We start from the raw sequence: 54,268 nt of genomic DNA on the forward strand, positions 1-54,268 counted from the left end.
TCGTTGCCGTTGACCGGCAGGATGGTGATGCCCGGCGCGGCTGCTCGAATTCGGGCCAGGGCTTCAGTATCGGTCACTTCGACGGCGAGGCCGGCCGCCCCCGTTTCTTGCAGTTCAGTCGCACGCTGATGCAGCCAAACCAACGATTGGGGATCCTCCCCGACAAGGAAAAATGGCTGCAAGCCCGGCATGTCCAGGGTGCGAGTTGTGATTTGGCCTGGGCTCAAGTGGGAGCTGCGCACGGGCAGTATCCAGGTTTCATCGGCAAATGCAGATAGGTCTGCATGTATGGCCCGAGCAGGCTGGGTCTTGTTGTTTATTGGCGGCCTGGAAGCTTCAAACTGGGGGCGGGTGAAACCGCCAGGCTGAACTTCTGCAAACGACAGTCCCGGCTGGGCGAGCGCAGCCAAGAGCACGGCGAAGTAATACGCGCTGGGAATTCGCTTCATGGTGGTGTGCCCTGTTTATAGGAAACCTGCAGTCGTTCGAGTTGTCGAGAAAAGCCGGCGCGGTAACGTGCGGCCGGCGTTCCTCCTGCCGGGCGGTGATATCGGCCAGCAGCTGACACCCAATCACCGGTGACGGCGTGATGCTCTTGCAGCAGCGCGGCAGTTACGGCCAGATTGCGGTAGGGTTCGAGGGCTTCGCAGGGACTGGAAAAATGCTGTCCGTGATAACCCAGGTTGATTTGCCCAAGCCCGGCATCGACCCGCTTGGCGTCATACCGAGCAAGCGCCTGAAGCAAGGCGTGACAGGCGGTCTGACGATTGGCGAAACGGTAAGGGCTACCGGCAATATTCAGCGTCCAGGGCCAGGGCAGCAGTCGACCACGGAGGCGGGCGCCACTCTCCTGCAGGGCTATCGCGAACAACACCGTGGAAGGGACGTTGGTGTCATGCGCTGCCAGTTGATAAGCCGGAGGCGGAAGTTCGTCTGCCCGGACGGCGTGCACCGTCAGCAGGAGCGCAATAGCAATCAATCGAGACGTTGCCATTGTCCGTTCACCTGCTGAAATGTGACGGGTAACGGTCCCGGGGCTCCCAGGCTGAACCAGCGCCCGCGATCATGGTTCAGGGTGATTTGCCGGTGTTGGACCTTGCTCGCATCAATGCCTGCTTGCCGCGCCCAGCCACGGACATGTTCATCCTCACCTTGGCTACCCACCAGGTAGATATCGAACGCTGTATCACTGCTTTGCAGACGCTGCGCTTCAGCGGTGCACGCAGGGCAATGGTCTTCGACAAACAGAGCACGGCGCGGCTCTACCGGTGAGCTAGCAGCGGGCGGGGATGCCATACCCTGAATCGGCAACAGCCCAGGAAACAGCTTGGCCCAAGCCGCGGTGTAAGCGTTTTGGTAAGCCAACTCGCGCTCGGCGCGTTTGGCTTCCAACGCCACCTGCAATTCGGCATAGCGCTGGCGCTCTTGGTCGGTCTCTGCCTCGACGCCGAGCGCAGTCAGTGGATCGAGGTTCGGGCTCCAGAAACCACGCGGGCCGGCTTGGATCTGTTCGAAGCGTGTCCACTCCTGCTCCGTGAGCCCCCAGCTTGCCGCCTGTTCAGAGTGCGAGCGCCCCAGCGAAGTGGACTGTGTGTCCTGGGCCCGCGAGGGTGTCGTGACAGGGTTGCCCATCGCTGCGCCCGTGCTAAGCAATGAAACGAGACATACGACGGGAGACAGTAGCGCTCGGCTCATGATCGCCTCTCAAGGGAGTTGCACGGTCTGGTCTGGCTGAGTGGGCACCGTGAAGATGGCCGCGTTCGGCTCTAGCACCTTCAGCTGCCAGGCGCCGAGCTGCTCGCCGTTGTGCAGCAACCGGATATCCTTGAGCGAGCGACTATCAGGAGGTGATACGGCCAGAAAGTGCTCGCCACCGCGAGATTCGACACCCAACACTGAGAATGGCGGCGAGAGCGGGGCAGGTTTTGGGCGAGAGGCTTTTTTCGGCTTGTCCGAGGAGGGCGTCGGTGCTGGGAGTGATAGCTGGGTCTTGGGGGCCAAGAGTTGCTGCTCAACGTGCTCAAGTCGTGCGCGTAGCGCGATCATGTCGGCTTCGGTGGCACGGTCTGCCAGGCCGTCGCGTAGCTCCTGTATCTCTTGCGCCCATTGATCCAACATCGGATTGAGGGAATTGGCCTGTTGTTCACCGGTATCGACCATCTGCTTCAGGTCTTTCAGTGCGTACTGCAGCTTTTCCTGTGCATCCATGAGAGTGGTTGAATCACGTTGCAGGGTGTCCAGGGCCTGTAGGCGTTGGGTGTTCGCATTTTCCAGCTCGGTCACGCGTTGATACTGGTTATACAAACCACCACTCAGCCCGGAGACCGCCAGGCAAAGTGAGCCGACAATGAGGGTTTGAAACGTCGGGGCTTTCATGGGCGTGCCTCCGACTGATGGGACGAGATTGGTGTGATCTGCACGGTGCCAGCGTCATTTTTCTCCCGTTCGAAGCAGACCGAACGGCTGACCTCATCGGTCGTGAGTTGCCAGGCGGGGCCAGCCAGTACCTGCAGTGCGCTACGTAATGGGATCGGGCCGAGCCGGTAATGAGCTGCGGGCAGAGGCCGGGTGAAAAGTATCTTTACTGGTTCGGCAGAAGTGCAGAGCGAATAACCCGAGCGCTGCAGCACGTAGTGCATCGCCTCCTGTACCGAGGGATTCAGGTTGGACGGAATGCTCACGTCAATGATTTGAGCGAGAAGATCACGTTGCTCTGCCGTGGGCTCGGTACTGACCCGCGTATAGCGGCCATAGCGGAGCTCTGACGGATGGCTTTCGTCGGCCGGGTTCCTCGATAACTGGGGCCGATTGGAGCCACCGTCAATCTCTGGATTAGTCGGCAATGGGGTTGGGATTTGCGCAGTGCAGGCACTCAGCAAGCCCACCAGGCAGACAGGCGTGAAAAAACGCTCCATGGAAAAAACCTCATGTCAGATTCAGTGCAGAACCTGACATGAGGTGAAGGAGCCAATCAGTGAGAAAGTTGACTCAAGGCGAGTCGTATTAACGCTGAAGGCATTGCTACTCATCAAAAATGGCTAGCCCATCCAAGACGGCAGCGTCGGGGTCGAAGATCAACAACCTCACATCCGCCAATGCCGCCAGATACAGTACGTTGACCAAGGCCTCTGGCGTACCGGCGTCGAGCTGCTCTTGCCTCAGCGAAGAGTAAGGATTGCCGTCGATCTTCACCAAGTTATCGTCGGTCCAGGGCGTGCCGATCAGCTTACACCCGACGCCATTGCAGTCTGGTAGGGCAAAGGGTTCAAACAGCAGTCCGGTTGCCCTGGAGTTGACATTGCCACCCCGGCTTGCCAAGTGGCGCAGTGCTTCGTCAGTCAGGTGTGCGGTACTGATCTCCCAGGCTCGACTGTAGTGTCCTGTGTCGAAGCTCAAACGGTGGACCATGGCTTGGGCTTCTTCCAGGGAGTAAAGGTCACCGACATGATGTCGTTCGTTGAGCATCTCGCTAGTCACGGCATAAATCACTTGCCGCACCAGCCCGGTGGACTGGCAGTGTTCATCCAATTCATCCGGAATGGCCTGACCCTCGCTGATCAGAGCGAAGTCGTCGTTGAACAGGCAGGCGAACAGTTCCAGCGCATCGTTGGGTAGATGAGCTTGTGAGTCGTGTATGGAGCGAAAGCAGGGAGGGCAGTCGTTCGCGTAGGTGATTTGCAGCAGCCGTTCAATAAATAGATTGTCATAGCCGCGAACGAATGGGTTTGAGGCCCCCAGCATGGCTGGGGCTTGGGTAGTGGAGTCCATGAGTATTTCTCCAGGATGAAAATGAACAAGGCGCCCGAAGGCGCCTGTAAGGGTTAAAGCCAGCCGTATTCGGCAAGAGAAAGTGGGCGACCTTCACCCACGATGAAGTGATCCAGTACACGAACTTCGATCAAGTCCAACGCCGCTTTCAACCGTGCGGTCAAGGCGCGATCCGCCAGGCTGGGTTCCGTGCAACCGGAGGGGTGGTTGTGAACAACAATGGCGGCTGCTGCGTTATGTGCGAGGGAGCGCTTGACGACCTGGCGGGGATAAACACTGGCGCCATCGATGCTGCCGTGAAAGAGGATCTCGAACGCCAGAACGCGATAGCGGGCATCGAGAAAAATCACACCAAAAACTTCATGCTCTTGTTGCGCAAGATGAAGTTTCAGATATGAGGCCACTGCGTCAGGTGACGTCAGGTTGGGGCCGCGGGTGAACAGCCGACGATCCAGAATGTGCAGCGCTTCGTCGATTAGCTGGTTTTCCTGGGCGATACGATCAGCCTCGACATCCGATGTTTCAATCAGGGTGAGTTGGGTGCTCATGGGGACCTCCGAAGGGAACAATCCGGGGGTACACACCCGAGGGGGAGTGTTGTCCCCGAGGTGGATATAGAGTCACGGGCATTGCCCGGTGACGCGTTGTTTACAGCCGAGTGAATCGGTGGCGTTGTCCGTGCAGGTGTGAATCACAACCGTCGCAGGGCAATGGAGAGGCAGTTCTTATACCCTGGCCAGTTTCGGGGTCGAAGTCGGCACTGATGGGCATTAGCCGAACCAGCCTGCGATGGAGACCGGCGATGCGTTTCTCGATTTCATCGTCGTGTAGTAGAGCGATAACGTGCTGTAGTCCTCGTAAGCCGCAGCAAACATGCAATCGTCGCAAAGTCAGAAGGATTCCATATGGGCTCTCCTGTGCTGGTTGAAGAAAAGGCGCTCGATTGAGCGCCTTGATGTAAACATCGTGGATTGTTCAGGCGGACTGAACAGTACGTGTGGCAACACGGCGGGCCGTGCGGGGAGTGGGTGCAGATTCAGGTTTGATCCTGGTCTCTGTTGGGTTGTCGGTATCCTCAGCTTCGGCATCAGCCGACGTTGGGGATGGCACACTGTTTGGCGCTGGCTCAGCAGGTGCTGTTGCCTCCTGCCTGGCGGGCGCTTTGTACTCGAATACGCCGTTGACCTTGATCCAGTCGATGAACAGCAGACGACCTTTCAGGCTGGCGCCCGGTTGACCTTGTTTATCGCCTTTCTCATAGAGAAATGGATTGATCCACAGGTCGCCGATACGGAACGACAGCAAGACCTTTTTCTCGGCTTCGACGGCGTTCTTATAGAGACGTACTAAGCGTTCAGCTTCGCCTCCCGCGACCTTGCAGTCGAAGCGGGTGTACTCGACTGCATCAGTGGCGCCATGCAGAGCCGCAATATCGCAGGCCATGAACGGCTGGCCGCGACGGACTTGTACTTCACGAACACGGTTGAGGTAGCCGATACCGACGGTGTGCAGATTGAAATAAGTAGTCGCTTCTTGGGATTGGTTGGCGTGGGCCATGGTGGTTCTCCTGTTTCAAGGGAAAACGGCGACGCACAACCCCTGACGGGGAAGTGAGCCCCGTCAGGGTGGGTAAAATGAAGGCGCACGATGAACGACTCGTCACCGGCAAGCCGATGACCATCAGATCGATGCGCCTGGAGAATAGGGGGACAGCAGAGAAAAAATCCGCGGCAGATCTGCGGACCTAGGGTAGTAGGCATTCATCACCGCTGAAGCGGTAATCGTGCGAGCCTCCGAATGCTGATCGCGCTTGGGTAAACCACCACGAGCGTGGCGTAGCCTTGAAGGTTCAAGCTACCTGGGCTGGGCTGTCAACGACAGCGAACCACGCCCTTTGTATAAGCCTGTCAAAGGGGAGCGTCAAGACGCCGTAAGCCGATTTTTTTAGGCCGGAATTCAGTGGCAATGACTGGACGGAAAAAAGTGAAGAGTGGGCCTGGCGGGGCGCCAGGCGAGGAACAGGAAAACCACCTTTGGCGAACTTACGCAGTCGACAAGCTCCTCGCAAACTCGTTTAACGGCATCTCGATTCGCCACCCGGCCCTTGTCGTGGCTTGGGTCGGAACATGCTGGCACGCATCCGCGCACAAAGGGTGCCCAGTGTTTCCCCGGCGGGCTCCGGGACTGAATGCGATCGCCGTAGCGGATGACCGCTGCTACCTGGCAGAGGCAACAGTGGTCATCCGCCACATTGATCCGGTCGAGCACAAAGCGGGAGTGGAATTCCGCAGAAGAGAAGGCTCCGAACTCAAGGAGTCCGACCGAGCTACCCGGAGCGAATCGGTCTTGGGTCGCCGTTGGCGATGATCCTGAGGCACTACAGCAGAGGGGGTGGGACGACGTCAAGCCAGTGTGCTGAGAGGTTATTTGCTACTGAGATGAGCGGCCAGCTGTTCGATGGTCGTTAGGATAAAGGCACGGTCACTTTCATGAAGGCCGTTCAGCAGGCCCGCGATCATCTGTCCCTGGTCGTTGGGGCGATTGCTCGACTCCGTCAGCAGTTCATCCATCCGGCAGTCGAAGATGTCCGCCAGTTGCATCAGCTTGACCACGGAAAGCTCCACCACCCCCCGCTCAAGGCGCGAAATGGCTTCGCTGCCGATCCCCAGGCGTTCAGCCACCTCTTCCTGGGTCAGATTACGCTGGGTGCGGTGCTTCGCGATCATGCGCCCGATTTGGGCTTGGGTTGGATGTTTATGTGCCAAGTGATGAGCTCTCCAATTCAACCCGAATGGTTGAGCAAAGACCCATTGACATGAACATCCTTAACGGTTGAGTATCGACTTATAGGGTTGTTATATTGACTGAATTACCTGTTTGTCGCGACGTGACATCTGTTCCTCCAGGAATTAGAGCCCGTAGTGACCAGTGAGACTGAGCGGTCTGATAGGACCAAATGGAGGAAAGTTGAGCATGGATGAGCAGCACGAGAACGACATGGATCTGATCTGGGATCGAACGCTGGAGCTGTTCATCAAGATCCATGACTGCCCTGATAGCCCCGAACATCTCGACAGCCTCGTTCATTGGCTAAACGAAGATCCTGCTAACCTGAAAGCGTTCAATGAACTGGGGCAGATATGGATCGCGACAGGCATCGCCTTGGCCCGTGAAATCGGACAACCGCTAGACGACTTGGAGAAGGATCAGGCGCCGTTGATGATGCACTGACAGCACCCCCGAGGTTCATGTGAGCGCCAATGGTGCCTCATGGACGACGTATACCTTTGCTGATCGGCACAGTGCCTTTGCAGTCCGGGTAGTGGGAACATGACCAGAACGGTCCTGATTTTCCCTTCCTCCTAAGCATTGAGGCGTTGCAAATGGGGCAGACAGGCCCGGCTTCGACCGGTACTGACAAGGTGAGTGCTCCGCTGTTTGAGATCAACTGCGTAATCCAGTGCGCCTGCTTGGCAACGAATGCATCCAAGGTCAGACGTCCCGCTTCGATTTCATCCAGAGCTTGCTCCCAGATCGCTGTTATACCCGGATCCGCGACTGCTGCGGGTACCGCTTCGATTAGGGTATGGGCCGCTGCGGAGGCCGTTAATGCACGTTTTTTCTTCAACAAGTAACCGCGATCAATCAACCCCTTGATAATGCCGGCTCGCGTGGCTTCGGTGCCGATACCGGTTGTGTCCCGAAGTTTCTGTTTCAGGCGTGGTTCGTTGACCAGCTTGGCCACATTTTTCATCGCCTTGATAAGATCACCCTCGGTGAGCGGTTTGGGCGCAGCTGTGCGCATGGATTTGAGTTCGACGTTGTCCACTGCGCACCGCGTTCCCTGCTGTAGGACGGGCAACACCTGGGATTTTTGACTGGGTTCATCGTCTTCGGCGTTGTCGGAGAGTAAGCCTTTCCAGCCTTGGACGAGGATCTGTTTGCCAACAGCAGACAAACGCTCGGCGCCGCACTCCAGTTCGACCTCGGTTCGATCAAACTCGTGATGCGGCAGGAATTGCGCGAGGTAGTGGCTACGAATCAGTTCGTAGACTTGGCGCTCTTGTTCTGACATCCGCTCAAGGTTCGCCGGCTCGGTGGTGGGGATGATGGCGTGGTGCGCGGTGATCTTGGCATCGTTCCATGCTCGTGAGCGCAATGATCGATCGATGCTTCCGAGCGCTGGGCGTAACGCGGGATCCATTCTGAGCAGGGCATCGAATACCGCGGCTACCTCGTTGAACATGCTCTCTGGCAAATAACGGCAATCGCTGCGCGGATAGCTGGTGGCTTTGTGGGTTTCATACAAGGTTTGGGCGATGTTCAGCGTTTCCTGAGCGCCGAGTCCCAACTTGCGTGAACAGACTTCTTGCAGTGTGCTCAGGTCGAAAGGCAGGGGTGGCGCTTCGCGCAAATACTCAGTCTGCAGCGAGACTACTGTGGCGGTCTTGCTGCTAGAAATCGCTTGGACGGTCTGACTGGCAAGCGCCTGCTGCAGGCAGCGACCGGCTTCGTCACGTCCTGAGCTTGGCGGTATCCAGGACGCGATGAAGGGTTGCCCCATTGAAGACAGATGCACATCCACCACCCAGTACGGCACAGAGACGAAGCTGGCAATCGCGCGGTCTCGTTCAACCACCAAGCGCAAAGTGGGTGTTTGGACGCGTCCAACCGACAGCACGCCGTCATAGCCCGCCCGTCGTCCTAGGAGGGTAAACAAACGACTGAGGTTCATACCAATCAGCCAATCGGCGCGGCTGCGGGCGAGGGCTGAGTGATAGAGCGGGAAGGTCTCCTGACTAGACTTCAGCGAGGACAGTGCTTTGCGAATCGACGCCTCGTTGAGTGCGGATAACCAGAGGCGCTCAACAGAACCACGGTAGTTGCAGAGCTCTAGTAACTCGCGGGCAATCATTTCACCTTCGCGATCGGCGTCGGTGGCGATGACGACGGTGGTAGCTTCGCTGAGCAGGTGTTTGATGATTTTGAACTGCGCGACAGTCTTGGGTTTGACCTCAACTCTCCACTGCGCGGGAATGATCGGTAGATGATCCAACGACCAGGTTTTGTACTGATCGCCATAGGCTTCAGGTGGGGCCGTTTCCAGCAGGTGACCGATACACCAGGTGACGGTTGTCTCGGGACCAATCAAGCAACCATCGCCACGTCGGCTGGCTCCGAGAACCTTGGCGATGTCACGACCTTGGGAGGGTTTCTCGCAGAGAAAGAGACGCATAGAACTGCTCCGGGTTGAGTTCGCAGCAGCGTTGTTGGAAACAGCAATGGCGAGCTATGAGAAACCTGAATGACAGGTCTCTCATATTAGTCGGTGAGGGCAGTCTTGAATGGGGGCGAGGCTGCTAGGTTGCAGTCATGTGGACGACAGTGCTTCACGAGCAGCGAGTAATGACAGGCCAGGAACTTCGCGCAAATGCGCAATTTTTATGCCTCAAGCCCGTCATGCCGATGGTGGCTGCCCTCTGCGCTTTTTGGACTTCGACGCAGGCGAGCTGGCCTGGTCTGTAGCCTGCCCGACGGGAGCCGCAGACGAGGCTGATTCACTTGAGCGCTCCCGCATGGCCACGTTCTGCACGCGATGAGGCAGGATGCCGACACGACGCGCCTCGATCTTGAAGGTGACCCGGGCATTGTCTTCACTGTCCTCCCACTCATCGCGCACGGTGCGGCCCTCTACCAACACGCGCATGCCTTTCTGGTACAGCGTGCTCCAGTGTTCAGCCTCGCGGTGCCAGAGCTCGACCGGCGCCCAATAGCCGCCTCGATCCTCATAGCTGCCATCGCGTGGCACGGGGTTGTCGAAGTACACATTCAGGCGCAGCAAACGCCGTGGCTCGTCATTGCCTGACGGGAACTCCTGGAACTCTGGCGCACTGCCGATGTTGCCTTCGCCGACGAAAAAAGTACTCATCGTGATATCTCCGCTGCTGGTGTGAAATGGCGCAGCAGCCGTTCGGCGCTGGCCATTTTGATCGCGCAGGTTGAAGCCTGACGGTAGAGCGAATGCACCACACTCATCTGCAAGTTCAGTGCAATGCGCTCGCATTCGAAACGGTGCAATGCCTCGCGTACGGTTTGCGGCAAGGCCTTGTTGGAGGCCTGGCGTTCCCAGACCGCAACGCCCATACGGGCGAAGTCACGGGTGCGCCATCGCAAAAAGGTGCTGCGCGCACTGGTGTTCTGCAGCACCAATCGAATATCCAGCAGCGAGTAAGGCGGTTGTCCGGCCTGCTGCGCCACAGCCTCCATCAGACGACGTAACTGCACTTCGGTTTCCCTCGCCACCTGCGCCAGGTATTCCAGCTCCCCCTTACCCTTAAAAGGTTTTAAAAGGCCTTTTAGGGAGGCAGCGTGTTCGAGCTGTCGATAGGAATCCGGTGTGAGTGTTTCGAGGGGGATTGGCTGAGTCGAGATAATGGGCTTCATGCTTCGTCCTCCGGCTCGTCTACTGTCGCAGATGGCTCTACCGCGTTCTCCGCCAACGCGTCAGCGTCATCCACCGCCACAGCACCACGACGAACGATGGGTGGCGCGAACTGGGAGCGGCGATGCCCCTCAAGGATGTCCATAGGGGGTAATCCAAACTTCTCCATGGCCGCTAGAGCACGAGCGTTGTTCGCCGCCATGTCTTCACGGGTGACGCCAGCATGCCGATAGCGCTGGGCCTGGCCGAACAGGCTACGCAGCAGGTGGGCACCGTCGTCGATCCAAGCTTCCATGTCTCGGCGACCGATCAAGGCGGTGTGATGGGCCAACAGGGTATGTCGCACCAAGGTGTCGTAGTCAGTCAGCAGGTAAACGGCGAGGAAGCCCAGTTGGCTGCCGATGTACAACGGCAAGGTGACGGGATGGATGTTGAGGTTATCGCTCATGTCGATCTGCGTCGGCAGCTCTTGTCTGATCCGGTCCAACTGCTGGGTCAGTTCCAGCATCCCAGCCTTGGCCAGCATCAATTTTTCTTCGAGCTGAACGATCGCCCAGTCGGCATAAGGATCGTCCTGCGCTGCGGCTTGTTTGATCAGGTTAGTGACGCTGATGTAGCCCGCCATGCCCATGATCGAGTGGACGCCTTCGCGTGCGGTTCGACCTTGCCAGATTCGGGCGGCGTGGTGGGTATGCAGTGTCAGGGAGATGCTGCTGCGTAATGAGCCCAGGTTGAACTGATAGTGATCGGCCACGGTGTCGTCCTCGCATAGGCTTGGACGGGAACGTTGCGACAGATGATGGTCAAGGACAGCCGAAAAGCTGAATGCGGACTGTTCGGTTTGGTTCGAGACGGTTGATTTTTTAGATGCTCGAAACTGATGCCAGTGGCATCAAATCTACAGACGTCCAGGGCGTTTGCCACGTAGCTGGCGCAGTTCATTCAGGCACGCTTGGGCGAGGGCAGAGGCCGGTTCGCCCTGTTTTCTAGGTGAGCGTGGGGGGGAGGGGGGCGGTTCAGCAATGGGTAATGATTCAGCCTGACCGGCCCAAGGGCGAAAATCGCCTTTCAGCGCTCGCTGAATAAGCCCCATCAGATATGCCGCCGGTTTGCGGACGCTGCCTGCCGCACATCGCGCGCCTGCTTCGTTGAGCACTGCCTGCCGATCCGCTGGTTTAAGCTTGTTCAGCGTCATGGTGACGGCCTGCCGCTCGCTCGGACTCAGGTGCAGTGGATCAGGCCAGTGCAGGTTATCCACTGCTGGGGTCGCGCGCGGTACGGTACGTATACTTTCCTTTAATACAGTACAGGCGGGGGGCGGATTCCGAACGGTGCCGGAAACATGGGCGTTCAGACCCGGTTCGGAATCCGAACGGAGTCCCGCACGATTCCGAACGCGGTGATCGCCACCCAGTTCGGAATCGCGTAACGCTTCATCGGGCGCCTTATCCAATCCTTGTTGTGCCCAATGGTCGCTCCAACTGTCGAGCCGGGTGGGGAGTCGGCCCAAATCGATATCGGTGTCCTGACGAATTTCTTCCAAAACATGCTGAGCGACAATTCGCACCGCCTTGGTTGCATGATCGAGGGCGTGTCCGGCGAGCTCCAGGTAATCCTGGTCCAACTCCATGGCTTCGGCGGGGGTTAACGGCTCATCGTGCAGGACGTACAGAGAACCTTGTAGGCGCCCGCTGAGATGATCGCGGCCACGACTCACCAAACTGAGCCAGCGCGTCAGCCTGAGCATCGTCAAGACGCGAGCGATGGTTTCACGGGAGGCTGACGCACCGTAGGGTACGCTCGACAGGTAAGGTTGCAGATCTTCATAGCGCGGTGTGACCACACCCTGGCCTTGCAGCATGAGCCGAAATACTTGCCATGCATTACGCTCCAATGGCGTCAGCCGACAATCCAGCAGCAAGCGACGCGGCACGACTTCGTGTGATTGGCCACTGAACAAAAAGCCAGCCTGAAGAGCCTGGTTGGAGGGCGGTTCCGTGGTAGGGCGCGCGGGCCAGCGTTCACTCAGCTGCTGGGTGCATTGCTGCAGGACACGTTGCCAGCGACCGGACGGGGCAGTGTTCATGCTCTCTTGCTGTAATGGTCGATTTGCTGCCAAACGATGGTCAAGCTGATCTGTTGCTCCTCTGCCAACATCATCATGGCGTCGAGCTGATCCTCAGTACCGTCCTCAGCGCGTAGCTGGCACCAACGCTGCCAAAGCGCATGTTCCTGCGCTTCGCTCAAGTTCTGAGGGCGGCCCTTTCGGGTTTCTATCTTGAGCAGACGCCGGCGCAGCGCAGTTTCCGAATGCGCCAAGCCGAAGCACTGATACATGATTGTACTGCTGGCACCGAGCTTGAGCGCTCGGTTGATCAGGCGCTCGTTCTGTTCGTCACGTTCAGCCTGATCGATCAACCGATGCAATACCGGCGAATCAATCTTGACCTCAACCCAGGGGACGGTGGCATGGGCCAGGCGTGCCAGTGTGGTCGGCGGTAATGATTGCAACAGGTAGATGTCCTCTTCACCCAGTCCGAGTGCTTTGCAGCGTTGCAGATTACCCAGGCGCAACTCGTGAAGGACCTGGGTCAGCATGGCCTGGTTGAGCACATTGAAGGACAGGTTCATGGCAGCTCCCTTGGTGAATCGTCTTCATGGGTAAGCGTTAAGTCGATCAGGCGCCGGGCTAAGCGAATGAGGCGATACAGTTTGATTAACAGATAGTCGGGCAGTCGCTCCAGTCCTACATCCACGACGGGACGGTTTGTCAGCGGGAGTTGATAGACCCCCAATAGCAGTTGCCCGAACAGGGCTGAGGGCAATTGCTTGCGATCCTCCCAGTTCACTTCGTCTTGGGCACGCAGCAGGGCCAATAGCAATAGGTGAACGCCGGCCGCACGAGGCGCAGCAAGATTAAGTTGCTCGATGTTCAGGGCAAAGCCCAGACCATTTTTCTGGTCGATGATGCTCTCGGGATGTCCGGCATATGCCGCCATTTCCCGAGCCAGGCCGGCAATGGCTGAACGCAGTTGTTCGGGGGTATCCAGTGCTGGTGCGATGATCCAAATGTCGTCGATCGGGCAGGTTGCGACGATCTGTGTTGGTTCGGCGGCAGTGGCGCGACCAATCTGTTCGCGGATCTGCTGGACACGTGACGGAGGGCTGACTGCTGATGCGACATTCGTTTCGGGCAGCGTGAGCTGCTCCTCTCGCTCTGTTTCGGCCGGGGTCTTGGTTTCAGCTGATTTGGAATGCGGCTCGGAGGGGGGAGGCTCGGCCGCGGGCTCATTGACGCTCGGCAGAGGGTTGCTCTCCGGGGGCGTGACGACAACGTCGGGCGCCCGGATAATCCGGTGGGTATCGCCCAGCTCAAGGGCCAACATGCGGTAGGACTGGCCGAGTAAGCGGCTCATGCGTTCGAGCAGTTCATCCTGGATTTGCTCAAGGTTGAAGGACTCTGGGTCGGCATCAAATTGCCCTAAGGTGTCGAGCCAAAACTCGGTGAACGCAATGGCGTCGTTCGGATAACGATTCCAGGTTCGTTCAGCCTGGCTACGTAGACCAATCAGGCGTTCAATTTTTGGTTTCCCCAACCCGGCATATAGGGTTTGTGGAATGGCGGGTAGAAAATGTTCGAGGGTGTCCAGCATCCGACTGATGTGCGACTGCGAAACGGGGTAGCCCCCAGCGGTAAGACGTCGTGCCAGCTCTCGTTGCGAGAGTGTTGCTCCATCAGGGGCGAGCATGGTCTTGAGTTTGGCTACAGCCAGAGCACGTTCGATGAAGGTGAGTTGGCCGTGCAGATCGCTCTCAGCGAGATGGCCGAGCAGGGCGCTGATTTCATCGGTCCAGGGTCGGAACAGGCAATGAATGCGAAAGAAGCGCTCATCGTGCGTTTCCTGCCATAGCTCGCCGAGAATCGCCAATCGCGTATTACCGCCGTTGCGGATGATGAAATAGGTTTCCCCCGGGCGACGGGTAATCGGCGGCGGTTGATCCAGCCCGCGTTCACGGATCGAGGCTTTTATATCCTCATAAAGTGGATTGCGGATGAAGCGTGGGTTGTGTTCGTAGGGCCGCAGTTGCTCCAGCGTGACCAGCATGGGGGTGTCGATGACCGGATCGGACAGTCCCTCCAATTCTGGACCCCGAGAAAAATGGTCCTGGTGCAATTTGTCGGTGATCTCCTCTTGACTGAGCTTCTTCATTGTAAAAGCCTCAGTTAACGCCGGTTACGCGAATGGTCACCGAGTTCGAATTTAACGATCTCGGCAGCGCCCGAACCTTCGAAATGTCGGGCCAGTTCTGCGAGAAACCAACCCATAGCCGAGTGTCCACCCTGCAAGCGAAAGACCACGGTGCAGTACTCCTCGCTAGGTGGACGGCGGGGGTGAATGGATGGTTGAACGATGATCGGAAGCTGGTCCAACATCAAAAAACTCCTTGCCAAACGCTGTTGGCATCAAGGTCGATAAAATACCGTGGCGAGAAATGCCAGCCGGTGTTTCGCCTCACTGCACCTCCACGCACCTGCTCACCATACAAATCGCGTCGCCCCATTCCGGAAACAACTCGGTAGCGATTGCTTGCATGGTTTTCAGCGCAGATGGCGAGCGTCCACCACCTGAGCAGCGCGTATCGATTCGGTGAACCGGTACACCAAGGGACGCGGCATTGAGGTACGCCACTCGGTCTGGAACTATGGTGTCTAGAACGGAGATACTGGTATTCCCAGCGAAGCTCTCACGCAGGCCTCGGCTGATCATTTGTGTGTCTACACGTACGCTATTGACCTGGTTCAGCAACAGTCGTAACGGCGGCGGCGCAATGCCCAAGTGACGGAATGGTTCGAGGTCGTTGAGCAGCTTCAAGGTGCCGCGATGCAGTTCGCGGGCGGCGAGCATTTCCGGCGTAATGGGAGAAAGGGCGAGATCGGAGGCCAGGATGGCCATTTCCAGCAGCACGCTACGTGCACCTTGGGTGTCGATCAACAGGAGGTCATAACTGGGGCGGAAATGGTCGAGCACATTGCGCAGTCGTAATCGCCCGTCAGGGGCGTGCAGCAACAAAGTGGTCAGTCGACCTTGATCGTCGTTGGAGAGGATCAGGTCGAGACCGATGACCATCGTTGTGGAAATTATCTGCGCATGATCTGTCTGGTTGAGCGCGATGAGTTCGTACGCACCGGCGATAGCCTCGTGGTTCAAGGCGTAATAGCTGGAGAGGGTGGGTTGGCTATCCAGATCGAGCAGCAGGACGCGTAGGCCAGCATCAGCCAACAGACCGCCGAGATTGGCAGCTAGTGTGGTTTTGCCTACCCCACCTTTGGTGGACACCACCGATACCACGCGCATGGCATCAGACCTGCTGCGCCAAACGCTCAGTGATCCACTGTTCGATCTCCAGCGAGTCCCAGCCGACGGCACGCAATCCAATGCGTTTAGCTTGGGGGAATTTACCTTCCTTCATCAAGTTGTAGATGTGCGCACGCTTGAAGCCGGTTTTCCGCTCCACTTCGTCACGCCGCATGATGTGGCGTTCGAGATGTGGTTGAGGTTGTTCAGCGGCGGGTGAGGATTGGCTAGACATGCTGGTCACTCCTGGCGTTGATCGGCGCGTAGTGGGAAGTGACCTGAATTGAATAGCAGAAATGGGAGAGAGTCATTGCACTGCAATCAGAGGGGTTGCAGTGCAATGACTCTCACTGTGTATTTAAGCTACGCTTTGCCGCAGCAAATTTTTCGTCCAAGGTGCGTTTGGTTATGCCGGGGACGTTTTCATAGTGGGCGAGCAACGCTGCGACGATCGAGGCTTGGCTGTTAAAAACTGAGAAAGGTTTTCCTGAGGGGGATCGCTCGAGCATCAAACCTATCAAAGCGCCTATGATACGCAGGAAGGTGAATTCGCTGCGCCGGCTTACCGTTCCCCTAGATTGGAGAAGTTGTTTCAACTCGTCTCGTTCAAGTCCAATGGATTGGAGGTTTGACAAGAGCTCTTGGTAGTCGGCCTCTACCTTATTTAGTCGTAGTTGAAGGGCTTCTCTGTCTGCTTGCAAAGCCAGAAACGAATCGATCCTGACAAGTCGCTTAGATTCACTGTGCTCAAACAAAAATCGAGGTCTTTGATTAGGATAATAACGTTTCATCCAATATCTGAGATCGGTATGTCTGATCGTCATTAGGGAGCATTCGACCGGCGTTCCCATCGGAACGGGAATCCCTAGTTGCCCATACGGTAATTCTCTGCATTGAATGGCGTCCACGATTCTTTCAAGGTTGGAATGTAGGCATGGCCATTGTGGAAATAGCTTGGCTAGTTTGAAAGGTGAATCTTCGTTAGCTGCGAGAATCTGTGCTTCAAACTGAGTAAGCTCGCACCAAAGCAGGGCTGCCTCAATGGGCTTGTAAAAAATTTTAGCGCGCGGATCAGAATGACGTCCGTTCATCTTAAGTTTCTTCCCTTAAGCCTATTGTTAGCGGATTCGCTGATTTAAACCTTATCTTTCTAAAGCCTTATTAGAGCGTTCTACAAGTCGGAGCTCAACGATCCCGAAACCGCTCGGTTGGCGCCCTTGGACTAGGGGCGCATGGATATCATCGACAAAGGATTGTGTGCAAGAGGAAATCAGTAAAATTTATATAGGCATTAATTATTAGCAAGCATTCAGTTATGCATTTCCTGGTTACCCTTGCTAGGAGATTCTGTCGAGAAGCAGAATGGAGCGTTGGCAAAGCCTGCAAACGCTTCCCGCGGCTGGTAGATGTTGATAGTTGCAAGGCCGACGCCGTAGGTCCCTGTACATTTCACGTTTAGGATTCAATCCGGTCGTAATGTTACATAGCTACTTTCCATCATTGAGTAATTATGCAATGTGTCATTGCGCGCTTTGACGTCTCCCTCCCCGCAGCGCCAAAACAGGCGGCGGAGAATGTCATTTTCCAGAGTCTTGGTCAGAGAACCTGGGCTTGAGAGCGCCGATGGCATGCAGGAAGATCAGACCGAGTAGGAGCTAGGCAAGCATTTTGTGTAACCACTGTATTATCGGAAGCTGCACCTGGGACGCACGGGCGTCACGCCGATCTTAGATGACAAACAGCGGATCCTTGGCAGGATGGGCCTAGTTGGGCGCAGCGATCGGTTCCGCGCGTTCCAGCAGAGCTACCTGTGTAACTTGATTGCCGGCTCGGCGGCCGAGTTGTTGGCGCGTCTGGCCTCGCAGAGAAGCTGATAACCGCGGCATTCTACACACGGAATTGATCCATCAGTTTCATCTGATTGTTAGCCCTTGCATTGAGCTGGTTGCTGATCTGGGCCGATTAGGCGGCCCGTTTAGTCTTCCTTTCGCTCCGACCGCGAATGGTCGAGACGTTGCGATTGATCTCCTCGGCTACCGCGCTTTGTTCCTCTGCCGCACCGGCGATCTGCAGGTTCATATCACTGAATACGGTCACTGCATCGCTGATCCGGCCGAGCGCCGCCACCGCCTGATGGATCTGCCTGGCGTTGCCCTGGGCCTGTGTCTCGCTTGAGCGCATGGTCGCCAGCAAGCCACGAATATGGGTGTGGGTGTCCTCGATCACCTGACGGATCTCCTCGGCCGAACCATGGGTTCTCTTGGCAAGATTGCTTACGTCAAACGCAACCCCCTCAAAACCCCGACCGCGTTCCTCCGGCCCCCGCCGCTTCGATCGCGGCATTGAGTGCCAACAGATTGGTTCGCTAGGCGATGCTTCGGATCACCTCCAGCACCGAACCGATCTACTCGCTATTGGCCGCTAAGGCTTCGACCTCTTTACGGCGTTGCTGACCTAATTGGCCAAGGCATTAATGTTTCGGGTGCTGCGCTCGATGATGGTGATGCCGTTCCTGGATGCCTGATCGGCCTCCCAAGCCGCCTGGGCTGCGCTTGGTGCGCTGTTTGGGACTTTGTGGGCAGTGGACCGCAGCGCCCAGTACACCATCCAGACTTTGTAGAGCATCGCCTGCAACTGCCGGTGGTTATCCTGTTCGCGGCCACCCACAGTTACGCGATTCTACACGACGAATGGCGCCGCTTCGGCATGACGAACCGACCCGCAGGCGCTCTTCCTGACCGTGCTGGAATCGCCTGGCGCGTCGATGATATTACTGCGATCAGATGTACGTGCTGATGCCGTTCCGCTTGGAGACCCTTCAGCAGGTGTTTGCTTAGACGCTTTTGGAGCTAACAAGTCGGCTCAAGCAAATTGAGTACTTATTCTACGCAGTACTTCACGGTGTCCACGGTTGCCACTGGGTTGATCAGCCCCTGAGAGCATGGACCGACTGATGCGCTCAGCTGCGAGCAAAAAGAGTGTTATAAGTCGGATGGTAACATTATCAGGTGATACATATTGTAACGTACAGACACACCAATAATGCGCGCAGATGAGGCAGATAACGTATTGTTTATACTAGGAAAAAAATTCTACGGATATTTTTTTATGAAATTACTTGACATGATTCTACGTTAGAAATAGTTTTAAATGATCTTATTAATCCTGGTTGCCTAGTACCAAGCTTCGGAGTCGGGGGGATCGGGAGCAACCAGCTGGTGGTAGCCGGGTGCGGTCACAATTGTCTGCAAGGACTTAATGCTTATACCAATGAGTGTGGAGGTGATGGCCTATCTCGGGATTTGGGTCGAAAGCGTAGTGTCTGTTCTTATGCAATAACTGGCAACTTAGCCAGAGCATCCTTGCGCATCAAGTAAACCTTTATTATAAAAATAATAGTGAGGAATGTCATGTCATACAATAAATACGCTAATATTAATCGCACACGATTTTTTGGAGGTGTATGTGCGATCTTTATGACCTCGTCGAGTTTTGCTTTAAATCTATTTGATGATGGGAACACCCGGGTGGATGCTAAGCTTGAAATCTGGATGGGTGCTATGCATAGTCAGCAAAGTTACATGCAGTCGGGCACTCTTACCGAGGGAAGTCGTGAATGGATGGAAGGTTATACCGAGTACGGCCTCAGTGGTATTCAAAAGCTTGCTGAAGAAGGTTCATCCTTATATGGGGCAATGTCTGGATTGACTAGCGGAACTTTTGGGGATGGGGATCCTGCTGGATTTACGAATGGCACGGAGCGTAAGTCGGACTGGGAGGAGCTTTATCTTGGATGGCGTTCGGGAGATTTTTTTCCGGGGTTGGGGGTCGACGGATTGGATATCTCTTTTGGCAGCCAGAAAATAATAGTGGGCGATGGTTTCGTTATAGCCGGTGATCAGCTGAACTTTGGACATGAAATCCTAGATGGGCAACTGAATCGCGGAGGCGGGTATTATATGGGGGTGCGTAGGTCGTTTGATCGGACGGGAATCATTCGCATAGGGGGGAGCGAAGGATGGCGCGGCGATCTCATGTGGCTGGCGTCTGACAACCCCGCTCAGGCCAAGCCTGAGATGGCGGTTGCAACACTTGAGCATGTCTCACCTAAAGGGACGGTTGGATTAACTTACATTGATATAGTGGACATCGATGATAAACTTTCTTTTTTGTACCCAGATAGAAAGGGAACTAAGGTTTACAGTGTTCGTGGGCAAGGCAATGCCGGGATTGACAGCTTATCGTTGGCGGGGCATTACGTTTTGCAGAATAAAGAGCATGGGGCCTCTGAGAGTGCTTGGTATTTAGAAGCGGGATGGACACTAGCTTCTTTTCCTTGGGCTCCCACTCTTAGCTACCGCTACAGCTATTTCTCTGATAAGTATGACCATTTGTTTTATGGCTACGTTCATGGGCCAGGGACGTGGTTTCTCGGTGAGGTTTCGGGAAATTTTGCCGGGCCCTTTAATACTAATAGCCGAGTCAATCAACTGTCTATTACTGCCAATCCAGGTGAGAGGCTAAGTGTTGGTGCGGTTTTTTACAAGCATGCGCCTGTAGATACATCACTTGGTGATTTGGGGGGGAAGGAAATGGATATCTACGCGTTATGGAGGGTAACCGACTACGCGACCATAATTCCGTTAGTGGGTATCTACGATCCGGACGCGTCGTACAGCGAAGGCGGAAGCCAGATTGGAAATGATAAATATAATCTGTACACGGCTCTCGTTCTCGGATTTAGCTTTTAATTCGTGAGCGCTTGGTCAGTATGGAGTAAGAGCACGCAGTGGGACTAGACCTCGCCTCCGTGAGGTCTGTTTAATTACTCTGGAGCGAGGTGCTACGAGGCTAATAAGAGATGTGTTTTATCATGTCTTCGAGCCTGCTCTTCTTCTAGTTTGATATTTTGTGTTGCATTGGGGGGGCTTCTCTTAACATAGCTGTTGTTTGAGGGGGCAGAACAATTACAAGGTTTTGTTTGGAATCGTAGTTTTCACCAAGTTAGATTTGATTGGATGAGTGCTGAGAAAGAGTAGTACATCTATCTAGAATTCATTGTTCGCATTTAAAAGCGGGTCCCAACTAAGTTACGAATCGGTACATGAATCTCGATCAAGCGTGCAGCGTCATGTCTCGCGATAGGACGCGCTCGCGCTGTTACTCCATTTTGCCTGAATTGGCTTCTCGGCTTGAGTGACTTGATAAGCCCTCGCCCTTAATGAGGTTTCCCGATATGTACTCTTTGAGATCTGAGGAACCTCAGGCATTTCCAAGAGATCGAGTTGGAGCTTGCGATGGTAGGGCAGGCTCCAAATCAGCCCATCAAGCGAATCAAGGCAAGATATTCACATGAATGCTCACATAAAAACTCATTTGTAAATAGAATTTCTGCTGATTTGTTGGGCAATTTGACCTTGAATTTTCCACAAATCCAGGCGAAATTGGGCTTGAAGGCGGAGAGGTTTTTCAGGTAGATTGCGTCAATGATCACGTGAATGAGAGAATAATAATATGGATTCTGTGACTACTGCACTGGTCAAGCCTGACCTCGGCGCGCGGACTGCCTTGAGTTACACGTACGTCGCGGTGTTATTCGCGATGGGCGCATCAATGGCTTTTTTCGCCCCCTTAATGTTGGGTGTTATCGCGGCCCAATATTCATTGAGCTTGTCTGCCGCAGGCGGCATCGTCACGTTGGAGATGGTGCTCACTTCCGTTACGGTTTTCGCGTTGGCGAAGCCTTTGAGCCGCTTGAGCTTAAGTAGGGTATCCACTGGGGCAGCGGCGATCGCCTTGAGCGTTCAGTTGGTGTCGTGTCTGGACTTATCGTTAGGGGCATTCGTTGCGATCCGTGCGATCTCAGGTATTGCCTGCGGCTTCTTATATGCGGGCGCCGTCTACTGGGCCTCGCTTCATCGGCATGGCGTGCGCATGATGGCATCTGCTTTTTTCTTGGCAAATCTCCTTACTGGCGTATGTATGGGTATATTGCCCATGGCGATCGAAGAAAACGGTGCAAAAGTGTTTTTCTATTCGCAAGTTATTTTATTTGTTCTGCCGCTCTTGATTTCCTTCTTTAGCGGAAATCTGGTCCGTCCTGGGGGGGCGCAATTCGTGCAGAGGTCCATGAGAGGATCAAGTGCGAATTGGTTCGCGATCAAACTTTTGCTTGTGTGCAGCGTATTATGTAACTTGGCGATGGCAATGCTTTGGACTTATTCGGAGTTTCTCGCCCAAGTGCGTGACTTCGACGCCAAAACCATCGGCATTATTCTAGGTTTAACTACCCTATTCAGTATTGGTGGATCAATTTTGGCGGGGATCTTTGACCGACGATTAGGCGTAGTTATGCCTCTCTCTATCGGGTTGCTTGTGGGGGCGCTTGCCGGCGTTATGATGTCTGCTGGCCAATCATTATTCCTGTATGCAACGGCGATGTTTCTTTACGGCGCCGCAGCATTTTTCGTGATGCCCTTCGTTATCGGAAGTGCTTCTGCTCTTGATTCGGGAGGGTGCGCCGCCAACCTCGTGGGTGGGGCGGCATTTTTAGCTGGTGCTGTCGCGCCAGCACTTGGAGGACTCCTCAGTGATGTCGTATCAGGCGATGCGGTAGGCTGGACCGCTTGTGCCTCATGCGTCTTAGCCGCGATATGCGTATTCATCGTACGTAGGAGCCTTGATGCTCCGCAATTAACCCCTTCAAACAAAAACAATATCCTCGGAGGTGAATCATGAGTTCCTGCCCTAGCAAAGTCTCGTCATCGTCGCTAATCTTCGGTGCGGGCGTTCCTAAACCCGTATTGACTGATGAAGAAATTAAACTCGTTCGCGATGGCTCCAACGGTGTTCGCGGTATATTGCCTGCCCGCTTTTACACGGATCCAGATATCTGGAAGTGGGAAGTTGAAAATGTCCTGAAGAAAAATTGGTTATTTGTCGGTCCTTGGGATTGGGCGGAGAAGCCTGGCGACTACTTCACCATTGAGATGTTCGGTGAGCCGCTGGTTATCACGCGGGACAAGGAGGGTGAGTTGCACTGCCTTGTCAACTCTTGCCGCCACCGTTGGGCTAAAGTGGCTCAAGAAGAAAAGGGTAACGCTAGCGTCCTCGTATGTCCTTACCATCGCTGGTCTTATAATCTAGATGGTTCGCTTCGAGCAATGTCGCTTGAGTCCATACAAGGTTTGGACAAGAAAGACTGCGGTTTGCCACAATTGCGTCTCGAGTTATGGAATGGACTCATATTCATTAACTTTGACAAAGATGCAAAGCCACTCGCACCTCAGCTCGCGGAGGCGGACAAGTACATTAAAAATTACGGCCTTTCGAAATTTAAGTTCGCAGACAAAATGCCGTATGAGTCTGATTGGAACTACAAGTTTTCATTTGAGACCGGTTTCGAAGCTTACCATCACATTGGCGTACACAACGAGCGCATTAGTGAAGCCATGCCTCCTGCAGCTCATCGTGTCATTGCTTCCGGTGAGCTTTTTACATTATATGGGCAGACCGGCACGCAGGAAATGCATGAGGCTGGTGTGTACCACCCTTTTGGCACTCCGCCATGGATGGATGAGCAGCGCGCTGCGGATCGTTCGTATGACGCCATGTACCTTGGAGTCTATCCAAGCTTGATCTGTTTTATCCAGCCTCATCAGATTTCTTTCATTACTACTCAGCACAAGAGCGTCGATAGGAACCAATCGGCATCCTGCATTTCCATTGCGGACTGGGCGCACGAAGTCCCAAATGCCCAAACTTTAATTGCTAATGAAGTGCAATTTATGAAAGACGTGCAGGACGAAGATACATTGGCCTGCACTTCACTTCAGGCCGGAGTTCGCTCTTCGTTCAACAAGCAGGGCTATTTGCATCCTAAGTTTGAAGGCTGGTTGCACCACTATTATGAATGGTGGGTGAACCAGATTCAGAAAGAGGAGTAGGTCGTAACTAACAAACGCAGGGCGCCGCATTCGCGATGCGCCTTGGTGTCAAACTATTGTCGTCACAACTGGAGTTAGAAAAATGGCTATTTTGAGAATGTTCAACGGTGATGTTTACGCAGACATCGATTCGATCAATCGCATCATCGGCCCGATGGAGATCGGCCAGTTCAATGTCGACTCAGCATTTTTGCGCGAAGTACGGTCTTGGTCGTCGCCGATCAGGCAGGACCAGGCGGAGCGTGTCTTGAAGTCGCTGGACGCAGATACAGAGGCAGCGCTGGTTGGCGGCGGCTTCGATCATCGCCGAGTAGGGAATCTCGTCGCCAATGATAACGGAGGCTTCTCCATGTGTGTGCGTTTCCTTGGTGGGGATGCAGACGCTCCTGTGGCTGAGCTCTCCAAAGAAACGATTCAAAACTATCTGACGCCACACCACCTGCTCGTCAATAACATTCACTTCTTGTTCGCAGGCTTAATTGCCAAGGGCTTGCAGCTAAAAAACGGTCAACAGTGCGTAGTTTACCTCTCGCCGGGCGAATACATGCGTCTAAATCACGAGGTTTTCAACTGGCCAATTTTTTCGCAAGGCGCCGGTACAGTAGCCGTCAGCTGCTATGACCTGCCCGTCGAAGAACATAAGTTTGATTTGCACCCAGAATTGACAGTTCCGACAGAAATGCGTTTCTGACTCAACCCACTAGATAAGGAGTGAAGTATGTCCTCACATCTCTCTCAGGACGAAGCGGAAGTTACTGCGGTCGTTCAGAAATATATAGATGCCATCGCCCTGACCCGTCCTAGCGACATGATAGAAGTCTTCCATCCACAGGCGCTCATGGCTGCGCAATTTGGAGGTCGGCTTGCTATCACGGCAGGCAAGGTGGGTGAAATGATAGTTGATTACATGTCTAAGCTCCCGCCAACGTTCGAGCACAGCCCAAACTTTAAAGGTCGTGTCTTATCCGTCAAGATTCACAGCGATATCGCTGCGGTGGAGCTTGCAGAAGATCAGCTTGAGGGCGGCGATATGAAAACCTTCTTCCTGCTCAACAAAACCGATGGCGACTGGATTGTGACCGCTAAAGCTACAACGAACGCGGCTTGAGGCTTAATCCTAAAAAGGTTACGACAATGAGCGCGAAACTTGAACAAACTTCGCTTACTAACAAACGGATTGTCATCGTGGGTGCGGGCCACGCTGGCGGAACGGTAGCGGCTATGCTGCGTGAGTATTGCCCTGACTGGTCTATCACGATGGTGGGCGAAGAACCGGAGGCACCTTATCAACGCCCCCCGCTGTCCAAAGCATGGCTAAAGGGGGGGACGGATGCCGACGCACTCACCTTGAAAACCCCTTCGTTCTACATAGAGCACAACATTGCACTGCTTTCCAGCGTCCGCGCTGACCGCGTCAATGCTCTACAAAAAAAGGTTTGGCTTTCTGACGGATCCATACTTCCCTACGATTACCTCGTTCTCGCCACCGGTTCAAGGGCTGTTCCCATACGGGTCCCGGGGGCGGATCTCGGCGGTGTGTTGTCACTGCGCAGCATCGCTGACGCTAAAGCGCTGAAAGCCGCCATCCGACCCGGGGAAACGGTGGCGGTGCTAGGTGCGGGTTACGTTGGTTTGGAAGTCGCAGCAACCTGCCGGACATTAGGTATGCAGGTCGTCGTATTGGAGCGTGAGGTGCGGGTTTTGTCCCGCGTCGCTTGCGGAACATTGTCTAGCTTTATGACCTCGCTACATGAGGCAGAAGGTGTGCGGTTCGAATTGGGCGTCAGCGTTGTGTCGTTTGAAGGGAGCAACGGCCGTATATCAGGCGTAAAGCTAGCGGACGGACGCACGATTTCCTGCAGCGTAGCGGTCGTTGGTATTGGTGCCGTTCCCAACCAGGAAATCGCAGAGCAGGCTGGCTTGGAGTGCGACCGTGGAATCTTAGTTAATCTCGAGGCCCGAACTTCCGAGCCGACAATTTTCGCGATAGGTGACGTGTCGAAGCGCCCAATGCCTCTGTACAACTGTATGTTCCGTATGGAGAGCGTGCCCAACGCGCTAGAACAAGCCAAGCAAGCGGCATGCGCGATTGCAGGCAGACCGGCGTTCGCCTGCGAGGTGCCCTGGCAGTGGTCCGACCAGTTCGATACGAAGCTGCAATTCGCTGGTTACCCTTTCGATGCCGATTCAGAGCTCGTGCGCGGTGATCCTGACAAAGGTAAGTTTTCCGTTTTCCATTTAAAAGGCGACGCGGTGCGTGCGATCGAGGCCATAAACTCCCCTGCGGAGTTTATGGCGGGGAGAGCGCTCATTGGAAGCGGCAGACTGGTTGACCGGCAGAGGCTTGTAAACCCTTTGGTTTCCATGAAGGAAGTCATCATGGAGCATATCCATTAGCAGAGCGTTTGAGAAGGATTGACATTGATATGGCAAAGATCATCTTCATTGATTTCCAGGGCACGAAGCGTTGCGTCGAAGGTAGCCCCGGGCAATCTGTAATGGATGCGGCCCGAAAAAATAGCGTGCCAGGGATTGTTGCTATGTGCGGCGGCAGTTGTGCTTGCGGTACGTGCCACGTGTATGTGGACGAGGAATGGGTCCCACTAGTAGGCGTGGCGCCCGAGCAAGAGCGCGAGATGTTGGACTACGCCTTCGAAGTGCAAAGCAACAGTCGCCTCTCATGCCAGATCAAAGTAACGGCGGCGCTTGATGGCTTGGTCGTCCGCACACCTTCGCGGCAAGAATGAGTAGAAACGGAGAAGTAAATGCGCATTTACACGATGACGGTCGATGGTCATAGCGTTACAAGCTCAGACACGTTCCCAGTCTTGAACCCTGCCGACGAATCGGTAGTTGCCGAAGCGCCGAAGGGTACCGTTGAGCTGCTTGACACTGCGGTCGCCGCAGCCCGCAGGGCATTTCCCGGTTGGGCCGCGCAAACACCTGAATATCGGTCGGCCAAACTGAATGAAATTGCTGATCTTATCGAGGCCAATGCTCAAGAGTTATCTACGCTTCTGACGCTTGAGCAAGGTAAGACTCAAGGAGAGTTCGGTGCGGACTATGAAGTGGGCGGCGCCGCTGCATGGACACGTGTCACTGCTGGCTTGCGACTGGATGATGAGGTGATCCAGAACGACGCGCAGGGCAGGATCGTCGCGGTGCGAAAGCCGCTTGGCGTGGTCGCGTCCATCACTCCGTGGAATTGGCCACTAGCCATCGCCATATGGCATGTCATGCCAGCCATTCATATCGGTTGTACAGTAGTCATAAAACCCTCTCCCTATACACCTCTGACCACGCTTCGCTTGGTCGAATTGATGAATACTCTATTGCCGCCGGGAGTCATTAACGTCGTCACGGGCGGCGCGGAGATTGGCGACCGCATTTCCACGCATCCGGACATTAATAAGATCGTTTTTACGGGTTCGACAGCCATCGGTCGCCACATAATGTCTAATTCGGCTGGGACATTGAAGCGCTTGACCCTCGAACTCGGTGGCAACGATGCAGGAATCATTCTCCCAGGCACGAACATAGACCCGTTCATTGATCGCTTGTTCCTCGCCAGCTTCTTGAATTGCGGACAGAATTGCTCTGCTCTCAAGCGCCTATTTGTCCATTCATCCCAATATGAAGAAATCGTCGAAAAGATTGCTGCTTATGTTTCAACTAAGCGCGTCGGCAACGGTCTGGATGCGAGTAATCATATCGGCCCATTGAGTAACAGAATGCAACTTGAAAAAGTTGCTTCGCTTGTAGAGGATGCACGTAAACGTGGGGCTAGAATTGTCACCGGCGGCATGCCTCTTAAAGGTCCCGGTTACTTCTACAAGCCCACTGTTGTCGCGGACGTATCCGACGACATGTTATTAGTCAAAGAAGAACAGTTCGGTCCGGCCTTGCCTATTCTCAAATATGAAACGGTTGAAGAAGCCGTGGCGCGCGCGAACTCGTTAGACGTAGGCTTGGGAGGCTCTGTATGGAGCAACGATGTCGAGGCAGGGGCTAAAATAGCTGCTCTCCTTGAGTGCGGTACCGCTTGGGTCAATTCTCACTCGTTACTGAGCCCCATGGCACCATTCGGTGGAGTGAAGAGCTCAGGTATCGGGACGGAGTTTAGCATTGATGGGTTGAAAGAATACACTTACATACAAGTGATAAATATTGCTAAGTAACTATGTGATAGTCTGGAAAAAAATATAGAATAATCTACGAAGCCTGGCTTCGGCCGAGTGATTAATGCAACAGCATTATGTCGCCCGAGGCACAGTTAGCGATCCTCTGGCTTATAGTAAATATTAAGGAGTTATCCATGTGCCCAGAACTCTCAGATACACCGACAGCGCAGCCTATCGTTCTTCGTCGCAATGTTACTGATCTGGTAAAACCAGACCGCATCCACACATCTCTATATACCGACCCGGCGTTGTTCGAGGTTGAAATGGAGAAAATATTTAAAACTACCTGGGTATGGGTGGCGCATGAAAGCGAAATACCTGAATCGGGCAGTTTCAAGAATCATTGGGTTGGAAAGGAGCCAGTCATAGTGGTTCGTGACCGTAAGGGCGAGATCAATGTGCTGCTGAACCGCTGTCGTCATCGTGGCGCAACAGTTTGTGAAGGAAAGTCGGGTAAGACTAACAGTTTTGTATGCCCCTATCACGGTTGGAGCTATGCACTCGACGGATCGCTGCGCGGAGTCCCTTCGCCTGAAAGCTACGGTGAATCACTGAACAAAGCCGACCTCCCTTTGGTCGGCCTACGAGTCGCAACTTATGCAGGGATGGTATTCGCTACATTCAAACAGGACATTATGCCGTTGTCCGACTGGCTGGGCCCAGTGAAGAAATGGATAAATTTGTTTATGAAGCAAGGTGGCGGCCATCCAATCAAAGTGGCGGGAACGCACCGCTTCCGCTTCCCTGGCAATTGGAAAATTCAGCTGGAGAACACCACAGACGCGTACCATTTCCCTATCGTTCATAAATCCTTTCTCAGCTCGGTTGACGAGGAAATGTTGCAGACAATGGACTTCTGGAATAATCCAGGCTTCGTTGAGGACTTAGGAAATGGCCATAGCGTCAATGTGATGATTCCTGAACTGGTAGATTTGGAAGCGGACCTTGAGCGTGACATCCCTGAGCGTTTCGAAGAGCTCGCCGTGGAGTTACGCGCAGAGGGTCGCGATGAACTCAGTGTTCGTCGCATCGTTCGCGCAGTAGGCGGTGCGGGTTTCAACCTCAATCTGTTTCCCAATGTAGCTTGCTCGATGGCTTTCTTCCGTGTGCTTCAGCCTATCGCGGTGAACGAAACCGAGATCCACCACGTCGCTCTCGTTATGGATGGCGGTCCCGCTGGTGCCAATCAAGCCAGAATGCGTGTGCATGAGCATTTCCAGGGACCGATGGGATTCGGCACACCAGATGACGGTGAAGCATGGGAGCGTGTGCAAAAAGGGGCCGCCGCCGGCACAGACTTGTGGGTTCTGGTAAATCGCGGCCTGCCCAACGAAATTCTTGGAGAAGATGGCCCGAAGAGCGATGTAAGTGCTGAGACCGGTATGCGAGCCGCTTACCAGCAGTGGCTCAAAAGTATGTCTGCTTGAAAGTCGTCCAGAACTTGAAAAGAGAACTCAAATGAACACCGAATTGTTGCAACAGGTAACGGCCTTCATCTGGACTGAGGCCGACATGCTCGACCAACTCGAATACAACGCTTGGCTTGAGCTGTGGGAAGAAGACGGGCTTTATGTCGTGCCTATTGATCGCTCTCCTAATACGGAGTACAGCAACGTGCTGAATTACGCATACGATGACAAGAACATGCGAACGCTGCGTGTGGAACGGTTGACCGGGGGGGAATCCATTTCAACATCGCCCGTGCCCCGCACCGTGCGTCAAGTTTCACGCATTCGTATCATCTCTGATGCCAACGGGATTATCACCGTTCGCGCAGCTCAACTAATGACTGAGTATCGAAAAAGCAACATACGCTACAACACCGCTGACGTCGAGTTTCAGCTCGCCAGAACTCTTGATAGCTTCAAAATTAAGCGCAAGAAGGTGCTGCTTATCAATTCCGACGACGCATTGGTTACCGTAGGATACATTTTTTAACTTTTAGAATTCACAAGGGCTGTGAATCTTAGATGGACAGGCTCCGCGTGGACCCAGCTTTTTACAATGGACGTTCAACGGCCTTATGTGCGCCTTGTCGGCACACGTATATACGCTATTAACTGGTTACAAGTTTGCCATTTTTGCCGCCGACAATCTTCACCAACGCGATAATCCCCGCGGTGCCGTGCTATGCGCGTCTCGCATTATGTGATTAAGCCTTATGAGACAGCACACATGTTGAGCTTCAATTTTCGTATCAACCCAGCGCGGATTGTGTTTGGTCGCGGCGCGTCACAAAATATATCCGCTGAAGTGGAAAAACTTGGTGGTAAGCGTGCATTAATATTGTGCACCCAGAACCAGAAAGTGAATGCCGAGAGAGTGGCAGCGCAGCTTGGCTTGTTAAGCGGTGGTGTTTTTGCAGGGGCAGTGATGCACACGCCAGTAGATGTAACTGAAAAAGCGATGCAGGCATTTGTTGAAACTAAAGCCGATTGCATTGTTGCTTACGGAGGAGGGTCTACAATTGGGTTGGGCAAAGCTATCGCGTTGCGTAACGATGCCGCGCAAGTAGTGATTGCAACCACCTATGCCGGCTCAGAGGTGACCCCAGTGCTCGGTGAAACTGAGAACGGTATAAAACGAACCCGCAGTGATGCGCGAATCTTGCCGGAAACCGTTATCTACGACCCTGAACTCACATTAGAACTGCCGGTAAAGGTAAGCGTGGCCAGCGGGCTGAACGCAATAGCACATGCGGTCGAAGGATTGTATGCCCAAGATCGAAATCCTATTTCGAGCCTACTAGCGGTCGAAGGACTCCGTTCCATGAGTGAAGCGCTTAGGTTAATTGTTAAACAACCGGGGGATATTGAAGCGCGTTCACTAGCTTTGTATGGGGCATGGTTGTGCGGAACGGTGCTCGGGGTTGTCGGAATGTCGCTGCACCACAAGCTTTGCCATGTGCTCGGAGGCAGTTTCAACCTGCCGCACGCTGAGACCCATGCGGCCATCCTCCCGCATTCAATTGCTTATAACGCTAGGGCCGCAGCAAACGAACTTGCGCCTGCCGCTGCCTTGTTCGAGGACGATCTCCCTGGCGGCTTATATGATCTCGCAGAGACGCTTTGCGCGCCGCGCTCGCTGTGCGAGTTGGGTTTGGCTGAGTCAGATCTGGACAGGGCATCCGACATTGCGGTCAGCAATCCATATTGGAACCCTGAAGAAGTCACTCGGGACGGCATTCGTGCTTTGCTGCAACGTGCATGGGCGGGCCATCGCCCAAACTAAGCGGCTCTCAATTTGCAAAAAATACCATTAGGAGGGATCGAGTATGTCAACGCAAACTGAAGATGGAGAGATGAACCAGTTAACGCATGATGGAACTGGTTTTCCTTTTTTTAGTGAGGATACATCCGTTGAGGTAGTGAACCTCCGCATGGGTGGAAGCGTTAACCCTCGCCTAAAGCAGGTGATGACGTGTTTGATTCAGCATCTGCATGCGTTCATAAAGGAAATCGAACTAACGCAGGAAGAATGGGAGCTAGGTATCGACTTTGTCACTCGCACGGGACAGTTATGTAGTGAAGAGCGTCAGGAGTTTATCTTATTATCGGACGTACTCGGGATCTCCATGTTAGTGGATGCGGTGAACAATCGACATCCGTTTGGTGCGACCGAAAGCACTGTGTTCGGACCGTTTCACGTGGAGGGCGCGCCGCACCTGGAAATGGGCGCGAACATCAGTCTTGACGCTAAAGGCGAAAAGTGCCTGTTCGAGGGGCGCGTCATTGACATAGAAGGCAATCCAATCGAAGGCGCGGTCATCGACGTATGGTGCGACAACGCTGCTGGGTATTACGATGTGCAACAGCCAGAATTGCAGCCAAAATGGAATAACCGTGGTGTTTTTATTACAGGCGCTGACGGCCTGTATAGCTTTTATGGAATAAAGCCCGTTTCATATCCGATCCCTAATGACGGGCCCGTCGGTCAGCTGCTCGAAAAGCTTGATCGTCACCCGTATCGCCCGGCACACATCCATTTCCGTGTTGCGGCCAAGGGCTACCGGAAACTGATCACACACATTTTTACGGCGGACAGCCTTTACATTGATTCGGACGCTGTATTTGGGGTTAAAAAGAGTCTCATTACACCATTTAAAAAATGCGATAGGAGTGACGCTGTATGGAGCGCCAAATATAATTTTGTGTTGGCTTCCTAACACAAAAGCATCTCCAGTTTTGAGTATCAACTAGTAAGATAAAGTCTTAATTCCAATGCGAGAGAGTCAGAACGGACTAGGCGTTGGTTTGGACAGTTTCGATGAAATTCTCAGCATTGGGTGTCGCGATTTTTCTGTTTGGTCTTTGTAACAAAGTCATTACCTTGAGGTTACGGCACTTTTGCTCAAATCCAATACTTAGATGGCCATGACGCATTTCGGCCTGATGAGCCGGTTTGGAGTGGGTGCTTGTAAACTATCGCATGCTCTATTTAATCGGTTACGTTTCGCCGAAGCGATTGTCATAAGCAGCTAACGTTAAGCTCAGTTCTGTTGTTTTTCCGTTCGTTCCCCGACATTTTTTGTGCCGAGCTCTGCCCGCGCCACCTTGCGTTGCTGGCAGAGACCGTTACGTGGATTCCTATGGGCGGAGCGCGCCATGGCTTCAATCCACGACCTGTCTCTTGGCCTGGATGCAAGAGTGGCGGTGTCCAGACGAGGAGCTACGCGGGATATAGATTACAGCCATTTGACCAGCTCGCCAGTATTGCTCACCGCCAAATTCACTCCTCGCCATTGAGCGGGTACGCAGCGCAACTCCACATTCGATCGGCTGTGGTGACTGCTCGGGAACGATCCATGTCGCATACAGATCTGCTTATTGCTAAAATCTCGCAGGCCTGCGGCTCAGCAGGTACAGTTCGTCAAGAAAAGGCTTTTTATGACCCCTAAGATTAATCAAGATGTAACACAGCTTACCCCCACTGAGTTGCGCGAGTCTTGGCCATATTTCTGGATTCATCGAGTGAACTCATTTTATTCACGTGCGATCGAGAAGCGATTGAAATCGCTTGGTGTAGATGATCCGAGGTGGCGCGTAATGATGACGCTATATGAAACAGAGTACATGTCGGTTTCTGAGATTGCCGAGTTCACTACGCTTAGACTTAACACAGTGACCAAAATAATTCAGAGGATGATTTCCGATCAGTTGGTTATGACCCGGGTCAGACCTTCTGATCGTCGAGTGACGGATGTGTGCCTTACTAAAAGAGGAGAGGAATTACGCGCTAAAGCGATGATCGAAGTGATGCGTATACGAGATGAAAGTTTCTTCACTTCTTCCCCCGAGGAGCTGCGATTAATTAATAAAACGCTTGAGAAGATAGCTAACCAGCTCAGTCGAATTGTTTGAGGCGCGGTTTCCAAAGAAACGAATACTGCTTGTCGAGTCTTCGTAGGATTTATGTTGCCAGCGTGCACCTAAGCTTACGAAGGGCTGTTGTGCTCGAAGTTTACGGATGCTGGTCATTTCGGTCTCTGAGCTGGTTTGGTAGGTTAAGCAAAAGCAGCGGTTATTTCGTCGCTTCACGACGAATTTGGATGATTTCGGGAGTCCGTTCGGTGTGGCTTGCGCGGTGCCGCTCACTTGCGGGGAGCTAGTCGTAGGTGGGCGTGGATAAATGGGGGCGGTTCAGTTCAGCTGCCAGTTCTTCGTTTCGAACCCCTGTACATTGTACGAGCTATCTGCTCACGCTGGCGGTAACCAAGCAAATTCTGTTCTTCCCGTCGTACTTCTTAATGCTCCATACCAGTCAAGCCGGTTGTTAGCTTTTCGGAACGATATTCGTCATAGCTTTTCATTACCTACGTTGTTTTTGCGAAAAACTAGGATGCTTCAATCTAAATTCCCCTGACAAAAACCTTGACTGATCCGTTTATGCAGAGCGCTGTTGCGTGCGAAGCACAAATAGCTTGGTCACAGCCGCTCCAAAGAGAACGGCAGATTTAAAGCTACCATTTGATTCTGGACGTTGTGCCCCAGTTTCTTTCACGCGCACGCCTGTCATGATGCAATTCAATGCCAAAGTGAAAAAATGTATCTGGCCCACCTGTCCAGATCGGCGCCTGGCGACAATTCCTGCTATAGCAGGTGTAAACCCGGTCATCTTCTCCGACGCGCTGCGGGTCAAAATCAGGGAGCGAGGACTGGTCAGCAGTACGGCGATCTAATTAGTCATGGGCGTATTACCAGACGGAACCCGCGGCATCTTGGCCTTCTGGATAGAAAACGGAAGGCGTCAAGCTTTGGATAAAGGTCCTCAGTAATTTCAAGACACGCGGCTTCGAAGACGTGCCTATTGTCGTAACTGACGACGTCAAAAAGTTCCAGAGGCTCTGAGCGTGGTCTTTCCTGAGAGGAGGTTGCAGAAACCTGCATCACGCACCTCCGCGTAGCCTCGACCATGGGACAACGCCGGGGAAACTAGCCAAGGCTCTCAAGCTAATCTATCAATCGATCAACGCCGATGCCGCCCCAATGGTTTTGTACTTGTTCAAAACCGGCCCACCGGGGTTAACAGCATCCGACCCTCGCGGCTGCCTCGCGAAGTGTCTGGGATCAAGTTGTCCTCCCACTTGACGTCCGGAAAGTGATCATACGACCAACTCAATCGAGAGCATCAACGCTAAACGGCGATAGATCATCAAAACGAGAGGCCACGTCCCGACCAATGACGCGGCCACCAGGCTAATCTGGCTGGGTATGCGCAACGTTACGGTGAACTAGGGCATTGCGGCCCTTACTGAAAAAGTGCCATGAATGAGTTCAGGCAACCGGCAGAATAATAGACACGATCGAAAAACGGCACATTCTTCGATCAACGACAGATGACTTGGAGAGTTTTTCTCACAGGTGGGACGCGATTCGAGGATGGACCAAACTACCGTTATTAGGTACGAAATGTCAGCTATCGATTGCCGAGCTCCTTGCGTTCGCACCTGCTCAAATGACTGAAGAGCAACTACCGATTCTCCCTACGTCAAGCGGTGTAGTGGCTGGGTCTTGTCCAAGCAGAAAATCCGAGATTCTTCACGCATTTGTATGCAGCACCTACAGCGAAGGGGTAATCAAGAACCGTATGACAGAAAGACTGTTAAGTACGGTTCTGTGAGCGAGGACTAACCCCTTCTCGAATCGAGAACCTCATGCGTGGCAGTGCCAAGCACTGATCGCCCGCCGCAGCCTTCTTGGTAAAAGCTTACGAAGCCATGTCGCGTTGCAGCTGCGACCGCCCAGTTTAACGCACCGCCGATATTAGTGACTTGGAGGGGGCGCGTAGGACTTACGTTTGTTCCGTTCCTTTTATACGGCAGGACGGGAGAGGCTCCGAAATCCCTTCGAGATTAGTCATGTGGGCTACACTGGTTTAGATGAAATAGACCTTAAAACCCTCCTGTTCAGCACGAAGAGAGATGACGCGCCCGGTTGACATACATTAACAATAACATGATAATTACCGTAAATGGAGGCGGATATGCAGCTAAACGATGTGGCATTGGTCCACCCTCTCGCCTTAGGCGGGGAAGGGCCTTCGGTGGTCGTCAAGGACTGTTTTGACATCGCGGGTACGGTTACAGGTATTGGCTCTGAGGCCTACTCAGACGCGTTACCGGCTGAGTCAAATGCGCGGGTCATTGAAAATGTCCTGAATGCGGGCTGCCGGATTATAGGCAAAGCCAATATGCACGAATTGGCTTTCGGAATGACCGGCGTCAATAATTTTTACGGCACTCCTGTCAATCCTAGGTGGCCCGAGTTAATACCTGGGGGATCATCCTCTGGATCTGCTGTAGCTGTCGCTGCGGGGTGGTGTGACTTTGCTATAGGCACTGATACCGGAGGATCTATACGTCAGCCCGCGACTTGTTGTGGTGTGTTCGGTTTTAAGCCTACTTTTGGTCGTTTGAGTCATGCCGGGATCAAAGGCTCCAACAGTTCCCTCGATTGTGCGGGCCCCATTGCCCGCGACATTGACATGATCGAGACGGCAATGAAGGCTATGGATCCTAGTTTCTTTGCTGATAATCTCCAACGCAAACCACGTATTGGTAGGATTAATATCTCCTCAAAACTTGGCCCTGAAATACTCCATCTGTTGCGATCGTTTGCCTCACTGCCGGTAGTAGAACTTAAGAGCTTGGACGCAGCTTTCGATGCAGCAATGATCATAATTGGTTATGAAACAGCGTTAGAGTACGGACACCTCCTTGATACTCGTAGTCCCCTAGGGGAGGATGTGGCACTCAGATTGGGTGAGGCTCGTAAAATAACGGAGCAAAGTGTGAGTCGCGCTGAGGTAGTGCGCAAGCAGTTCTGCAAGCAGGTCGATGAGCTATTGTTAAATTTTGACGCGTTGTTACTTCCAGCAATGCCCGATATCCCGCCTACCATCAACTCCGTAAGAAATAAGCGATCCGTATTATGGACTACTCAGTTTCTGAGACCATTCAATCTCAGTGGTCACCCTGCAATTACAATTCCTTTCCTCTCCAAAAATGGTTGGCCAGTTGGAATGCAGTTGGTTGGAAAAAAGAATGAAGATGCAAAGCTTTGTGCAATTGCTCGCCAGCTTAAACACACTAGTATTTAATTATGATCGCGGCTTTGTACAATATGATCATGTTTTTATTGTATCTTTATGGTTTGCACGCGCGACATGCAAGTATTCAGGTAGGATTCTGGATAAGTGATTAGTTATAACTGGCTGGCTATTTATATAGACCGGTAGTTGGCAGCAGCGGCGCGTTTTTCTCTCTTTCTTTGCTGCGATTGAGTAAAGGTATGTCGATCGAAAAAAGCTAAGAATCTCGACCGCTTTAAAATTATAAAAAAAGGTAGGAATAATGAAGAAGCGTGAACGGCAGCGGCTAAAAGTTATACGTCGTTTTGATAGTGGAGGGGGAATAATTCGGATTAGATTTGTATCTGAAGATGGTGCTGGGCTGGTACCTTTCGAGGCTGGCGCCCATTTAAGTATCTATTTGCCTAATATAGAAGCGTGGCGACAATACTCAATTTGTTCCGATCCCTGTGAATTGGATTTTTATGAAATTGCTGTGCTTAAAGACCCGAAATCGAGAGGCGGTTCGGTTTTAGTTCACGCAACGGCCGTCGAAGGGGCAGTGTTTGACGTGGAAGGGCCTAATAATAATTTTCCTTTGGATGAGAGTGCTGAATGTAGCATGCTTTTTGGTGGAGGTATCGGAATTACACCAATGATTGCGATGGCGGCCCGTCTCAAGGAGTTAGGAAAAAAATTCAAGCTGCATTATTTTTCGCGTTCAGAAGAGAATGCTGCTTTTGTTGACGATCTTAGGGGGGCGTATGAACCTGAGAATATTTTTTTTCATTTTGGAGGAAGGGAAGCGGCTCAAAAACTTGATTTGTTCCGAGATCTTCCGGCACCGACGACCACTACCCATTGTTATATATGTGGACCTCAAGGATTTATTGACTGGATAATTACTGCTGCTAAACAGGCAGGTTATCCGAATGGAAATATCCACCGAGAGTATTTCTCAGCGGATGTCACTTATTCCGGTAATAGCTTTGACGTTGAGTGTGCCAATAGCGGAGTGACCGTAACAATTGGTCCTGACGATACGATAGCTCGAGTTTTGGCAAAGGTCGGAATCAAAGTCGATGTGATGTGCGAGGAGGGTGTATGTGGTACATGTATGACAAACGTGATTGAGGGTGAGATTGACCACCGTGATCAATTTTTAACCGATGAAGAGCGACGAGAGGGGGCGTTAATCTGCGTATGCTGTTCTCGCGCTAATAGCCCAAAATTAGTTCTAGATATTTGAGGATGCTAATATGGAACTCAGTGAAACGCAGCTCAATTTTAGAGAGGGCATGAGCCGGTTAGGCGCCGCTGTGAACTTAATCACTACGGACGGTCCTGCGGGAAGACATGGCCTTACTGCTTCAGCGGTATGTTCGATCACGGATGACCCACCAACGCTACTTGTCTGCGTGAATCAAAAGTCATTCTCGCATAATAAATTTATCGAAAATAGTGTGCTATGTGTGAATGTGCTCGCCTACGAAGATAAAGAACTTTCAGGGCATTTTGCTCGTCATGTGGGCGGTGTGGATCGGTTTTCTTTTGGGGAGTGGGCAACCGGCGAGACGGGTTCTCCTCGGTTGAAAGGAGCGAACGCATCCTTTGATTGTAAAATTACCGGTCAGCAAAAAGAAGGCACGCACACTGTCCTGTTTTGCCGTGTGGTGAGCGTTACGTTAGCGGAGCGGCGGCGGGGTGGGCTGGTATATTTTTGTAGAGATTTCAAGCGCATAGAGGCTCAAGCTGATTAGCTTGGGGCAGTTAGCCGAGTTAGCCAGGCATCTGAGCGTTTCTGAGTTCTGTGTCCAGTCGAGCAGTGCGTTTATTTCTGTATCAGTCACACGACCTTTAAGGACTGTTGAGAAATAAAAATCTTATCATATTGTCCTTCTAAGTAGGATGCAATTGTGTAGCTGTAGCGTGACGTCCCTTTTTGTGTGGATTCTCAAGCGCTAGAGTCAAGATTCTGAGGGACTGTCCACGTCCTTAAGCCAGTGGATTTACAAGTCATCCCTGCACTGATACGTTTTGCGGATTTAATATGGCGCCGTTCGAATGATCCAAGAGATGCCCCAGATGTTCAAATTATGCGCTAGATTCATACCGTGTTGTAATTCTATGCATTTGTTATTTCGGTTCTTCTCTAGCGTTTAGCCAAGAAAATGAGGTTCGAGCAATGTCCGATATTTTGCTAGGTATGTCTCGACCATTATCAGCCCCTGCTGAATTGGTTGATTTTTCAAAGCTCACTGAACAACCTGCTTTCATCGAATTAATGGATGAGGTGCTTAAGCGTCGCGATGAAATTCATGCAAGACGACATGTCCCTAAAGAAATTGTGTCTATGATGAAAGCTGCTCGAATTTTTCGATCTGCTACCCCAGTTAAATTTGGCGGCGATGCGTTGCCCCCCCATCATTTCCTTAAAATGATTGACAAACTTGGTGAGGTTGATGGTTCTACGGCTTGGGTTGCGGCCTTCGGATCTGCTAACACCTACTACGCGGCACTACCTGAAGAAGCTCAAGCTGTTATATATGCCAATGGCCCAGATCAGGTTTTTGCGGGAGGACTTTACCCTGTTCAGCAAGCCAAGCGAGTAGAAAATGGTTGGATAGCTTCAGGGCGCTGGAAGTTTGCGTCGGGTTGTATGGGCGCCGACTGGATCAGTATGGGTATCCAGGGCCGAAAAGGTAGCTCTGACATGGGAGGAGGCGGCGCGTCAGAAGTACTTATGGCTGTGGCACCGGCCGAAGATGTACAAATAATTGAGACTTGGGACGCCATGGGTATGCGTGGTACAGGAAGCCACGATATACAAGTAGAGGATCGGCTATTCACCGATTTTTGGACGTGTCCCCGTGGCGCGCGAAGTATTTATGACGACTCACTCTACCGCTACCCTCTGCTAGCTTATCAAGCTCAAGTCCACGCAGCTTGTAATCTAGGGCTTGCACGCGCAGCCCTAAATCTTGCGATCAACATGTCTGGTGGGGCGAAAATTATGCCTGGCGCGCCGCGTCTTGTGGAGCGGGCCTACTTTAGGACGGCGCTAGCTCAGGGGGAGGCCCGGTTACGATCAGCCAGAGCCTTTTTCTATGAGACAGCCGAAAAAGCATGGGAAGAATTGCAGCATCAGGAACAACTTTCCGTAGAGGCCATAAATTTACTACGGCTTTCTGCTAGCCATGCGGCGCACGCAAGTGCTGAGACCGTACAGGATTGCTATCGAGTGGTGGGGATGGCGGCTATTCAAGAAAACCATCCCATGCAACGTATTCTACGTGATTGCCTGGTTGTGACCCAGCATGCCGCTTTGAATGACTCAACGTTCGAAAATGCAGGCGCTCTATTGTCTGGCGCCCCAGAGACTTATGGTTATCCGTAAATGTTGGGAATCACCGCCCTCCTTCATATACAACGAGTTTACTAACTCCGGAGACAGTTGTTATGGTAGATCTACAGCGAACACTCGCTCAGCTCACTAATCGCATAGTTATTTTAGAGGCAGAAAATGAGGTTCGTCGAGTGCAGATGCGCTATATGGCCCTCTGCGACACCCCTGTGCCTGAGTATGGTGTCAGGAATCCTGAGCACCGGATCGACTTAATCATGGAGCTTTTTTCTGACGAGGCAGTTTGGGAGGGTGTTGGTGAATACTACAATGGCCAGTTTGGCCGTGCTGAAGGAAAGAAGGCAGTCAGACAGTTCTTTGAAGGCTTTCACCAGAACAATAAAGATCGTAAAATCGTTCTTAACTGTCACTACGTAACGTCGGAGCAGATTCATGTAGCTGCTGATGGAATAACCGCAACAGGACAGTGGGTTCATATTCAGCCATGGCTGTTTTCCAACGGTGAAGCGGTGCTACGGTCGTCTCGATTATTCAACGCTTATAAATTATGCGAAGACGGAAAATGGCGATTCACTCGTAATCGTACTGAAAACGTTTTCATCGCTCCGTTACACTCCACATGGGCATCCGATTACCCTTCAGAGTCAATTTTGTTGAAGCCATAGATAAATAAGATCGGTGACCTTCTAATCGATCACCGATCTTATTGTTATTCTAATCTACAAGATTGCTTGTGCTAAGAGTCGATCTGTCAAACATAGGCTATATACTTCCAGCGTTAATTAATAGCTTTCTAGAATCAGATCTTTTATTTGCTCCATGCTTAGTTATATAGTGACTCTACGATGATTGAAACTCAATCCGTCGGAAATATCCACAGGATGTATCTTTAATTTCATGGCGGGTTAGGATTAAGAGCTTAAATAGTATTACAATAAATTGATGAGTTAATGCTGTCACGCTGATAAATCCAAAACAAACCACCATCCGTCATGCTCAAACGCATAAACGTTTGCCTTCGAGCAAACCACTCAAGCGCATACATAAGAAAGCCCGCATCGTCGGCTCCCCAAGGTATTGCTCTCTCGCCAACAAAAGCTACGTTTACATCTAACTTCTTAGCTCCTTTATTGTTAATAGAAGTGAAGTGAATATCTAACTCAAAGGTGAGTCCGGTACCCAAAGCCGCAGCAGTACCGAACAGTGAAACAAAACTATGCAGCGTAAGGTCGTGAAACCGAGCCCCTGCGTTGATTTTCGCTGCCACTTTAAATACGAATGGGTTGTCGGATAATTTCCATTCGTCCATTGGAATATACTTTTCGAATGCACCCGGCTCATTGAGATAGCGAGTATCTATAGTTGGAGTAATAGCATCCATCAAAATATCCTTGCGGCATTGCCGGATTTTTATTGAAAGGCTTTTTAGCGATGCTTCAGCCCATGCTGAAGTCGGTTTTTATCCTGTTATTATATCATCTATTCTAAGGTAGTAAATATGGCGGGAGATTTTGGGGTGCCTAAAAGTGAATGATTCAAGATAATTTGGATTGAAGATAATACAAATATAATGCCTATCTATGTCTGACCTTAGTCGAGGATTTTATGCTCCTGGTTGGTTCTCGGCTGTAGGTGAAAGTTGCGCTGGGATATTTTTTGAGTGTTGCTTTTTTTACTCTTGCAAAATAGGCTTTCATTGCTGTTGGGTTTTCAAGAAGAGTCCTTGCTGTTTTAATAATGTGGTCTGGGTTCTGCTGGCGGGTTAGTTCATAGTTTCCGTTTGTATATGTTGCCCGCCAGCCCGCGGCTTCCCCATAATCCAACTGGCGCTAGAGCAGCAACTAAGCATGGAGCGGACAGGTGCCATACTGCCGAAAACTGACGTTTATTAAATTTTACATTTACACGCTCCGCTCTCTTCTCTAGCTTATTTTATGCTGTGGGCCTTTACGTTGAAGTCTCAGCTCGCAACCCCTTCGGGTTGAGCCATTCGTGAATCCGTCCCGTTGGCCTCTGGGGGGTTGTTCGCAATTGTCGACCTCTGCGCTAGTGTGGGATTGACGCCTTCTTACCAAGTAGCGTTAACCGAACATGCAAAAATAACCCCCGGTATAGACCAGAACCCCGCCAGCAAGCCCGTGTGTTTTCAGAAGTAACTGAATTGAGCAAAGGTGCGCGAGATGTGGTCAATAGCTTGCCTCAAATACAGCGAGCGCGCGTAGACCGACGCCTGACCCCCCGAGTGCCTAACGTTAGAAAATGATAGGCTTCCGGGGTGGTTGGCATTTTCATCGTTGCAGGTTAGGATGCACAATGTCATCTACTACTTCCTGAGAAAGCGTTATTAGACTGGATAGCGAAAAATGAACGTAGCTCGGACTGATCAGAGGTTATGTTTTGAGGGTTTCTTACCTTGCCGTATTAAAGCCATTAGCGAGCGCGTTTTACGTCTTTTATCCGGTATAAACGAGGAGTTTGGTATATCGAGCCCGGAATTTAGCGTTATGGTTGTTGCGATGGAGGTATCGAATCTTTCTGCCAAGCATATATCTCAGGTTACGGGGTTAGATAAAGCTGCAATTACGCGAGCATTAGACCGGCTATCGACGAAAAGCTTAATACAACGCGAGCGGTGCGGTGCAGACAATCGACGACTTAAAATATCCCTTACACGGTTAGGCTTGGAGAAGTTCCGTAGAATAGAGGCCGCTGCTTTGGAATGGGAGAAGGGGTTGCTCAAAGGTATATCTGTTGCAGAATTAAATAAGATGTATCTCATTTTCGACAAAATTGACTGTAACTTGGCTTACCTGGAGAGGTAGTGGTTGATTGGCTGTATATAGAGATTTAAGCTGCCTGAGAAACTGATAACATTCTGCTGGGTTTATATTTTGCATTATAGTAAACAATTTCTTGGCTTAGGGGTGATTGGTGTAGATGTAGGCTTTGTTAAGTACATGATTGTTACAGTATTCATATTTGTTGACGCTAAGGGTTGCGGGACTTGAGTTCTACCTCGTTAGCCACTTTCAAAGCTTCTAGTTACATCGGCTCTGCATATTTTGAGGTTTCGTCTGCAGTAGGTCGAGGGGTCGGCAATATGGGCAAACGTCCATTGGGGTCGCGTTTACCCGATAAAAGTAATTTTACGAGCCCAAACGGTCGCAAATAGTAATCTGATCATTGTTGTCGGAATGCTATCAATTCTCGTAGCATATTAATCCTCGCGAGCTGAGGCAAACGTTACGTTAGAGCTGAAAATGGGGCGGATACATAGATTGTGGATTTCATCGTCTGCAACTGCTGGGCAGATTTATTCGGAGGCCAGACGCCATCTGCTACGGATCGAGTTCGCACTTCCATGCGCTGCTCTAAACTAGCGTAAGGCCAGATATGCAGATAGCGCGGTATACGTCCGCTGATAGCATAGAATGCTGCATAAACAGGAGAGTAGAGTTCGCCGGTGCGTTGCGCTATTGCGTTTTTCCATCCCTCCAGGGTACGTTCCAAACCGGAATTCACAAGGTCGTATTCACGAAATTTGTAATAGGGGCCGTAGCTTCCTGGAGCGAGAGGCTCGATAAAGGGAAGATCCGGTAATCCTCGAAGTCCTGATGAAAAATAAACTCCCCAATTTGAAAGGGATCCTTAGAAATCAACACTCGCGTTCTCTCTGCTGCCAATACGTGAGGGCTGGAATAGCGGCGCAAAATTGCGATCGTATTCAGTGAGCCAATTTCTGACACCCAGCAACCAATAAGTTCGATGCCGTCGCCCGCCTCAGAGCGATTCGCAAGCGCGAAATCGCCGCAGCAATGGTGCGCACTCGCATGGTAAACCGTATTTGTTATAAGTGTCCGTAAGGGGATATTTCGACTCAGCGACAGTTAACTGTTGTGCTTGCATGAGGTACCTCAAGAAAAGCCAGGGCGTTTGTGACAGAACAAACCAAGCGTTTAGACACGCCGCCTCGGCTATCGTTTAGGCTTACAGGGACGGTGCTAGTGCTCGTCAGCAGTGTCCCATTATGCAGGAGGCTTGCCCTCCCACGCATTGCGGATCAGTTCTCTAACCCCTGCATGATCCAGTGGTCTTGGATTGGGATAGACTTTCTTAAACGAGAGCTCGGTGGCTCGATCGATTCCATCTTCAGGCATGCCTAGACCTTTTAATGACATTTGGGCGCCGAGGTGTTTGGCCAAATCGAACAATGCGCGTGCCGGATTATTGTTATCGAAAACGCGGCTCAATATCTGGGCCGCATTGGGTGCGCTGGCGAGATTAAAGCTCACGGCATGTGGCAGCAGGGCTGTATGCGTTTCTGCATGCGGCAGTTCAAATGTACCGCCTAAGGTATGGCACAGTTTGTGGTGAATGGCCATTGACGTGGAGCCTAAACAAATGCCGCATAGCCATGCGCCGTAGAGAGCTTTTTCACGAGCCTCTACGTCGTAAGGACTCTCGACGATCATAGGTAATGCGTGTATTAAGGATTGAATGCCTTGCTCAGCAAGTGAAGCGATCACAGGATTAGTGTCATGGGCGTAAAGCGCTTCAACAGCATGCGCGATGGCGTTCATGCCACTGGTGACCGATATATGCGCCGGCAAGCTTAAGGTTTGATTAACATCGTAAATCACAACGTTGGGCCTGATGTAGGGGTCGGTCCTGGTTAACTTGTGGCCTCCCTCCGTCTCAGTCAGGATTGCGGTTACTTCTGAACCGGAATATGTAGTCGGGATAATGATCTGCGGCAGGCCGGTACGATAAGCAATGGCTTTGCTGAGACCGACGCTGGAGCCCCCGCCTACTGCAATAATACCATCGATTTTCTGCGACTCGACGATGGCCATTGCTTTTTCGGTAATGTGTACCGGTGTATGCATCTCTGCTTCGTTAAAACAGATTGAATATTGGTCTTCTAGAGACCGGGCAATGGATAGGTTTCGATCTCGCTGACTTGACGTACCGACAAACAATACTCTCTGGATTGAGAGTTGACCGATTTCGCGACAGAGATCATTTGTGGAGCCCGCACCAAATATCACGCGTGAGGGGGCGCTCATATAAACGAAGGGCGTGGCGACTTGGTTCACATTGCACTCCCTATCGAATTGCGATGGCGTTGGCGGGCGACCCAACGCCGCCGACGATCGGCAATGGGGAAGCGGTAAGCAGAAACGTGTAGCGGTTATCTTCGGCGCAAGCTTCTGCCAACTTATCAATAGCCCAAAGTTCACCAATAGGCATTCCAAGTAGTGGAATGATCGCCCGATGCATAATTCCCGCATGGACGCTGCATTCTTTTTGACTCATTTCTCCGGGTGTGAAGAAAGGACTATCTGATTTTGCCGGCCAGCACTCTAAGGCGAAGTTATCTGCTGCGATTAAGCTAATCCGATTATCCCACAACCAAGAAAGAGCCTTGTTTGATTGTTCTAGTCCAGGATGGAATTGCTCTGTCACCAATTTATCCCGGGTGGCGATGTTTGTTTGGTTTAGATAGTAATTCAACCAGCCAAAGCGAAGAACTACCGCGTCGCCAGGCAAAATTTCGACATTCTGGCTCAGTCGTGCGGCTTCAATTGTATCGATCGATATAGCCTGACCGGTACTCTGGTCCAACGGCATCCCCTGTTTTGCCATGTAGCGTTGGACATCGATCAAGACCCCACGGGTAGCGATAGGTAGCGCTGCGAAATGATGGATACTTAGCGTCTCAGTACCTGGCTTGAACTGAGAGTGATCGTAGCCGTTGTAGAATCCGTATTGAGGATGGCCAATGTGGCGTAATCCATCAATCTGGCTGCCATATTGAGTGTAAAAATTATCCAGCCATTCATCATGGTGGAAATCGTTGCGCTGGAAAATGTGGTGGGCAATAGGCTTGCGCGTGGGCGCCAATGAGGGGTAAATGGCAGTGGAAGGCAAGTCGAGGCTAAACGCTTTACCTTGTATAGCTGCGGCGACACCGCGCAATCGCGAATCAGCATCGATCAGGTTTAGTGTTCCAATTTGATCATTTTCACCAAACAAGCCCCAGCTTGAGCCTGGAGGTGCATCCTGGCGAAGCATCAATTGATCATAGGTTGGCAGCGTTTTATGATAAGAACTCATTCCATTTAACCTCTTTTGATTTTTGCTCTATTGTTTTTGGCGATAGCCCATAGAGTTGCTGATCTGCGCGGCGGCACCAAGAAGATGTGGAAGACAAAGATCGCACATCTCCTCAAAAGAACGAGCGTTGGTGCCGCAGGAGAGAGAGAGCGCAGCGGTGATCTCTCCATGCATATCTCGAATTGGAACGGCGATAGATCTGCGTCCCATCTCGAGCTCTTGATCTACTGCATCCCAGCCACGATGGCGCACTACCTCAATGCGCTGCTCTAGAGCTTGACGAGTGGTAAGTGTCCTATCGGTTAATGCCTTAAATGCGACGGTTGAGAGATAGCGCTCTAGAGCTGCTACTGATTGACCGGCTAATAGCACATGACCCGATGCCGTCGCATACGCTGGCAGCCGTGTGCCGACAGCCAGTGTGATGCTGGTGATGCGGTGTCTGTGGACGCGGCTGAGGTAGATAACGTCATTGCCATCAAGGGCGACTAACGCCGTACTTTCGTTCAATAGATCGGTCAGTTGTTCGAGCCTACTTTGAGCAATCTGGGTAAGGCTCTGGGATGATAGGTAAGCGTATCCGAGCTCTAGCATTTTCGGCGTCAAACTGAAACCAGATTCACCTTCACGTGCATAACCGAGTTTTTTGAGAGTGAGCAGTATCCGACGGACGGTGGGCTTGCTCAATCCAGTTCTTCGAGCCACTTCCGTCAAGGTGCTCGTAGCCGACTGGTGGGAGAACGAGCAAATCACAGCCAGACCCCTTTCTATCGACTGGATATAGTCGGCGTTGCGCTCGCTAGTCATTTCTTCGTTCATATCACTGTTCTCAGAGACGGGTTTGGCGCGCTGTTGACAGGCGGGATGATTATAAGCACGATGTACTTAATGCGTACAAGCGGTACGCATAGCGTACAGCTGGGTGCTGCCCGTGGCAAGGTTCGTAAGCCGCGGGGGGCCTCGTCAAAAACTACAAAAAAAGTTGCGCGTACACGTGCAATAGGAGGCGGCGATGAGCAACGGCCGATTAGTCGAGCTGGTTACTGCGTTGGAAGAAGATCTGCTAGATTTCATGAGGCGCCATCGAGTTACGCATAGCGAGTACCGCGCAGCGACCGACTTGATCATATCGTCGATCAAACAGGGTGAAGAGTCTCTGCTGCTAGACGTTTTTCTTGAGGCGCAAGCTACTGATATTAGCAACATTGATAGAGTTGGAAGTCCGGAGGCCATCGAAGGACCGTTCTATGTCCACGGTGCGCCATTTCTACCGGCTCCCAGCGTCATGCCGCAGCGGTCTGACGAGCCTGGCACGGTGCTATTTTTTACCGGTCGCGTTACTAATTCCTTAGGGCACCCCGTGCCGGAAGTAGAGATTGATCTTTGGCATGCCGATGCCCAAGGTCTTTATTCGAACATCCACCCCGACATCCCGGACTTCAATCTTCGTGGTCGATTTAGGGCCGATTCTCAGGGGATTTTCGAAGTAAGAACTATCCTACCGCCACCGTACGAGATTCCAAAGGCAGGACCGACCGGTTATCTATTGAGTCAGATGGGGCGGCATTACTTCAGACCTGCCCATTTGCATATGAAGCTGCGTCATCCAGATTATGACGAAATGACATCACAGTTGTATTTTGCAGGCGGAGAATATTTGGACTCCGACGTAGCCAATGCCGTGCGAGATGGGTTGATTGAGGAGTTAATTTATGTAACAGACATCCAGCAGATTGAATCACGAGAGTTGAAAGCGCCTTTTTATATCTACGAATACAACTTTGTGATGCCCACATGATCATGAGGTTGAGCATTATCAGGAGCCTCGCGCTTTGGTTGCCAGGCTTTTTCGCAACGAGACGGAGCAGACAGAATGCCTTCCGGTTTTTCGATTGAAAACATAAGTACGCAGCGATTGGACATTCCATTCTCTCAGCCAATTAGAATGTCATTCGGTGAATTGGATAGACTCAATCTGGTGCTCGTTCGTTTGACCGACGTGCAGGGGGTGGTTGGCTATGGCGAGGCGACCATCATGGGCGGGCCATATTGGGGACCGGAAAGTATCGAAGCTGTGCAAGTAGCTATCGATAGGTATCTCGCGCCGCATATCACGAACGTCAGATTCGCCGGCATTGAGGAGTTCAGTCATCGGCTAGCGCGTTTGGTGAGGGGAAACGCCGCGGCGCGCTCTGCCTTAGAGATGGCGGCGTTCGATTTGCTAGGACATCAACAGCAGATGTCGGTTAAAAATTTGCTAGGTGGCTGTTGCCGCGACCGAGTCGAAGTTGCATGGACTTTGTCCACAGGTAGTGAAGCGGGCGATATTTTGGAAGGGGAGCACGCGATGCTGTCTCGCGGTCATCGCCGATTCAAGCTCAAGTTTGGTCAAGGCAAAGCGGACGAGGAATTAGCTCGCATAGTCGGAATCGCCGAGGCTTTCCGTGGGAGGGCTACGATCATCCTCGATATCAATCAGGGATGGGACCTGACTACCGCACTCCGATATTTTCCAGTACTGGAGGAGGCGGGGATTGATTGTATCGAACAACCTCTGCCAATGACGGATCATCAAGGGGCCGCACGGTTGCGATCGTCGTCTACGATGGACATCATTGCAGATGAATCGCTAGTGGATTTACGGTCCACATTCGAAGTTGCCCGAACCGGCGCGGCGTCTGCTGTTTCTCTCAAACCAAATCGAGATGGAGGGCTGCTGGCCTCCCGGCGAATCGCGTGTGTAGCTGCGGCAGCCGGGCTGAAGTTATATGGCGGCACTTCCTTGGAGAGTTCGCTCGGAACCGCGGCAAGTTTACATCTCTATTCTAGCCTTCCAGAATTGCAGCTTGGTAGCGAGTTGTTTGGACCGTTGAGATTGCAAACCGATATTGTCAAGGAGCGGCTTTTACCCCGGAATGGCGGGCTAAAAGCCCCTTGTGGTCCCGGTTTGGGAGTGGTGATTGATGAGGATATGGTAAGAACACTGCGATTTCAATCTTAAACCAAGCTGATCCGGAAAGTGGAATCAATAAGTACTTTGGTGGCGCGAGCGGAGCCTTTAGCAAAGAGTATTAGTCACTAGCTAACCTAGTTACGTAAAGAGAAAAATTTAAATAAAAATACGGCTAGGGTTTAGGAATGTCCTCGTTACGACAGAAAATGATGTCGGGAGTTGGCGTCGTTATTGCGTCGTCTGCGATTGTCATTGGGATGGTCAATTACTTTTTTACCGAAAAAGAGCTAATTCTGTTGGCGCTGATTGAAAACTGACCCACCCTGCCGATTGAAAATTGACCCAGGGCGGATTGCTGATTTTTGCCCCAGCAATTGTGGATAAGCTTAGCAGTCGTGTTCCGGTTGAAGGCTCATCAAGCCCACCGCATGTAGGCATGCAGCAGGGTATTTATGGTGCCGGTCAAAACGGTGCATCGTCCTCGATATTCTCTGCATCCTTGCGCTTTCGTTCACGCGATTTGATCTTTGTCTGGTCTGCCAAGGTGGGCTGTGTTGCAGGCGGTAGGACCCTTTGCCCGTTTCGACGATGTGGCAGTGGTGCGTAAGCCGATCCAGCAACGCTGTGGTCATCTTGGCGTCGCCAAACACACTCGACCATTCCGAGAAGCTGAGGTTGGTGGTGATGACCACGCTGGTGTGCTCGTACAGTGTTGAAAGCAGGTGAAATAACAACGCGCCACCACTATGACTGAAGGGCAAATACCCCAGCTCATCGAGTATCACCAGATCTGTCCGAAGCAGTCCCTGGGCGATTCGGCCTGCCTTACCATCGTACTTTTCACGCTCCAGCAGGTTGACGAGATCGACCGTGGAGAAGAACCGTACTCGTTTGTTATGTGTGGTGATTCCGGACACGGCCAAGGCAATGGCCAGGTGCGTTTTTCCGGATCCAGGCCCACCGATGAACACGACATTTTGCGCAGTCTCCGTAAGCTCAAGACTGGAGTATTCCTTGACCAGACGGGCATCAGCGCTGGAAGCGCTGAAGTCAAAGCCAGCTAACTCACGGTGCATGGAAAGCTTTGCCATGTTCATCTGATGGTTCACATAGCGCACGGCGCGATCTGCCTGCTCCTGTTGGAGCAGATGCTCAAGCAGCCACTTCGACGATGCCGTCGAAGCTTCTCCCTGGGCCGCCAGTTCTTCCCAAGCCTGCGCCATGCCATGCAGACGCAGTTCTTTAAGTTCTGCCATCAAGTCACGCATTGCGGCTCTCCTCATCTGTTGTACGGAGTTGGTCATATCGGGCCATGTTGGCAACGGGAGCACCTTGAGTTGCAGGCTGGTTTCTACGGAAGGCGGTGGTGCAGTAGCGGTGAGTCGGGCGAGAACATTTAAGATGTGATCGGCGCTCAGACTTCCCGACTCAAGCACCAGTTCTACCGCTACCAGCACCGGGTCGAGACCGGCGATGGGCACGGCAGAGAGCACCTGCGTCATAATCCGATCACCGTTGCTGTGACGTCTCAGGCCCCGTTTGAGAAGCCGCAACGGAGTGGGCAGATTGGCAGACGGTGCGCCATTGCGCAGTGCACCCGGCTTGCGTTCGATGAGTGGGATGTAATGCTGCCAGTCAAAACTGGCCTGATCTCGATCAAAGAGGCGCTCGTGGCTGGCGATCATCGTTTCATCGGCGATGACCACGATCTGGGATGGGTAAAGACAGCTGCTGACCCACTGCCCGACTCGCTCACAAGGCACCGAATAGCGATTTCGCGCCACGCTAATCCGGCAAGTGCTGGAGACCCGTACGGTGCGCTCGACGTAGCCATCAAAGGCCGTCGGCATCGGCATCATTTCGACCCGTTCCAGCTCCAAAACTTCCGCCACCGTCAGTCCGTTGTACTGCGGATGCTGCAGCTCGCTCCAGAGCGCACGACATCGTTGGCCGAGCCAGGCATTCAGTTCCTCGAAGGTGTGGAACATGCAGTTTTGAGCGTCAAGCCAAATGTGCCGTCGACTGTCTTGAACGTTCTTCTCGACAATGCCCTTTTCCCAGCCAGAGGCTACGTTGCAGAAATCCGGATCGAAAAGGTAGTGCGCGCACATCACGGCAAACCGTGCATTGACCGTGCGGCCCTTGCCTTTATTGACCTTGTCGACAGCCGTTTTCATGTTGTCCTAGATGTCGCGACGCGGCACGCCACCTAACGCTCCGAACGAGCGTGTATGGGCATCGAATAGCATCTCGTGACCTTGGCTAGGGTACGCAACCAACCAGAATGCGCGACTGGCGCACAGCTTCATGTGGGAGACCTGGATGCGTCGAAACAGGCCTCCGATCAGCAGCCCTTCTTCGCTCCAGTCAAATTGAAAGGCTTCACCGAACGCAAACGTCAGCGGCACAAAAGCGCGTAAAGACTTGCCTTGCTCACCTCGCCACGAGCGTACGAACGCCGTGAGCTGGCTGTAACCGCCGTCATAACCCTCGGCCTTGATCTGCTCGAAAAGTGCTTTGGCGCTTCTGCGGTTGTGCTTTGCCCGGAACGAATCGGCTTTCAGCGCCTGTTCCAGCGTGTCGTGGAATGGGCTGAGTTTGTTGAAGGTCGTGCACCGCTGGTACGCCGGTTGAGTGGCTTCGGGCGCTCTGACCCATTTTCGGATGGTGTTTCTCGACAGCCCGGTACGCTTGGCTATCTGGTGCAGCGAGAGCTTGTCGCGGAAGTACATCCGCCGGATTTTTCCCAACATTTCCATGCTGATCACCCTGTGTTCTCCTGCTCAAAAAGTGAGCAGAAGCAGTTGAACACCTGGGTCAGTTTTCAGTCGGCAGAACAGCCTCTACTGGGTCAGTTTTCGGTCAGCGGCAACAGCTAGTAGACATCTACGGGTAGACCTCCATTTCTGAATGGATGGGCCTCCCGTAGTACCTCCCTATATGATGGCGAAGCTGCCAATAGCTGATTTGCAGCGAAGGATTCACTCAAACTTACTCGGTGAGGTCATTCCATTTACCTATTTGTATTTTCGTCGCAGTTTTATATCGATTTAAAAATATAAGTTAGCGTAAACAGTTTGCAGTGGGAGTATCCTCCTGCAGGGACTACGCCTCGGCCGAAGTCCAGCGGCAACCGAAGGCAGCAACAGTTACTACATGCTCTACCTGGGGTGGTGCATCCTGCGCACGCGCCGAGGAAATTATTAGCTCACAGCATGCGGCGCAATACATCGTTGCGAGGGTCGCTGTCGAACAACCGATGCTTGAGCGCCCCCGCGATATGCAGCACGATCAAGACCAACAAGGTATAAGCCAGTACTTTATGCAGCCATTGGAACGCGACAAACCAATCGTCATTCTTCGTCAGCAACTCCGGCAGGTTCACACCGAAAAAGAACACACCGTCGCTCATGGTGTAGGTGCTTGACATCGAGTACCCCATCAACGGGACGGCCACGATCAGCACGTACATGGAGCGTTGTACAAAACGTGAGAGAAAACGCTCATGCGCCGCCAGTGTTTGCGGTGGCTGCGGAAGCGCGGGGGTGCGAACGCGCAGGGCGATCTGCACCAGCACCAGCAGAAACGCCAGCACGCCGAACGATTTGTGCCACGGATAATAGAGTGTGTATTTACTCACCACTTCATCATCAAGCCCGGTCATGTGCCAGCCGGCCCAGAGCAGGCCGGCGATGACCACGGCGCGCACCCAATGCAGGATGCGCAGGGACACGGGATACCGATCAATTGTCGCTTGTTTTTGGGTGTTCATCGCAGTCTCTTCATTGATCATCAAGGCATCGAAAACGCACGATTGAATGCCACCCTAGGCGGCCATGGCCGCGAGGATGACCGGTGCAGTCACTGTTCTCAGGCGGGTAGCAGCACGGTGATCACTTTCTCCTCGGTGTAGGCCAGCGCGCCGCCAAGCCCGCCTTCGCGGCCTATGCCGCTGGCCTTGACGCCCCCCCACGGAAGGTTGGCGTCCAGCGGGCTCCAGCAGTTGACGCCGATGGCGCCGGCCTTTACGGCTGCGGCCACGCGGTGCGCGCGCGCCAGGTCGGTGGTCCACACCGTGGCTGCCAGGCCGTAGGCAGAGTCGTTGGCCAGTGCCACGGCCTCTTCTTCGCTATCAAATGTGATCACCGTACCGACAGGGCCGAAGATCTCATCCTGGGCGATCGCCATGTCATTGCGGGCGTCGGCGAAAATCGTCGGGCGTACGAACCAGCCCTGGTCAGGGGTGGATACGCCGCCGGCCAGCAGCGAGGCGCCTTGGTCGATGCCCAGCTGGATGTAACGGTTGACGCGATCGAATTGCGCTTTCTTGGCCACCGGCCCCATCTGCACGTCAGGCTGGCGAGGGTCGCCGACCTTGACCGCGCGCGCGGCGTCGGCCAGTGCACCAGCGAATCTCTCGGCGAGGCTGCGCTGGACCAGGATGCGCGAGCCGGCGGCACAGATCTGCCCCTGGTTGGCGAACAGGCCCAGGGTGCAGCCGAACAGCGCCTCATCGAAGGGCGCATCGTCGAACACGATCTGCGGGCTCTTGCCGCCCAGTTCCAGTGCCACGCGCTTGAACAGCACACCCGCGGTGCGCTGGATCTCACGCCCGGCCTCGGGACTGCCGGTGAAACTGATCTTGGCCACATGCGGGTGTTCGCATAAGGCGCGGCCCACCTGCGCACCGTAACCGGTGACCACGTTGATCACGCCGTCTGGAAATCCAGCTTCCTGTGCCAGCGCCGCCAGATGCAGGGCCGATTGCGGGGTTTCTTCCGAAGGTTTGATCACCACGGTGCAGCCCGCCGACAGCAATGCGGCGAGCTTCCACACAGTGATCATCAGCGGTGAGTTCCACGGCACGATGGCGCCCACGACGCCCACTGGCTCGCGCACGGTGTACGAGAGGGTCTTGCGACCGAAGTAGCCGCCGGTGGGAATGGTGCGTCCTTCAAGCTGGTTGGCCCAGCCGGCGGCGGCGCGCAGGTTGGCGATAGCGTTGGGCAGGTCCATCCGGCGCGGTTCGAGCGGTGCGCGGCCGATTGCGTCGGCGTCCATGTCGGCCAGTGATTCGCTGTCGCGCTCCACCAGGTCAGCGAGTTTCGATAACAGCCGGCCGCGCTGGGCGCCGTCAAGCCGGCTCCAGGCGCCACCTTCCAGCTGGGCGCGCGCCGCTGTCACGGCCCGGTCCACATCCTCGGCGGTGCCGCTTGCGCAACTGCCGTACACCTGTTCGGTCACGGGGTTGATAAGGGGAATGCGCGCGCCATCGCTGGCTTCGAAGGGCGCGCCCTGGATAAAGTGGTTCAGGTGCTGAGTCATGTGGATGTCCATGCGTGATGGGTCGGAGGCGACAGGCCTCATGCCTTGAGGGAAGCCAGGGCATCGCCGAAGATGTCCAGCGCCTTGAAGAACAGCGAGCGCGTGATCGTCAGTGAGGGCATCACACGCATCACGTTGCTGTAGCGCCCGCAGGGGATCATCAATACGCCATGGTTCATCAGGTAGGCCATGAGCTGCCCGATCTTGGCGCCCTCGAGCGGTGTCTTGGTGGCGGCGTCTTCCACCA

The 54,268-nt window shown here is 53.0% G+C and carries 48 protein-coding genes and 7 pseudogenes (1 of these 55 running past the window's edge); 23 read left to right on the plus strand and 32 right to left on the minus strand.

All coding sequences use genetic code 11. The annotated features are described in order from the left end of the window. From ACE04F_RS05030 to ACE04F_RS05075, 10 genes and pseudogenes are all read right to left on the minus strand, one after another. Positions 1 to 449: the 5' portion of an integrating conjugative element protein gene (locus ACE04F_RS05030; RefSeq protein WP_486105294.1), read on the minus strand. It extends 67 nt beyond the left edge of the window; the window shows 449 of its 516 coding nt (coding positions 1–449); the start codon lies at positions 447 to 449; the stop codon falls past the left edge of the window. Next, positions 446 to 994: a lysozyme family protein gene (locus tag ACE04F_RS05035; protein WP_486105295.1), complete on the minus strand. Its 549-nt coding sequence runs from the start codon at positions 992 to 994 to the stop codon at positions 446 to 448. The genes ACE04F_RS05030 and ACE04F_RS05035 overlap by 4 nt, the downstream gene beginning before the upstream one ends. Next, complete coding sequence (locus ACE04F_RS05040; RefSeq protein WP_486105296.1) at positions 976 to 1,695, minus strand: TIGR03759 family integrating conjugative element protein; 720 nt, start codon at positions 1,693 to 1,695, stop codon at positions 976 to 978. The genes ACE04F_RS05035 and ACE04F_RS05040 overlap by 19 nt, the downstream gene beginning before the upstream one ends. A gap of 9 nt (positions 1,696 to 1,704) precedes the next feature. Next, positions 1,705 to 2,376, minus strand: a complete 672-nt coding sequence (locus tag ACE04F_RS05045) for a chemotaxis protein (protein WP_486105297.1) — start codon at positions 2,374 to 2,376, stop codon at positions 1,705 to 1,707. Further along, positions 2,373 to 2,915 (minus strand): PFGI-1 class ICE element type IV pilus protein PilL2, encoded by a 543-nt coding sequence (gene pilL2 / locus ACE04F_RS05050; RefSeq protein WP_486105298.1) that lies wholly within the window; start codon positions 2,913 to 2,915, stop codon positions 2,373 to 2,375. Before pilL2 ends, ACE04F_RS05045 begins: the two co-directional genes overlap by 4 nt. A gap of 106 nt (positions 2,916 to 3,021) precedes the next feature. After that, positions 3,022 to 3,768 carry a DUF5983 family protein gene (locus ACE04F_RS05055; protein ID WP_486105299.1) on the minus strand — a complete coding sequence of 249 codons (747 nt, stop codon included), beginning with the start codon at positions 3,766 to 3,768 and terminating at the stop codon, positions 3,022 to 3,024. A gap of 53 nt (positions 3,769 to 3,821) precedes the next feature. Next, positions 3,822 to 4,316 (minus strand): RadC family protein, encoded by a 495-nt coding sequence (gene radC, locus ACE04F_RS05060; RefSeq protein ID WP_486105300.1) that lies wholly within the window; start codon positions 4,314 to 4,316, stop codon positions 3,822 to 3,824. A 100-nt stretch (positions 4,317 to 4,416) separates the two neighbouring features. After that, positions 4,417 to 4,643, minus strand: a pseudogene (locus ACE04F_RS05065) (hypothetical protein). Positions 4,644 to 4,743: 100 nt separating this feature from the next. After that, positions 4,744 to 5,325 (minus strand): STY4534 family ICE replication protein, encoded by a 582-nt coding sequence (locus ACE04F_RS05070; protein ID WP_486105301.1) that lies wholly within the window; start codon positions 5,323 to 5,325, stop codon positions 4,744 to 4,746. A gap of 866 nt (positions 5,326 to 6,191) precedes the next feature. Then, positions 6,192 to 6,533: a helix-turn-helix domain-containing protein gene (locus ACE04F_RS05075; protein WP_486105302.1), complete on the minus strand. Its 342-nt coding sequence runs from the start codon at positions 6,531 to 6,533 to the stop codon at positions 6,192 to 6,194. Between the two features lie 208 nt (positions 6,534 to 6,741). On the opposite strand from ACE04F_RS05075, the gene ACE04F_RS05080 reads away from it, so the two are divergent. Further along, positions 6,742 to 6,999: a hypothetical protein gene (locus tag ACE04F_RS05080; protein ID WP_175361385.1), complete on the plus strand. Its 258-nt coding sequence runs from the start codon at positions 6,742 to 6,744 to the stop codon at positions 6,997 to 6,999. A gap of 37 nt (positions 7,000 to 7,036) precedes the next feature. Here the strand turns inward: ACE04F_RS05080 and ACE04F_RS05085 are convergent, their stop codons facing one another. The 12 genes and pseudogenes from ACE04F_RS05085 to ACE04F_RS05140 all read right to left on the minus strand — a co-directional run. Continuing rightward, positions 7,037 to 9,004, minus strand: a complete 1,968-nt coding sequence (locus ACE04F_RS05085; RefSeq protein ID WP_486105303.1) for a DNA topoisomerase III — start codon at positions 9,002 to 9,004, stop codon at positions 7,037 to 7,039. A gap of 222 nt (positions 9,005 to 9,226) precedes the next feature. Further along, positions 9,227 to 9,697: a single-stranded DNA-binding protein gene (locus tag ACE04F_RS05090; RefSeq protein WP_486105304.1), complete on the minus strand. Its 471-nt coding sequence runs from the start codon at positions 9,695 to 9,697 to the stop codon at positions 9,227 to 9,229. Continuing rightward, positions 9,694 to 10,212, minus strand: a complete 519-nt coding sequence (locus ACE04F_RS05095) for a DUF3158 family protein (protein ID WP_486105305.1) — start codon at positions 10,210 to 10,212, stop codon at positions 9,694 to 9,696. The genes ACE04F_RS05090 and ACE04F_RS05095 overlap by 4 nt, the downstream gene beginning before the upstream one ends. Then, positions 10,209 to 10,964, minus strand: coding sequence for a PFL_4669 family integrating conjugative element protein (locus ACE04F_RS05100; RefSeq protein WP_486105306.1), 756 nt, complete (start codon positions 10,962 to 10,964; stop codon positions 10,209 to 10,211). The genes ACE04F_RS05095 and ACE04F_RS05100 overlap by 4 nt, the downstream gene beginning before the upstream one ends. Positions 10,965 to 11,108: 144 nt before the next feature. Continuing rightward, positions 11,109 to 12,296: an STY4528 family pathogenicity island replication protein gene (locus ACE04F_RS05105; RefSeq protein WP_486105307.1), complete on the minus strand. Its 1,188-nt coding sequence runs from the start codon at positions 12,294 to 12,296 to the stop codon at positions 11,109 to 11,111. Beyond that, on the minus strand, positions 12,293 to 12,841 hold the full coding sequence (locus tag ACE04F_RS05110) for a DUF2857 domain-containing protein (RefSeq protein WP_486105308.1): 549 nt from the start codon (positions 12,839 to 12,841) through the stop codon (positions 12,293 to 12,295). The genes ACE04F_RS05105 and ACE04F_RS05110 overlap by 4 nt, the downstream gene beginning before the upstream one ends. Continuing rightward, positions 12,838 to 14,421, minus strand: a complete 1,584-nt coding sequence (locus tag ACE04F_RS05115) for a ParB family protein (protein WP_486105309.1) — start codon at positions 14,419 to 14,421, stop codon at positions 12,838 to 12,840. The genes ACE04F_RS05110 and ACE04F_RS05115 overlap by 4 nt, the downstream gene beginning before the upstream one ends. 14 nt (positions 14,422 to 14,435) lie before the next feature. Further along, positions 14,436 to 14,645, minus strand: coding sequence for a hypothetical protein (locus ACE04F_RS05120; RefSeq protein WP_434694922.1), 210 nt, complete (start codon positions 14,643 to 14,645; stop codon positions 14,436 to 14,438). 79 nt (positions 14,646 to 14,724) lie between these two features. Continuing rightward, positions 14,725 to 15,567, minus strand: coding sequence for a ParA family protein (locus ACE04F_RS05125; protein WP_434694921.1), 843 nt, complete (start codon positions 15,565 to 15,567; stop codon positions 14,725 to 14,727). 4 nt (positions 15,568 to 15,571) lie between these two features. Then, positions 15,572 to 15,802, minus strand: coding sequence for an AlpA family transcriptional regulator (locus tag ACE04F_RS05130; RefSeq protein ID WP_486105310.1), 231 nt, complete (start codon positions 15,800 to 15,802; stop codon positions 15,572 to 15,574). Between the two features lie 112 nt (positions 15,803 to 15,914). Then, positions 15,915 to 16,658, minus strand: a complete 744-nt coding sequence (locus ACE04F_RS05135) for a hypothetical protein (protein ID WP_434694919.1) — start codon at positions 16,656 to 16,658, stop codon at positions 15,915 to 15,917. Between the two features lie 796 nt (positions 16,659 to 17,454). Beyond that, positions 17,455 to 17,962: pseudogene (locus ACE04F_RS05140) on the minus strand (methyl-accepting chemotaxis protein); the annotation flags it as partial. Positions 17,963 to 18,977: 1,015 nt separating this feature from the next. Between ACE04F_RS05140 and ACE04F_RS05145 the strand changes: the two are divergent. The 19 genes and pseudogenes from ACE04F_RS05145 (at position 18,978) to ACE04F_RS05235 (ending at position 40,291) form a co-directional block, all read left to right on the plus strand. Next, complete coding sequence (locus tag ACE04F_RS05145; protein ID WP_434694916.1) at positions 18,978 to 20,318, plus strand: alginate export family protein; 1,341 nt, start codon at positions 18,978 to 18,980, stop codon at positions 20,316 to 20,318. Between the two features lie 763 nt (positions 20,319 to 21,081). Continuing rightward, on the plus strand, positions 21,082 to 22,305 hold the full coding sequence (locus tag ACE04F_RS05150) for a hypothetical protein (protein WP_434694915.1): 1,224 nt from the start codon (positions 21,082 to 21,084) through the stop codon (positions 22,303 to 22,305). After that, complete coding sequence (locus ACE04F_RS05155) at positions 22,302 to 23,513, plus strand: aromatic ring-hydroxylating oxygenase subunit alpha (RefSeq protein WP_434694914.1); 1,212 nt, start codon at positions 22,302 to 22,304, stop codon at positions 23,511 to 23,513. Before ACE04F_RS05150 ends, ACE04F_RS05155 begins: the two co-directional genes overlap by 4 nt. Positions 23,514 to 23,595: 82 nt before the next feature. Then, positions 23,596 to 24,204: a hypothetical protein gene (locus ACE04F_RS05160; protein WP_434694913.1), complete on the plus strand. Its 609-nt coding sequence runs from the start codon at positions 23,596 to 23,598 to the stop codon at positions 24,202 to 24,204. A gap of 27 nt (positions 24,205 to 24,231) precedes the next feature. Continuing rightward, positions 24,232 to 24,621 carry a nuclear transport factor 2 family protein gene (locus ACE04F_RS05165; RefSeq protein WP_434694912.1) on the plus strand — a complete coding sequence of 130 codons (390 nt, stop codon included), beginning with the start codon at positions 24,232 to 24,234 and terminating at the stop codon, positions 24,619 to 24,621. A gap of 26 nt (positions 24,622 to 24,647) precedes the next feature. Then, complete coding sequence (locus ACE04F_RS05170) at positions 24,648 to 25,910, plus strand: NAD(P)/FAD-dependent oxidoreductase (RefSeq protein WP_434694911.1); 1,263 nt, start codon at positions 24,648 to 24,650, stop codon at positions 25,908 to 25,910. A 29-nt stretch (positions 25,911 to 25,939) separates the two neighbouring features. Beyond that, positions 25,940 to 26,260, plus strand: a complete 321-nt coding sequence (locus tag ACE04F_RS05175) for a 2Fe-2S iron-sulfur cluster-binding protein (RefSeq protein WP_434694910.1) — start codon at positions 25,940 to 25,942, stop codon at positions 26,258 to 26,260. An 18-nt stretch (positions 26,261 to 26,278) separates the two neighbouring features. Then, complete coding sequence (locus ACE04F_RS05180) at positions 26,279 to 27,691, plus strand: aldehyde dehydrogenase family protein (protein WP_486105311.1); 1,413 nt, start codon at positions 26,279 to 26,281, stop codon at positions 27,689 to 27,691. Positions 27,692 to 27,828: 137 nt separating this feature from the next. Then, positions 27,829 to 29,121, plus strand: a complete 1,293-nt coding sequence (locus ACE04F_RS05185; protein ID WP_434694908.1) for an aromatic ring-hydroxylating oxygenase subunit alpha — start codon at positions 27,829 to 27,831, stop codon at positions 29,119 to 29,121. A 31-nt stretch (positions 29,122 to 29,152) separates the two neighbouring features. Next, positions 29,153 to 29,632 carry an aromatic-ring-hydroxylating dioxygenase subunit beta gene (locus ACE04F_RS05190; protein WP_434694906.1) on the plus strand — a complete coding sequence of 160 codons (480 nt, stop codon included), beginning with the start codon at positions 29,153 to 29,155 and terminating at the stop codon, positions 29,630 to 29,632. A 237-nt stretch (positions 29,633 to 29,869) separates the two neighbouring features. After that, a complete protein-coding gene (locus ACE04F_RS05195; protein ID WP_486105312.1) occupies positions 29,870 to 30,925 on the plus strand; it encodes a maleylacetate reductase in 1,056 nt (351 codons plus the stop codon). Between the two features lie 43 nt (positions 30,926 to 30,968). After that, positions 30,969 to 31,859, plus strand: coding sequence for an intradiol ring-cleavage dioxygenase (locus tag ACE04F_RS05200; protein WP_486105313.1), 891 nt, complete (start codon positions 30,969 to 30,971; stop codon positions 31,857 to 31,859). A gap of 721 nt (positions 31,860 to 32,580) precedes the next feature. Beyond that, positions 32,581 to 33,054: a MarR family winged helix-turn-helix transcriptional regulator gene (locus ACE04F_RS05205; RefSeq protein WP_434694903.1), complete on the plus strand. Its 474-nt coding sequence runs from the start codon at positions 32,581 to 32,583 to the stop codon at positions 33,052 to 33,054. A 1,165-nt stretch (positions 33,055 to 34,219) separates the two neighbouring features. Next, positions 34,220 to 34,419, plus strand: a pseudogene (locus ACE04F_RS05210) (transposase); the annotation flags it as partial. A gap of 757 nt (positions 34,420 to 35,176) precedes the next feature. Beyond that, positions 35,177 to 36,292, plus strand: coding sequence for an amidase (locus ACE04F_RS05215; RefSeq protein ID WP_486105314.1), 1,116 nt, complete (start codon positions 35,177 to 35,179; stop codon positions 36,290 to 36,292). 253 nt (positions 36,293 to 36,545) lie between these two features. Next, positions 36,546 to 37,511, plus strand: coding sequence for a PDR/VanB family oxidoreductase (locus ACE04F_RS05220; RefSeq protein WP_486105315.1), 966 nt, complete (start codon positions 36,546 to 36,548; stop codon positions 37,509 to 37,511). A gap of 10 nt (positions 37,512 to 37,521) precedes the next feature. Beyond that, on the plus strand, positions 37,522 to 38,022 hold the full coding sequence (locus tag ACE04F_RS05225) for a flavin reductase (RefSeq protein ID WP_434694900.1): 501 nt from the start codon (positions 37,522 to 37,524) through the stop codon (positions 38,020 to 38,022). A 425-nt stretch (positions 38,023 to 38,447) separates the two neighbouring features. Next, entirely contained in the window at positions 38,448 to 39,659 is a 1,212-nt protein-coding gene (locus tag ACE04F_RS05230; protein WP_434694899.1) for an acyl-CoA dehydrogenase family protein, read from the plus strand. A 62-nt stretch (positions 39,660 to 39,721) separates the two neighbouring features. Then, entirely contained in the window at positions 39,722 to 40,291 is a 570-nt protein-coding gene (locus tag ACE04F_RS05235; protein WP_434694898.1) for a nuclear transport factor 2 family protein, read from the plus strand. 254 nt (positions 40,292 to 40,545) lie between these two features. On the opposite strand, the gene ACE04F_RS05240 is transcribed toward ACE04F_RS05235, so the two are convergent. Continuing rightward, positions 40,546 to 41,007, minus strand: coding sequence for a hypothetical protein (locus tag ACE04F_RS05240; protein ID WP_434694897.1), 462 nt, complete (start codon positions 41,005 to 41,007; stop codon positions 40,546 to 40,548). A gap of 982 nt (positions 41,008 to 41,989) precedes the next feature. Here ACE04F_RS05240 and ACE04F_RS05245 point away from each other — a divergent pair. After that, complete coding sequence (locus ACE04F_RS05245; protein ID WP_434694896.1) at positions 41,990 to 42,448, plus strand: MarR family winged helix-turn-helix transcriptional regulator; 459 nt, start codon at positions 41,990 to 41,992, stop codon at positions 42,446 to 42,448. 421 nt (positions 42,449 to 42,869) lie between these two features. On the opposite strand, the pseudogene ACE04F_RS05250 reads toward ACE04F_RS05245, so the two are convergent. The 4 genes and pseudogenes from ACE04F_RS05250 to ACE04F_RS05265 all read right to left on the minus strand — a co-directional run bounded on the left by ACE04F_RS05250 (position 42,870) and on the right by ACE04F_RS05265 (position 46,562). After that, a pseudogene (locus tag ACE04F_RS05250) lies at positions 42,870 to 43,458 on the minus strand (NIPSNAP family protein). 193 nt (positions 43,459 to 43,651) lie between these two features. Continuing rightward, the gene (locus ACE04F_RS05255) at positions 43,652 to 44,722 is read right to left on the minus strand and encodes a maleylacetate reductase (protein WP_434694895.1); all 1,071 of its coding nucleotides are present in this window, start codon (positions 44,720 to 44,722) and stop codon (positions 43,652 to 43,654) included. Positions 44,723 to 44,732: 10 nt separating this feature from the next. Continuing rightward, positions 44,733 to 45,743: a cyclase family protein gene (locus ACE04F_RS05260; RefSeq protein WP_434694894.1), complete on the minus strand. Its 1,011-nt coding sequence runs from the start codon at positions 45,741 to 45,743 to the stop codon at positions 44,733 to 44,735. 27 nt (positions 45,744 to 45,770) lie between these two features. Further along, positions 45,771 to 46,562, minus strand: coding sequence for an IclR family transcriptional regulator domain-containing protein (locus tag ACE04F_RS05265; RefSeq protein ID WP_434694893.1), 792 nt, complete (start codon positions 46,560 to 46,562; stop codon positions 45,771 to 45,773). Between the two features lie 193 nt (positions 46,563 to 46,755). Here ACE04F_RS05265 and ACE04F_RS05270 point away from each other — a divergent pair, with 193 nt between their 5' ends. Both ACE04F_RS05270 and ACE04F_RS05275 read left to right on the plus strand, forming a co-directional pair. After that, positions 46,756 to 47,541 carry a dioxygenase family protein gene (locus tag ACE04F_RS05270; protein ID WP_434694892.1) on the plus strand — a complete coding sequence of 262 codons (786 nt, stop codon included), beginning with the start codon at positions 46,756 to 46,758 and terminating at the stop codon, positions 47,539 to 47,541. Positions 47,542 to 47,616: 75 nt separating this feature from the next. Then, a complete protein-coding gene (locus tag ACE04F_RS05275; RefSeq protein WP_434694891.1) occupies positions 47,617 to 48,744 on the plus strand; it encodes a muconate/chloromuconate family cycloisomerase in 1,128 nt (375 codons plus the stop codon). 414 nt (positions 48,745 to 49,158) lie between these two features. Here ACE04F_RS05275 and istB read toward each other — a convergent pair. The 5 genes and pseudogenes from istB to ACE04F_RS05300 all read right to left on the minus strand — a co-directional run. Beyond that, positions 49,159 to 49,964: pseudogene (gene istB / locus ACE04F_RS05280) on the minus strand (IS21-like element helper ATPase IstB). Then, a pseudogene (gene istA / locus ACE04F_RS05285) lies at positions 49,957 to 51,455 on the minus strand (IS21 family transposase). Before istA ends, istB begins: the two co-directional pseudogenes overlap by 8 nt. A gap of 449 nt (positions 51,456 to 51,904) precedes the next feature. Continuing rightward, positions 51,905 to 52,468, minus strand: a complete 564-nt coding sequence (locus ACE04F_RS05290; protein ID WP_434694890.1) for a cytochrome b — start codon at positions 52,466 to 52,468, stop codon at positions 51,905 to 51,907. Positions 52,469 to 52,566: 98 nt separating this feature from the next. Continuing rightward, on the minus strand, positions 52,567 to 54,021 hold the full coding sequence (locus tag ACE04F_RS05295) for an aldehyde dehydrogenase family protein (protein ID WP_486105316.1): 1,455 nt from the start codon (positions 54,019 to 54,021) through the stop codon (positions 52,567 to 52,569). A 38-nt stretch (positions 54,022 to 54,059) separates the two neighbouring features. Further along, a pseudogene (locus ACE04F_RS05300) lies at positions 54,060 to 54,268 on the minus strand (aspartate aminotransferase family protein); the annotation flags it as partial.

Source organism: Pseudomonas sp. AGC41 (assembly GCF_057334555.1).

What these genes read in the sequence shown, in the direction of transcription:
- ACE04F_RS05080 (WP_175361385.1), top strand. Translation starts at nt 6,742, where the DNA reads ATGGATGAGCAGCACGAGAACGACATGGATCTGATCTGGGATCGAACG.
- ACE04F_RS05150 (WP_434694915.1), top strand. Translation starts at nt 21,082, where the DNA reads ATGGATTCTGTGACTACTGCACTGGTCAAGCCTGACCTCGGCGCGCGG.
- ACE04F_RS05200 (WP_486105313.1), top strand. Translation starts at nt 30,969, where the DNA reads ATGTCAACGCAAACTGAAGATGGAGAGATGAACCAGTTAACGCATGAT.
- ACE04F_RS05145 (WP_434694916.1), top strand. Translation starts at nt 18,978, where the DNA reads ATGTCATACAATAAATACGCTAATATTAATCGCACACGATTTTTTGGA.
- ACE04F_RS05165 (WP_434694912.1), top strand. Translation starts at nt 24,232, where the DNA reads ATGTCCTCACATCTCTCTCAGGACGAAGCGGAAGTTACTGCGGTCGTT.
- ACE04F_RS05275 (WP_434694891.1), top strand. Translation starts at nt 47,617, where the DNA reads ATGCCTTCCGGTTTTTCGATTGAAAACATAAGTACGCAGCGATTGGAC.
- ACE04F_RS05055 (WP_486105299.1), bottom strand. Translation starts at nt 3,768, where the DNA reads ATGGACTCCACTACCCAAGCCCCAGCCATGCTGGGGGCCTCAAACCCA.
- ACE04F_RS05115 (WP_486105309.1), bottom strand. Translation starts at nt 14,421, where the DNA reads ATGAAGAAGCTCAGTCAAGAGGAGATCACCGACAAATTGCACCAGGAC.
- radC (WP_486105300.1), bottom strand. Translation starts at nt 4,316, where the DNA reads ATGAGCACCCAACTCACCCTGATTGAAACATCGGATGTCGAGGCTGAT.
- ACE04F_RS05190 (WP_434694906.1), top strand. Translation starts at nt 29,153, where the DNA reads ATGAACACCGAATTGTTGCAACAGGTAACGGCCTTCATCTGGACTGAG.
- ACE04F_RS05135 (WP_434694919.1), bottom strand. Translation starts at nt 16,658, where the DNA reads ATGAACGGACGTCATTCTGATCCGCGCGCTAAAATTTTTTACAAGCCC.
- ACE04F_RS05215 (WP_486105314.1), top strand. Translation starts at nt 35,177, where the DNA reads ATGCAGCTAAACGATGTGGCATTGGTCCACCCTCTCGCCTTAGGCGGG.
- ACE04F_RS05110 (WP_486105308.1), bottom strand. Translation starts at nt 12,841, where the DNA reads ATGAACCTGTCCTTCAATGTGCTCAACCAGGCCATGCTGACCCAGGTC.
- ACE04F_RS05180 (WP_486105311.1), top strand. Translation starts at nt 26,279, where the DNA reads ATGCGCATTTACACGATGACGGTCGATGGTCATAGCGTTACAAGCTCA.
- ACE04F_RS05045 (WP_486105297.1), bottom strand. Translation starts at nt 2,376, where the DNA reads ATGAAAGCCCCGACGTTTCAAACCCTCATTGTCGGCTCACTTTGCCTG.
- ACE04F_RS05125 (WP_434694921.1), bottom strand. Translation starts at nt 15,567, where the DNA reads ATGCGCGTGGTATCGGTGGTGTCCACCAAAGGTGGGGTAGGCAAAACC.
- ACE04F_RS05290 (WP_434694890.1), bottom strand. Translation starts at nt 52,468, where the DNA reads ATGAACACCCAAAAACAAGCGACAATTGATCGGTATCCCGTGTCCCTG.
- ACE04F_RS05105 (WP_486105307.1), bottom strand. Translation starts at nt 12,296, where the DNA reads ATGAACACTGCCCCGTCCGGTCGCTGGCAACGTGTCCTGCAGCAATGC.
- ACE04F_RS05195 (WP_486105312.1), top strand. Translation starts at nt 29,870, where the DNA reads ATGTTGAGCTTCAATTTTCGTATCAACCCAGCGCGGATTGTGTTTGGT.
- ACE04F_RS05095 (WP_486105305.1), bottom strand. Translation starts at nt 10,212, where the DNA reads ATGAAGCCCATTATCTCGACTCAGCCAATCCCCCTCGAAACACTCACA.
- ACE04F_RS05160 (WP_434694913.1), top strand. Translation starts at nt 23,596, where the DNA reads ATGGCTATTTTGAGAATGTTCAACGGTGATGTTTACGCAGACATCGAT.
- ACE04F_RS05175 (WP_434694910.1), top strand. Translation starts at nt 25,940, where the DNA reads ATGGCAAAGATCATCTTCATTGATTTCCAGGGCACGAAGCGTTGCGTC.
- ACE04F_RS05235 (WP_434694898.1), top strand. Translation starts at nt 39,722, where the DNA reads ATGGTAGATCTACAGCGAACACTCGCTCAGCTCACTAATCGCATAGTT.
- ACE04F_RS05170 (WP_434694911.1), top strand. Translation starts at nt 24,648, where the DNA reads ATGAGCGCGAAACTTGAACAAACTTCGCTTACTAACAAACGGATTGTC.
- ACE04F_RS05085 (WP_486105303.1), bottom strand. Translation starts at nt 9,004, where the DNA reads ATGCGTCTCTTTCTCTGCGAGAAACCCTCCCAAGGTCGTGACATCGCC.
- ACE04F_RS05070 (WP_486105301.1), bottom strand. Translation starts at nt 5,325, where the DNA reads ATGGCCCACGCCAACCAATCCCAAGAAGCGACTACTTATTTCAATCTG.
- ACE04F_RS05130 (WP_486105310.1), bottom strand. Translation starts at nt 15,802, where the DNA reads ATGTCTAGCCAATCCTCACCCGCCGCTGAACAACCTCAACCACATCTC.
- ACE04F_RS05260 (WP_434694894.1), bottom strand. Translation starts at nt 45,743, where the DNA reads ATGAGTTCTTATCATAAAACGCTGCCAACCTATGATCAATTGATGCTT.
- ACE04F_RS05230 (WP_434694899.1), top strand. Translation starts at nt 38,448, where the DNA reads ATGTCCGATATTTTGCTAGGTATGTCTCGACCATTATCAGCCCCTGCT.
- ACE04F_RS05270 (WP_434694892.1), top strand. Translation starts at nt 46,756, where the DNA reads ATGAGCAACGGCCGATTAGTCGAGCTGGTTACTGCGTTGGAAGAAGAT.
- ACE04F_RS05265 (WP_434694893.1), bottom strand. Translation starts at nt 46,562, where the DNA reads ATGAACGAAGAAATGACTAGCGAGCGCAACGCCGACTATATCCAGTCG.
- ACE04F_RS05240 (WP_434694897.1), bottom strand. Translation starts at nt 41,007, where the DNA reads ATGGATGCTATTACTCCAACTATAGATACTCGCTATCTCAATGAGCCG.
- ACE04F_RS05225 (WP_434694900.1), top strand. Translation starts at nt 37,522, where the DNA reads ATGGAACTCAGTGAAACGCAGCTCAATTTTAGAGAGGGCATGAGCCGG.
- ACE04F_RS05205 (WP_434694903.1), top strand. Translation starts at nt 32,581, where the DNA reads ATGACCCCTAAGATTAATCAAGATGTAACACAGCTTACCCCCACTGAG.
- ACE04F_RS05185 (WP_434694908.1), top strand. Translation starts at nt 27,829, where the DNA reads ATGTGCCCAGAACTCTCAGATACACCGACAGCGCAGCCTATCGTTCTT.
- ACE04F_RS05295 (WP_486105316.1), bottom strand. Translation starts at nt 54,021, where the DNA reads ATGACTCAGCACCTGAACCACTTTATCCAGGGCGCGCCCTTCGAAGCC.
- ACE04F_RS05155 (WP_434694914.1), top strand. Translation starts at nt 22,302, where the DNA reads ATGAGTTCCTGCCCTAGCAAAGTCTCGTCATCGTCGCTAATCTTCGGT.
- ACE04F_RS05040 (WP_486105296.1), bottom strand. Translation starts at nt 1,695, where the DNA reads ATGAGCCGAGCGCTACTGTCTCCCGTCGTATGTCTCGTTTCATTGCTT.
- ACE04F_RS05035 (WP_486105295.1), bottom strand. Translation starts at nt 994, where the DNA reads ATGGCAACGTCTCGATTGATTGCTATTGCGCTCCTGCTGACGGTGCAC.
- ACE04F_RS05090 (WP_486105304.1), bottom strand. Translation starts at nt 9,697, where the DNA reads ATGAGTACTTTTTTCGTCGGCGAAGGCAACATCGGCAGTGCGCCAGAG.
- ACE04F_RS05245 (WP_434694896.1), top strand. Translation starts at nt 41,990, where the DNA reads ATGAACGTAGCTCGGACTGATCAGAGGTTATGTTTTGAGGGTTTCTTA.
- pilL2 (WP_486105298.1), bottom strand. Translation starts at nt 2,915, where the DNA reads ATGGAGCGTTTTTTCACGCCTGTCTGCCTGGTGGGCTTGCTGAGTGCC.
- ACE04F_RS05120 (WP_434694922.1), bottom strand. Translation starts at nt 14,645, where the DNA reads ATGTTGGACCAGCTTCCGATCATCGTTCAACCATCCATTCACCCCCGC.
- ACE04F_RS05220 (WP_486105315.1), top strand. Translation starts at nt 36,546, where the DNA reads ATGAAGAAGCGTGAACGGCAGCGGCTAAAAGTTATACGTCGTTTTGAT.